Origin of the sequence: Sphingobium fluminis (assembly GCF_037723805.1) — a bacterium.
Classification (GTDB): Bacteria; Pseudomonadota; Alphaproteobacteria; order Sphingomonadales; family Sphingomonadaceae; genus Sphingobium.
In genome coordinates this window covers 56184-112843 of record NZ_JBBJUK010000005.1, presented here as the reverse complement: position 1 = coordinate 112843, position 56660 = coordinate 56184, and the positions used below count along the sequence as shown (strand labels likewise).

At 63.6% G+C, this 56660-nt stretch carries 55 protein-coding genes (2 of these 55 cut by a window edge); 30 read left to right on the top strand and 25 right to left on the bottom strand.

Annotated elements, in window-relative coordinates:
- The 4 genes from katG to WG907_RS14070 all read right to left on the bottom strand — a co-directional run.
- Positions 1-1578: the 5' portion of a catalase/peroxidase HPI gene (gene katG / locus WG907_RS14085; protein ID WP_340233748.1), read on the bottom strand. The gene continues 618 nt to the left of window position 1, outside the view; only the first 1578 of its 2196 coding nucleotides appear in the window; the start codon lies at positions 1576-1578; the stop codon falls past the left edge of the window.
- Positions 1579-2305: 727 nt separating this feature from the next.
- On the bottom strand, positions 2306-3700 hold the full coding sequence (locus tag WG907_RS14080; RefSeq protein ID WP_340233746.1) for an NAD(P)(+) transhydrogenase (Re/Si-specific) subunit beta: 1395 nt from the start codon (positions 3698-3700) through the stop codon (positions 2306-2308).
- 4 nt (positions 3701-3704) lie between these two features.
- Complete coding sequence (locus WG907_RS14075) at positions 3705-3995, bottom strand: NAD(P) transhydrogenase subunit alpha part 2 (protein ID WP_340233744.1); 291 nt, start codon at positions 3993-3995, stop codon at positions 3705-3707.
- Positions 3996-4008: 13 nt separating this feature from the next.
- On the bottom strand, positions 4009-5151 hold the full coding sequence (locus tag WG907_RS14070; RefSeq protein WP_340233742.1) for a Re/Si-specific NAD(P)(+) transhydrogenase subunit alpha: 1143 nt from the start codon (positions 5149-5151) through the stop codon (positions 4009-4011).
- 233 nt (positions 5152-5384) lie between these two features.
- On the opposite strand from WG907_RS14070, the gene WG907_RS14065 reads away from it, so the two are divergent.
- On the top strand, positions 5385-6080 hold the full coding sequence (locus WG907_RS14065; protein ID WP_340233740.1) for a FadR/GntR family transcriptional regulator: 696 nt from the start codon (positions 5385-5387) through the stop codon (positions 6078-6080).
- Between the two features lie 128 nt (positions 6081-6208).
- Complete coding sequence (locus WG907_RS14060) at positions 6209-6784, top strand: hypothetical protein (protein WP_340233738.1); 576 nt, start codon at positions 6209-6211, stop codon at positions 6782-6784.
- 19 nt (positions 6785-6803) lie between these two features.
- Here WG907_RS14060 and WG907_RS14055 read toward each other — a convergent pair whose 3' ends face one another.
- Both WG907_RS14055 and WG907_RS14050 read right to left on the bottom strand, forming a co-directional pair.
- Complete coding sequence (locus WG907_RS14055) at positions 6804-7580, bottom strand: enoyl-CoA hydratase-related protein (RefSeq protein ID WP_340233736.1); 777 nt, start codon at positions 7578-7580, stop codon at positions 6804-6806.
- A gap of 71 nt (positions 7581-7651) precedes the next feature.
- Positions 7652-8122 carry an Lrp/AsnC family transcriptional regulator gene (locus WG907_RS14050; RefSeq protein ID WP_340233734.1) on the bottom strand — a complete coding sequence of 157 codons (471 nt, stop codon included), beginning with the start codon at positions 8120-8122 and terminating at the stop codon, positions 7652-7654.
- A gap of 93 nt (positions 8123-8215) precedes the next feature.
- Here WG907_RS14050 and phhA point away from each other — a divergent pair, with 93 nt between their 5' ends.
- From phhA to WG907_RS13985, 13 genes are all read left to right on the top strand, one after another.
- Positions 8216-9079 (top strand): phenylalanine 4-monooxygenase, encoded by an 864-nt coding sequence (gene phhA / locus WG907_RS14045; protein WP_340233732.1) that lies wholly within the window; start codon positions 8216-8218, stop codon positions 9077-9079.
- Positions 9076-10116: a 4-hydroxyphenylpyruvate dioxygenase gene (hppD, locus tag WG907_RS14040; RefSeq protein WP_340233730.1), complete on the top strand. Its 1041-nt coding sequence runs from the start codon at positions 9076-9078 to the stop codon at positions 10114-10116. The genes phhA and hppD overlap by 4 nt, the downstream gene beginning before the upstream one ends.
- A 286-nt stretch (positions 10117-10402) precedes the next feature.
- Complete coding sequence (gene maiA, locus WG907_RS14035) at positions 10403-11047, top strand: maleylacetoacetate isomerase (protein ID WP_340233728.1); 645 nt, start codon at positions 10403-10405, stop codon at positions 11045-11047.
- Between the two features lie 69 nt (positions 11048-11116).
- Positions 11117-11986, top strand: coding sequence for a 3-hydroxyacyl-CoA dehydrogenase family protein (locus WG907_RS14030; protein WP_340233726.1), 870 nt, complete (start codon positions 11117-11119; stop codon positions 11984-11986).
- A 14-nt stretch (positions 11987-12000) separates the two neighbouring features.
- Positions 12001-12669, top strand: coding sequence for a TetR/AcrR family transcriptional regulator (locus WG907_RS14025; RefSeq protein ID WP_340233724.1), 669 nt, complete (start codon positions 12001-12003; stop codon positions 12667-12669).
- Between the two features lie 130 nt (positions 12670-12799).
- On the top strand, positions 12800-13546 hold the full coding sequence (locus WG907_RS14020) for an SDR family oxidoreductase (protein ID WP_340233722.1): 747 nt from the start codon (positions 12800-12802) through the stop codon (positions 13544-13546).
- 51 nt (positions 13547-13597) lie between these two features.
- Complete coding sequence (locus tag WG907_RS14015) at positions 13598-15568, top strand: oxidoreductase (protein ID WP_340233720.1); 1971 nt, start codon at positions 13598-13600, stop codon at positions 15566-15568.
- Between the two features lie 19 nt (positions 15569-15587).
- Complete coding sequence (locus WG907_RS14010) at positions 15588-16538, top strand: SDR family oxidoreductase (protein WP_340233718.1); 951 nt, start codon at positions 15588-15590, stop codon at positions 16536-16538.
- Between the two features lie 49 nt (positions 16539-16587).
- Positions 16588-16974, top strand: a complete 387-nt coding sequence (locus tag WG907_RS14005) for an EthD domain-containing protein (RefSeq protein ID WP_340233716.1) — start codon at positions 16588-16590, stop codon at positions 16972-16974.
- A 282-nt stretch (positions 16975-17256) separates the two neighbouring features.
- Positions 17257-19473 carry a TonB-dependent receptor gene (locus tag WG907_RS14000; RefSeq protein WP_340233714.1) on the top strand — a complete coding sequence of 739 codons (2217 nt, stop codon included), beginning with the start codon at positions 17257-17259 and terminating at the stop codon, positions 19471-19473.
- Between the two features lie 189 nt (positions 19474-19662).
- The gene (locus WG907_RS13995) at positions 19663-20562 is read left to right on the top strand and encodes an LLM class flavin-dependent oxidoreductase (RefSeq protein ID WP_340233712.1); all 900 of its coding nucleotides are present in this window, start codon (positions 19663-19665) and stop codon (positions 20560-20562) included.
- A 289-nt stretch (positions 20563-20851) separates the two neighbouring features.
- On the top strand, positions 20852-21688 hold the full coding sequence (locus WG907_RS13990) for an alpha/beta fold hydrolase (protein ID WP_340233710.1): 837 nt from the start codon (positions 20852-20854) through the stop codon (positions 21686-21688).
- 40 nt (positions 21689-21728) lie between these two features.
- On the top strand, positions 21729-22178 hold the full coding sequence (locus WG907_RS13985) for a nuclear transport factor 2 family protein (RefSeq protein WP_340233708.1): 450 nt from the start codon (positions 21729-21731) through the stop codon (positions 22176-22178).
- Between the two features lie 83 nt (positions 22179-22261).
- Here WG907_RS13985 and WG907_RS13980 read toward each other — a convergent pair whose 3' ends face one another.
- Positions 22262-22462: a penicillin acylase family protein gene (locus WG907_RS13980; protein ID WP_340233706.1), complete on the bottom strand. Its 201-nt coding sequence runs from the start codon at positions 22460-22462 to the stop codon at positions 22262-22264.
- A gap of 231 nt (positions 22463-22693) precedes the next feature.
- Between WG907_RS13980 and WG907_RS13975 the strand changes: the two genes are divergently transcribed.
- The gene (locus WG907_RS13975) at positions 22694-23527 is read left to right on the top strand and encodes an SDR family NAD(P)-dependent oxidoreductase (protein ID WP_340233704.1); all 834 of its coding nucleotides are present in this window, start codon (positions 22694-22696) and stop codon (positions 23525-23527) included.
- Positions 23528-23569: 42 nt separating this feature from the next.
- Here WG907_RS13975 and WG907_RS13970 read toward each other — a convergent pair whose 3' ends face one another.
- Positions 23570-24577: a DUF7064 domain-containing protein gene (locus tag WG907_RS13970; RefSeq protein WP_340233702.1), complete on the bottom strand. Its 1008-nt coding sequence runs from the start codon at positions 24575-24577 to the stop codon at positions 23570-23572.
- Positions 24578-24622: 45 nt separating this feature from the next.
- A complete protein-coding gene (locus WG907_RS13965; protein ID WP_340233700.1) occupies positions 24623-24919 on the bottom strand; it encodes a Rieske (2Fe-2S) protein in 297 nt (98 codons plus the stop codon).
- 87 nt (positions 24920-25006) lie between these two features.
- On the opposite strand from WG907_RS13965, the gene WG907_RS13960 reads away from it, so the two are divergent.
- Positions 25007-26284: a hypothetical protein gene (locus tag WG907_RS13960; RefSeq protein ID WP_340233699.1), complete on the top strand. Its 1278-nt coding sequence runs from the start codon at positions 25007-25009 to the stop codon at positions 26282-26284.
- A gap of 67 nt (positions 26285-26351) precedes the next feature.
- Here the strand turns inward: WG907_RS13960 and WG907_RS13955 are convergent, their stop codons facing one another.
- Positions 26352-27989 (bottom strand): GMC family oxidoreductase, encoded by a 1638-nt coding sequence (locus tag WG907_RS13955; protein ID WP_340233698.1) that lies wholly within the window; start codon positions 27987-27989, stop codon positions 26352-26354.
- A 200-nt stretch (positions 27990-28189) separates the two neighbouring features.
- Here WG907_RS13955 and WG907_RS13950 point away from each other — a divergent pair, with 200 nt between their 5' ends.
- Complete coding sequence (locus WG907_RS13950) at positions 28190-28486, top strand: hypothetical protein (RefSeq protein ID WP_340233696.1); 297 nt, start codon at positions 28190-28192, stop codon at positions 28484-28486.
- Positions 28487-28758: 272 nt separating this feature from the next.
- Here WG907_RS13950 and WG907_RS13945 read toward each other — a convergent pair whose 3' ends face one another.
- Positions 28759-30174 carry an aromatic ring-hydroxylating oxygenase subunit alpha gene (locus tag WG907_RS13945; protein WP_340233695.1) on the bottom strand — a complete coding sequence of 472 codons (1416 nt, stop codon included), beginning with the start codon at positions 30172-30174 and terminating at the stop codon, positions 28759-28761.
- A gap of 86 nt (positions 30175-30260) precedes the next feature.
- The gene (locus WG907_RS13940) at positions 30261-31415 is read right to left on the bottom strand and encodes a phosphotransferase (protein ID WP_340233694.1); all 1155 of its coding nucleotides are present in this window, start codon (positions 31413-31415) and stop codon (positions 30261-30263) included.
- 82 nt (positions 31416-31497) lie between these two features.
- Here WG907_RS13940 and WG907_RS13935 point away from each other — a divergent pair, with 82 nt between their 5' ends.
- Positions 31498-32280, top strand: coding sequence for an SDR family NAD(P)-dependent oxidoreductase (locus WG907_RS13935; RefSeq protein ID WP_340233693.1), 783 nt, complete (start codon positions 31498-31500; stop codon positions 32278-32280).
- 22 nt (positions 32281-32302) lie between these two features.
- Here the strand turns inward: WG907_RS13935 and WG907_RS13930 are convergent, their stop codons facing one another.
- A complete protein-coding gene (locus tag WG907_RS13930) occupies positions 32303-33424 on the bottom strand; it encodes an acyl-CoA dehydrogenase family protein (RefSeq protein ID WP_340233692.1) in 1122 nt (373 codons plus the stop codon).
- Between the two features lie 5 nt (positions 33425-33429).
- The gene (locus WG907_RS13925) at positions 33430-34635 is read right to left on the bottom strand and encodes an acyl-CoA dehydrogenase family protein (protein ID WP_340233691.1); all 1206 of its coding nucleotides are present in this window, start codon (positions 34633-34635) and stop codon (positions 33430-33432) included.
- Between the two features lie 90 nt (positions 34636-34725).
- Between WG907_RS13925 and WG907_RS13920 the strand changes: the two genes are divergently transcribed.
- On the top strand, positions 34726-35619 hold the full coding sequence (locus WG907_RS13920) for an acyl-CoA thioesterase (protein WP_340233690.1): 894 nt from the start codon (positions 34726-34728) through the stop codon (positions 35617-35619).
- A 2-nt stretch (positions 35620-35621) separates the two neighbouring features.
- Here the strand turns inward: WG907_RS13920 and WG907_RS13915 are convergent, their stop codons facing one another.
- From WG907_RS13915 to WG907_RS13895, 5 genes are all read right to left on the bottom strand, one after another.
- Positions 35622-36152: a nuclear transport factor 2 family protein gene (locus tag WG907_RS13915; RefSeq protein WP_340233688.1), complete on the bottom strand. Its 531-nt coding sequence runs from the start codon at positions 36150-36152 to the stop codon at positions 35622-35624.
- Between the two features lie 13 nt (positions 36153-36165).
- Positions 36166-37599, bottom strand: a complete 1434-nt coding sequence (locus tag WG907_RS13910) for an FAD-dependent oxidoreductase (RefSeq protein WP_340233686.1) — start codon at positions 37597-37599, stop codon at positions 36166-36168.
- Positions 37600-37623: 24 nt separating this feature from the next.
- On the bottom strand, positions 37624-38226 hold the full coding sequence (locus WG907_RS13905) for a nuclear transport factor 2 family protein (RefSeq protein WP_340233684.1): 603 nt from the start codon (positions 38224-38226) through the stop codon (positions 37624-37626).
- A 97-nt stretch (positions 38227-38323) separates the two neighbouring features.
- Entirely contained in the window at positions 38324-39121 is a 798-nt protein-coding gene (locus tag WG907_RS13900; protein ID WP_340233682.1) for an enoyl-CoA hydratase-related protein, read from the bottom strand.
- 35 nt (positions 39122-39156) lie between these two features.
- Positions 39157-40389 carry a cytochrome P450 gene (locus tag WG907_RS13895; RefSeq protein ID WP_340233681.1) on the bottom strand — a complete coding sequence of 411 codons (1233 nt, stop codon included), beginning with the start codon at positions 40387-40389 and terminating at the stop codon, positions 39157-39159.
- Between the two features lie 85 nt (positions 40390-40474).
- Here WG907_RS13895 and WG907_RS13890 point away from each other — a divergent pair, with 85 nt between their 5' ends.
- Entirely contained in the window at positions 40475-40930 is a 456-nt protein-coding gene (locus tag WG907_RS13890; RefSeq protein ID WP_340233680.1) for a nuclear transport factor 2 family protein, read from the top strand.
- Here the strand turns inward: WG907_RS13890 and WG907_RS13885 are convergent.
- On the bottom strand, positions 40902-42140 hold the full coding sequence (locus WG907_RS13885; RefSeq protein ID WP_340233678.1) for an MFS transporter: 1239 nt from the start codon (positions 42138-42140) through the stop codon (positions 40902-40904). The two genes, WG907_RS13890 and WG907_RS13885, sit on opposite strands and share 29 nt — an antisense overlap.
- A gap of 110 nt (positions 42141-42250) precedes the next feature.
- On the opposite strand from WG907_RS13885, the gene WG907_RS13880 reads away from it, so the two are divergent.
- Positions 42251-42781, top strand: coding sequence for a VOC family protein (locus tag WG907_RS13880; RefSeq protein WP_340233676.1), 531 nt, complete (start codon positions 42251-42253; stop codon positions 42779-42781).
- Between the two features lie 15 nt (positions 42782-42796).
- Here the strand turns inward: WG907_RS13880 and WG907_RS13875 are convergent, their stop codons facing one another.
- Both WG907_RS13875 and WG907_RS13870 read right to left on the bottom strand, forming a co-directional pair.
- Complete coding sequence (locus WG907_RS13875) at positions 42797-43273, bottom strand: MarR family winged helix-turn-helix transcriptional regulator (protein ID WP_340233674.1); 477 nt, start codon at positions 43271-43273, stop codon at positions 42797-42799.
- Between the two features lie 127 nt (positions 43274-43400).
- Positions 43401-44195 (bottom strand): SDR family oxidoreductase, encoded by a 795-nt coding sequence (locus WG907_RS13870; RefSeq protein ID WP_340233672.1) that lies wholly within the window; start codon positions 44193-44195, stop codon positions 43401-43403.
- Between the two features lie 106 nt (positions 44196-44301).
- Here WG907_RS13870 and WG907_RS13865 point away from each other — a divergent pair, with 106 nt between their 5' ends.
- Complete coding sequence (locus WG907_RS13865) at positions 44302-45087, top strand: SDR family NAD(P)-dependent oxidoreductase (protein ID WP_340233670.1); 786 nt, start codon at positions 44302-44304, stop codon at positions 45085-45087.
- A 43-nt stretch (positions 45088-45130) separates the two neighbouring features.
- Here the strand turns inward: WG907_RS13865 and WG907_RS13860 are convergent, their stop codons facing one another.
- Together WG907_RS13860 and WG907_RS13855 are read right to left on the bottom strand one after the other, a co-directional pair.
- Entirely contained in the window at positions 45131-46342 is a 1212-nt protein-coding gene (locus WG907_RS13860; RefSeq protein WP_340233668.1) for a cytochrome P450, read from the bottom strand.
- 130 nt (positions 46343-46472) lie between these two features.
- The gene (locus tag WG907_RS13855; protein WP_340233666.1) at positions 46473-47702 is read right to left on the bottom strand and encodes an acyl-CoA dehydrogenase family protein; all 1230 of its coding nucleotides are present in this window, start codon (positions 47700-47702) and stop codon (positions 46473-46475) included.
- 153 nt (positions 47703-47855) lie between these two features.
- Between WG907_RS13855 and WG907_RS13850 the strand changes: the two genes are divergently transcribed.
- The 5 genes from WG907_RS13850 (at position 47856) to WG907_RS13830 (ending at position 53848) form a co-directional block, all read left to right on the top strand.
- Complete coding sequence (locus WG907_RS13850) at positions 47856-48662, top strand: enoyl-CoA hydratase/isomerase family protein (RefSeq protein WP_340233664.1); 807 nt, start codon at positions 47856-47858, stop codon at positions 48660-48662.
- 35 nt (positions 48663-48697) lie between these two features.
- Positions 48698-49447 (top strand): SDR family NAD(P)-dependent oxidoreductase, encoded by a 750-nt coding sequence (locus tag WG907_RS13845; protein WP_340233662.1) that lies wholly within the window; start codon positions 48698-48700, stop codon positions 49445-49447.
- An 11-nt stretch (positions 49448-49458) separates the two neighbouring features.
- Complete coding sequence (locus WG907_RS13840; protein WP_340233660.1) at positions 49459-50898, top strand: aromatic ring-hydroxylating oxygenase subunit alpha; 1440 nt, start codon at positions 49459-49461, stop codon at positions 50896-50898.
- 134 nt (positions 50899-51032) lie between these two features.
- Positions 51033-52289 carry a cytochrome P450 gene (locus WG907_RS13835; protein ID WP_340233658.1) on the top strand — a complete coding sequence of 419 codons (1257 nt, stop codon included), beginning with the start codon at positions 51033-51035 and terminating at the stop codon, positions 52287-52289.
- Positions 52290-52363: 74 nt separating this feature from the next.
- A complete protein-coding gene (locus WG907_RS13830; protein ID WP_340233656.1) occupies positions 52364-53848 on the top strand; it encodes a phosphotransferase family protein in 1485 nt (494 codons plus the stop codon).
- Here WG907_RS13830 and WG907_RS13825 read toward each other — a convergent pair.
- Positions 53845-54858: an alcohol dehydrogenase catalytic domain-containing protein gene (locus WG907_RS13825; protein ID WP_340233654.1), complete on the bottom strand. Its 1014-nt coding sequence runs from the start codon at positions 54856-54858 to the stop codon at positions 53845-53847. The two genes, WG907_RS13830 and WG907_RS13825, sit on opposite strands and share 4 nt — an antisense overlap.
- A gap of 79 nt (positions 54859-54937) precedes the next feature.
- Here WG907_RS13825 and WG907_RS13820 point away from each other — a divergent pair, with 79 nt between their 5' ends.
- Together WG907_RS13820 and WG907_RS13815 are read left to right on the top strand one after the other, a co-directional pair.
- On the top strand, positions 54938-56026 hold the full coding sequence (locus tag WG907_RS13820) for a phosphotransferase (protein ID WP_340233652.1): 1089 nt from the start codon (positions 54938-54940) through the stop codon (positions 56024-56026).
- A gap of 16 nt (positions 56027-56042) precedes the next feature.
- A protein-coding gene (locus tag WG907_RS13815) for a molybdopterin-dependent oxidoreductase (RefSeq protein ID WP_340233650.1) crosses the window boundary here: on the top strand, positions 56043-56660 show its 5' end (the start). 1668 nt of this gene lie beyond the right edge of the window; only the first 618 of its 2286 coding nucleotides appear in the window; the start codon lies at positions 56043-56045; its stop codon lies off the right edge, out of view.

The window sequence follows — 56660 nt, the reverse complement described above, 5'->3', positions numbered from 1 at the left end:
GACGCTTCCCGCGAAACCGGCTTTGATGCCCTCATAGATGGCGAGCACTCCGGCCAGTTCCTCCGGTTCGTTGACGGCCCAGTCCTTTTGCGGGGCAAGGCGGATGCGCGCGCCATTTGCGCCACCGCGCTTGTCGGAGCCCCGGAAGGTGGACGCGGACGCCCAGGCGGTTTTGACGAGCTGGCTCACCGAAAGGCCTGAAGCCGCGATTTTCGCCCGAAGCGTCGCGACGTCGGCATCGGTCAGGGGCTGCCCGGCGGAGATCGGGTCCTGCCAGATCAGATCTTCGGCCGGCACGTCGGGTCCGAGATAGCGGGGCTTTGGCCCCATATCGCGGTGCGTCAGTTTAAACCAGGCACGGGCGAAGGCGTCGGCGAAACGGGCCGGATCGGCGCGGAACGTCTCCATCACCGCGCGATAGGCCGGGTCCATCTTCAGCGCCATGTCAGCGGTGGTCATCATCGTCGGCACCTTGCGGTGCGGGCTGTGCGCTCCGGGTGCAAGCGTTTCTTCCGGGTTGCCGACTGGCTGCCACTGATGCGCGCCAGCCGGACTCTTGACCAGTTCATACTCATGGTCGAGCAGCATGGCGAAAAAGCTCATGTCCCAACTCGTCGGGGTAGGGGTCCATGACCCTTCGATACCGCTGGTGATCGTATGATCGCCCATGCCACTTTCATGGGTCGAGGCCCAGCCCAGGCCCTGCGCGGCGATATCCGCGCCCTCCGGTTCGACGCCGACCAGCGATGCGTCGCCCGCGCCGTGCGCCTTGCCGAACGTATGCCCGCCGGCGGTCAGTGCCACCGTCTCCTCATCGTTCATGCCCATGCGGGCGAACGTCTCGCGCATGTCGCGCCCCGATCCCAGCGGATTGGGGCAACCGCCCGGCCCTTCGGGATTGACGTAGATAAGCCCCATCTGGATGGCGGCGAGGGGGTTTTCGAGCGCGCGGCCGGACTCTTCCTCGATCCGCGTCTGGCCGAGCCATTCCTCTTCCGTGCCCCAGTAAATGTCCTTCGCCGGCTCGAACACGTCCTCTCGCCCGCCGCCGAAGCCGAACACCGGCCCGCCCATCGATTCGATCGCGACATTGCCGGCCAGGATCATGAGGTCCGCCCAGCTCAGCTTGCGGCCATATTTCTGCTTGATCGGCCACAGCAGCCGGCGTGCCTTGTCGAGATTGCCATTGTCCGGCCAGCTGTTGAGCGGGGCGAAGCGCTGCGAGCCGGACGATGCGCCGCCGCGCCCGTCGCCGGTGCGATAGGTGCCGGCGCTGTGCCAGGCCATGCGGATGAAGAAGGGGCCATAATGGCCATAATCGGCCGGCCACCAAGGCTGGCTATCGGTCATCAGCACGGTCAGGTCCGCCTTGACGGCGGCAAGATCGAGCGAGCGAAACGCGGCGGCATAATCGAAATCGTCGCCTAGCGGGCTGCCGGTAGTGCCATGCTGCCTGAGAATATCGAGCGACAACTGGTTGGGCCACCAGTCCCGGTTGGTGCGGCCAAGCAAGGACCGTAGTGCGGCGGGTTCCTTGGCCGGGTCGCTCAAGGGGCTGCCGTTCGTTTTTCCATCCATGATCAGTCACTCCACTCCGGGGTTATCAGCCGGGAATAGGCCCGGTCGGTCCACTTTGGAAACGAACTGCCTTGATCAGAGAAAATGCGAGAATCGATCAAGGCTGCGTTGGTCGACATGGAACAGGATGCGACCGGTTCCGTAGCTGCACCGTCGCTCCCTTTGTCACGGGTGACACTTTACCCCCGGGCAAACTGTCACCCGTGACAGATTCCGCGGAGGACGAGGCATTGGCGGTCTGGAGCCGATCGGAACTGGCCTTCCTACTGGAATTGCGCGAAGAACCGGGCACAGTTGCGGCCATCAAGGAAATATCCTCCTGACGCCCACTGCTTGATCGAGACGATCGTTACCGTTCCCTGGCCCACGCCGGGGTCTGGGAGTGCCAAAGACCTACGCCTAGAGGTTTTGGCTTCGGGATTCGCCGGAGAACCAAGTGATCCAACCTGATCTGATTGCACGTTAATGGCGGCGATCAGCTTCGATCATCTGCCCGAACGACGGGATGTGACAAGGACACTCCCAATCACCGCTGGGACGAGGGGACATGGCTGTTGCACGCCGGCGGGGCAGGGGAGGTGCCTCGTCCGCATCGGCCGGTGACAGCGCGGCCCGTGCATCATGCGGTCTATGTGCTTTGACGAAGCGGGGAGGCGCATCGGCTCATCCGAAAACGATAAGGCCCGCCATATAGGCGGGCCTTGAATATATAGCGATGGAGAAGGGCTTAGTGGAACCCGCCGCCGCCGCCCGCCAGTTCCTTGGCGATGGCGCCGACCATCTCCTTGGCGTCGCCGAACAGCATCTGGGTGTTGGCGTTATAGTAGATCGGGTTGTCGATGCCCGCGAACCCTGCGTTCATCGACCGCTTGATGACGAACACCGATCTGGCGCGGTCGGCCTCGATGATCGGCATGCCCGCGATCGCGCTGTTGGGATCATCGCGCGCCGACGGGTTGATCGTGTCGTTCGCGCCGATGATGAGCGCGACGTCGGTCTGCGGCAGTTCGGGGTTGATGTCGTCCAGCTCGACCAGCTGCTCATAGGGCACATTGGCCTCGGCCAGCAGCACGTTCATATGGCCGGGCATGCGGCCCGCCACCGGATGGATCGCGAACTTCACGTCGACGCCCTTCTTGGTGAGTGCCTGGTAGAGTTCGGACACCTTGTGCTGCGCCTGCGCCACGGCCATGCCATAGCCAGGGATGATGACGACGCTGGCGGCATTTTCCAGTTGCAGCGCGGCTTCCTCGGCCGAAGCCGAACGGACCACGCGATCATCCTTGCCGCCCGCCGCACTGGCGACGCTGGCGCCAAAGCCACCGAACATGACGTTGGCGAAGCTGCGGTTCATCGCCTTGCACATGATGAGCGCGAGGATGAAGCCCGATGCGCCGTCGAGCGCGCCGGCGACGATCAGCAGCTTGTTGCCGAGCGCGAAACCCATGGCCGAAGCGGCAAGGCCCGCATAGCTGTTGAGCAGCGCGATGACGGTGGGCATGTCCGCGCCGCCGATCGGGATCACCAGCAGCACGCCGAAGAGCAGGGCGAGGGCGACGAACACCGGGAATAACGCGGTTTGGGTCGGGTCGAGCGCGAGGCTCGCGCCGAGGGCGACGGTCGCGAGCGCGATCAGGCCGTTCACGATGCGCTGACCGGGGAATACGATCGCCTTGGTCGGCATGATTTCCTGAAGCTTGCCGAACGCGACCACCGAAGCGGTGCAGGTCAGGAAGCCCAGCAGCATTTCGAACATCAGCGCCCACAGCACGAAGCCGCCGGCATATTCGGCATGGGCGTGCTTATAATATTCGGCCGCGCCGATCAGGCCGACGGCGAGCGCGCCGAAGGCGTGGGAGATGGCGGTACGCTGAGGGATGGCCGTCATCGGCATCAGCAGCGCCATCGGAATACCGGCGGCCGCACCGGCGACCATGGCGATGATGATGAGGTCGTAGCTGACGACCTCATGGCTGACGAGCGCGCCGATGATGGCGATGACCATACCGGCCTCGCCCGCGCGCACACCGCGCCGGGCGGTGGTTGGGTGGCTCATCCACATCAGCGACAGGATGAACAAAGCGGAGGCGGCGATCGCCGCGAAGGGAACGAAAGCGTTCATAGGATCAGCCCTCCTTCCGCTTGAACATTTTGAGCATGCGGTCGGTGATCATGAAGCCCGAAACGAGGTTCACGGTCGCGCAGAACACGGCGATGAAACCCAGCGTCTTGGCGAGCGGGGTCGCGCCCTCTTCGCCGGTGATGGCGATGGCGCCCACGACCACCACGGCCGCGATCGCGTTGGTCAGCGACATCAGTGGTGAATGGAGCAGAGGGGAAACCTTCTTGATCAGCTGGAAGCCGAGGAAGGCGGCAAGGATGAAGACGAACAGATAGTCCGGATTGAGAGCGCTCACGATTTTTCCCCCTTCAGGCCGTTTGGTTCTGCGCAAAACGCGAATGGACGATCTGTCCGCCTCGCGTCAGCGTCACCGCTTCGACCAGCATGTCGTCGGCGGGCATGGCGAGCGCCTTGTCCGCCTTGTTCCAATAGGCTTCGATGAAATTATAGCAGTTGCGCGCGAACAGGTTCGACGCGTCGACCGCGAGGCGCGCCGCGCCGTTGGTCAGGCCGATGATCAGCACGCCATGGCGTTCCACCATGTCGCCTGCGACCACGCCTTCGACGTTGCCGCCATTTTCCGACGCGAGATCGACGATCACGCTGCCCGGCCGCATCGTCGCGATCTGGGCGTCGCTGACGAGGCGCGGAGCAGGGCGGCCGGGAATCAGCGCGGTCGTGACGACGATATCCTGATTGGTGATATGGCTGGAAACGAGAGCGGCCTGCCGCGTGCGATAGGCTTCGCTCATCTCGCCGGCATAGCCGCCGGCCGCCTTGGTCACTTCGTCGCCTTCGCCAATTTCCTCGAAGATCGGCTTGGCGCCAAGCGACTGGATCTGTTCGCGCACTTCGGGCCGCACGTCGGTGGCCGACACGATCGCCCCGAGCCGGCGCGCGGTCGCGATCGCCTGCAAACCGGCGACGCCTACGCCCATGACGAACGCCTTGGCTGCCGGGATCGAACCCGCCGCCGTGGTCATCATCGGCAGGCAGCGGTTGAGTTCGGTCGCCGCGCGCACCACCGCATGATAGCCGGCGAGATTCGCCTGGCTGGACAATATGTCCATCGACTGCGCGCGCGTCGTGCGGGGCAGCAGTTCAAGCGCCATCGCCTCGACGCCGATCGCCGCATAAGCGTCCAGCCGCGCCGGATCGGCATAGGGCGAAAGCCCGCCGATCAGCTTCGTGCCAGGGCGGATTCCGGCAAGATCGCCGGGGGCTGGCGGCCGCACCGCCAGGATGATGTCGGCGCTCGACAATATGTCGGCACGCGCCACGACAGACGCACCAGCGCCCTCATAGGCGGCGTCCGAAAAGCCCGCGCCACGGCCGGCGTCCGATTCGACTAGAATCGACAGGCCAAGTTTTACGAAGCGTGACACGTTCACGGGCGTCGTCGCCACGCGATGTTCGCCCGGTGCCCTTTCCTGCAAAATGCCGATTTTCACTGCATCTCCCCTCTATTGCATGCGGGTCGTCCTGCCGCGCTGCGGCAATGACAGATTCTGCTTTTCTAGCTGGCCCTTAATAGGTCTGTTATCCGAGGATGCAAGGAGTAGTAAAGCCTATTTTGGACGATTATGAGAAATAATGTGCGTGTAATAGGGGGCCGCGCTGAAACAGTGCCCTTCCAGGTGGAAAAAAGGTTATGGCCGTTTTCGAGGATCGATCGAGGAGTATGATGACCGTCCGCAAGCCAAAATCCCGTGAAGGTCTCGTAAAAGCGGCCGTCTCGCAGCTGCGCGACATGATCGTCGCGCAACCGCCCGACACGCAGATCGGGTCCCTGCCGGACCTCGCCAAGATATTGGGTGTCGGCATCGTCACCGTGCAGCAGGCCGCGCGCGTGCTGGAGCATGAGGGGTTGTTACAGGTGCGCCGCGGCCCCGGCGGCGGCTATTATGGCACGCGCCCGGAGGCCGAAGGACTGAGCCGCGCGATATCGGGCTATCTGGCGCTCCATCATTCGGCCCATCCCGAGGCGATGGACATCATCACCCTGCTCGACTGCGAACTGATGGCGGCGGCCGCACGGGTGAAGGACAAGGCATTGCGCGCGAAGCTGACACTGCTTGCCCAGTCCATCGACGATCGCAATACCGCCCGTTCGCGTGCCGAATTCGACCAGGACATGCTCGACATCCTCTATTTGATGGTCGAGCGGCCCTTGATGGAGCTGCTGTCGCGCGCCGCCGTCCACCATTATGCGGAATATCCGCGCGCGCCGGTCTATGGCGGCGCAGACGGCAAGCAGCGCTGGAAGCGCGATAAACGCGCCATCATTTCGGCGATATTGGACAGTGACCCGGAGCGCGCCCGCTTCGAAGCGTTCCGCCGCCGTCGCGAGATCATGAAACGGCTCGACGCCTCGATCTGAATATCGTCTTCTCGGGCGCGCGGGGCAATGATGCCGTTACCGGCAGACTGTCACTGGCGACAAAAATGCATGGTTGCGAGGAAAGGGGATTCCATTTGTGCGCGCCTTGTGCTTGATTCTACCTCGTTATGTTTCACGCCGCTTCGCCCCGTGTTCCGCCCCATGCGATGGTCTCCGCGCTGCTCGACCGGCTGGCGCGATGCAGCACCAGGCCGCGCTATGCGTTCATGCTGCTCAACCTGATCGCAGAGGTGGCGGGGCCGGACGGCAGCGCCGGGCCGCTCATCAGGCGCGGTCGTGCGTTGCTGCCGTTGCGCGACTGGCTGAGCGACGCGCTGACGCCGATGGGCCATCGCGACCCGCGCCGGCGGGCGCTGGCGCAGCGGGTGCGCGACGAGCTGGCGGCGCAGGCCAGGCTGCCGGATGAGGACGCGCAGGCGGCTGCGCTGGTCGAGGACGAGGTGCGGCTTCGGGTGCGCGCTTCGGGCAAGGCCAATCTGAGCCGCGCCGTATCCGAACTGGTCGCCGCCGGCCTCCTGCGTCGCCACTATCAGGGCTATCGTGTCGATCATCACAATCGCGGTGCGCAGCGGCAGGCCGTCTATGTGCTGACCGGCCTGGCACGATCGTTGGTTCAGGCCGAGCCGGCGGAGCCTTCCACCAGAGCCTCGCCGCCCTCGCGCCAGGGCGAACTGGCGCTTTAACTACGATCGAGGCGGGACGTCAGCGGCCCTTCCAGACGCCCGGACGCTTGTCGACGAAGGCGGCCATGCCTTCACCCCGATCTTCGGTGGCGGTCAGGATCTGGAACAAGCGCCGTTCGATCAGGATCGATTGCGACAGGTTTGTTTCGAAGGCGAGGTTCACCGCTTCCTTGTTCACCATCGCGGCCATGGGGGGCATCGCCGCGATCTGGGCTGCGGTCTTGAGCGCCTCGTCGAGCAATTCGGCAGCCGGGATGACGCGCGACACGAGGCTGGCGCGCTCCGCTTCGTCCGCGCCCATCATGCGGCCGGTCAGGCACATTTCCATCGCCTTGGCCTTGCCGACGGCGCGGGTCAGGCGTTGAGACCCGCCCATGCCGGGGGCGACGCCGAGCTTGATTTCGGGCTGGCCGAACTTGGCGGTGTCGGCGGCGAGGATGAAATCGGCCATCATCGCCAATTCGCACCCCCCGCCAAGCGCAAAGCCCGCCACCGCGGCGATCCACGGCTTGCGGGTCGCCACGACTTTCGACTGCCAGCCGGAAAAGAAATCCTCCAGAAAGAAGTCGGCGGCCTGCTTGTCGGCCATCTGCTTGATATCGGCACCGGCGGCGAACGCCTTTTCGCTGCCGGTCAGCACGGCGCAACGCTGCGACGGGTCGGCATCGTAGCGGGCGAAGGCGTCGGCCAGATCGTCCAGCACCTGGCTGTTGAGCGCATTGAGCGCCTGTGGCCGGTTGAGCGTGATGAGCGTCACGGCGTCGCGCTGTTCGACGATGATGGTTTCGTAGGCCATAAAACTCTCCCGTTCGCGCCTTGCACTGATCACAGCGCCATAGGCGGCGGTCTCGCCGAAGGAAAGACGAGTCAGATCGGAATGGCGGTGGTATATTTCGTCATCGACAGCGCGAAGTGCGAGGCCGCGCCGGCTACCGATGGATGGCCAAGCAGCCGGTTCATGAGAAAGCGGTTATAGTCGGCGACGTCCGCTACCATCACGCGGAGCAGATAATCCCACTCGCCGGACATGGAGAAACATTCGACGATCTCGGGCTGGCCGTCGACAAATTGCTCGAAGGCGCTGCGGGCGTCACGCGCATGGCTGCGCATGCGGATGTTGCACAGGACATTGACACCCTTGCCGAGCGCGGCGGCATCCACCAGCCGCACGGTGCCGCCGAGGATGCCGGCCGTTTCCAGCGCCCTGATCCGCCGCCAGCAGGATGCGGCCGATGCGCCTACCTTTTCGGCGAGGTCCTGATGGCTGATGCCCGCATCCAATTGCAGCATCGAGATGATGCGGCGGTCGAGATCGTCAATCTGTCGATCCTGTTTCATATGGTTTCCAGTAGCGATCAGACTGTTTCGTTTATAGCCCGATAACTGCACATATTGAAACGGAATTTCGCGCGTGTCGTGCGATACTGACTTATGGCCAGCCTGACATCACCCCGACCCGACCACGCGGCCGCCGACTGGAGCGTCGCGCAGGACTGGGCATCCTATTCGGCGCAGGATCATGCGACCTGGGACCGGCTGTTCGAGCGCCAGACAAAGATGCTGCGGGATCGCGCCGCGCCCGAATTTCTCGATGGCCTCGACATGCTGCGCCTGACGAAGCCCGGCATCCCCGATTTCGCCGAACTTTCCGAGCGGCTGATGCAGCGCACGGGCTGGCAGGTGGTCGCCGTGCCCGGCCTCGTCCCCGACCGCGTCTTTTTCGAGCATCTGGCCAATCGCCGCTTTGTCGCCGGCCGCTTCATCCGGTCGCCCGACCAGAGCGACTATCTGGCCGAACCCGATGTCTTTCATGACGTGTTCGGCCATGTGCCGCTGCTCGCCGACCCGTTGTTCGCCGACTATATGCAGGCCTATGGCGAGGGGGGCCTGCGCGCCGACGGCCTGGGGGCGATCGACCGGCTCGCGCGGCTTTACTGGTATACGGTGGAGTTCGGTCTGATCCGGCGGGGCGGGGACATGAAGCTCTATGGCGCGGGTATCCTGTCCTCCTATGGCGAGTCCGTGTTCGCGCTGGACGATCCGTCCCCCAACCGCATCGGCTTTGACCTTAATCGGCTGATGCGCACCCGCTACCGGATCGACGATTATCAACAGAGCTATTTCGTCATCGGCAGTTTCGAGGATCTGTTGCGCGCGACGGTCGAGACCGACTTCGCGCCGCTTTATCGCGCGCTCGACGGGCAGGAGGATCTGGAGCCTGATGCGGTGCTGCCGGAGGATCGGGTCTATTCGCGCGGCACGCAGGACCATGTTTCAGGAGTTGAAAGCAAATGATCGACAGTTCCAATCCGCTGGGCCTCAACGGTTTCGAATTCGTCGAATTCACCTCGCCCGAACCGGATGCGATGGCGGCGCAGCTGGAGCAGCTCGGCTTTGTGGCGACGCACCGGCATCCGGCCAAGAACATCACCCGCTATAAGCAGGGTCGCATCAACCTGATGCTCAATCGCGACGATGCCGGGCGCGTCGCCGCCTTTCGCGGCGACCATGGCCCGTCTGCGAGCGCCATGGCTTTTCGCGTCGCCGATCCGCACGCCGCCATGGCCTGGGCGCTGGCGCATGGCGCGAAGCCGACCGACGAGGACGATACCGTCATTCAGGGGATCGGCGGCTCCTATCTCTATTTCGTGCAGGATGGCGTGGACCTCTATGCCGACTGGGCGGCCTTCCCCGGCTGGCGCGAGGCGGAGGCGGCGAACACTGTCGGTCTCGATCTGCTCGACCATCTGACCCATAATGTCCGGCGCGGCCAGATGCGGGTGTGGAGCGAATTTTACCGGACGCTTTTCGGGTTCGAGGAGCAGAGATATTTCGATATCAAGGGCCAGGCGACCGGCCTGTTCAGCCAGGCGATGATCGCGCCCGACCGGGCGATCCGTATCCCGCTCAACGAGAGCCAGGACGACCAGAGCCAGATCGAGGAATTCATCCGCCAATATCATGGCGAGGGCATCCAGCATCTCGCGCTCACCACCGCCGATATTTACGCGACGGTCGAAAAGCTGCGCGCGCGGGGCGTGCGGCTGCAGGATACGATCGACACCTATTATGAACTGGTCGACGCCCGCGTGCCCGGCCATGGCGAGGATGTCGAGCGGCTGAAGCGCAACCGCATTCTGATCGATGGCAGCGTGCAATCCGGCGAGGGCATATTGCTCCAGATCTTTACCGAAACGATGTTCGGCCCGATCTTTTTCGAAATCATCCAGCGTAAGGGCAATGACGGCTTTGGCATCGGCAATTTTCAGGCCCTGTTCGAAAGTATCGAGCTCGATCAGATCAGGCGCGGCGTCGTCAGGACGGACGGGTAGATATGGCGATTGCGCAGTCATGCGGCGAAGCGATGGCGGACGCTCTCGGTCGGGCGCCATTCGCCGCAGAGCGCGCCCTCTTGCTTGAATTAAGCCCCGTCACGTATATTACTGGACGATCAACCAGATGGTCGTGCATCATGCTCCCAATGGCGGCGATCTCAATCCAGGCGGTCTGGGCCCCTCGGGACGATGGCGACGGACTGATCCGGCGCGCACGCGTCAGCGCGACAGGCTTCCCGTCGATCGGGTTTGGCGAATACAGCGCCTGCATTATGCCCGCATTATGAGCGTGCCCGTTCTTCACGGCTATTGGCGCTCCTCCGCTGTTTATCGCGTGCGGATTGCGCTTGGCCTCAAAGCAGTCGCCTTCGACCAGGTCGCGCATGATCTGCTGGCCGGCGAACAGCGAGATCCGGCCTACCGCGCCATTGCGCCTCACGGGTTGGTGCCTGCGCTGGAGGTGGACGGCGCTGTCCTGATCGAAAGCCCCGCCATCCTCGAATGGATCGACCAGCGCTGGCCGGCACCCTCCCTGCTTCCGGCCGATCCGCTGGCGGCGGCGACCGTCCGGGCGATGGCAGCGCTGATCGCCTGCGATATCCATCCGATCAACAATCTGCGCGTGCTCAAGGCGTTGAAGCATGATCTGCACGCGACCGGCGAACAGATCGAGGCTTGGACCCATCGCTGGATCGGCGAAGGGTTCGCCGCGCTCGACTCGATGATCGAGGCCCATGGGGGGACTCATGCCTTTGGCGACGGGGTGACCCTCGCCGACTGCTACCTCGTGCCGCAATTATACAATGCCCGCCGCTCCGGCCTCGATCTGTCGCCCTATCCTCATCTGGTCGAGGCGGGGGAGGCGGCCGAGCGCCTGCCCGCTGTCGCCGCGGCGCATCCTGATCGCCAACCGGGTGCCAATCCCTGATGCAGTGAGGCGTCGGACCTGCTACCGGACTGGAATCAACAAGGTCCGGCAACGGGAACGGGGGCAAAGATGGAGCATGTGGGCGTGATCGGCGCCGGACAGATGGGCGCGGGCATCGCGCAGGTCGCGGCGCTGGCGGGGCTTAGGGTCAGCCTGTCCGACATCTCGATCGAGGCGGCGGAAAGGGGCAAGGCCGGTATTGCCGCCATCCTCGACAAGCAGGTCGGGCGCGGCAAGCTGGACGCAGCGCAGCGCGACGCGGCCATCGGCCTGATCGAGCCGGTTGCCGACCTGTCCGCCATGGCATCGGCGCAGATCGTCATCGAGGCCGCGACCGAGCAAGAACCGGTCAAGCGCAAGATCTTCGCGCAGCTGAGCGAAGCGGTCGGCAAGGACGTGGTGCTGGCCACCAACACATCGTCCATCGCCATCACCCGTCTCGCGCAGTCGGTGGCCGAACCCACGCGCTTCATCGGCATGCATTTCTTCAATCCCGTGCCGCTGATGCCGCTGCTCGAACTGATCCGCGGCCTTGCGACCTGTGACTCCGCCGTGGCGACCGCGCGGGCCTTTGGCGAGCGCATTGGCAAGCAGATCATCGTCGCGGCCGACAGCCCCGGCTTCGTCGTCAACCGCATACTGCTGCCGCTGCTGAACGAAGCCTGTTTCGCGGTGAGCGAACGGCTCGCCTCGATCCAGGATATCGACACCGGCATCAAGCTGGGTCTGGGGCATCCCATGGGACCGCTGACGCTGGCCGATCTCATCGGGCTCGACACCGTGGTCGAGATATTGCGCGTGTTCCAGAGCGATTTCGGCGATCCCAAATATCGCCCCGCGCCCATCCTGCTCAAAATGGTCGAGGCTGGCTGGCTTGGCCGCAAGAGCGGCAAGGGCTTTTACGACTATTCCGGCGCCGCGCCGGTGCCGTCTTTCTGAAATCGGCGGATAGCATGAGCCAAGCAAAGGAGACCCGACGCCGGAAAAGCGTCGAGGCGCAGACCGCGCCCAACCGCGCCACGGCGACGATCGAGGCGATCATCGAGGCGGCCGAGCGGCTGTGGGGCGCGCATGGCATCGAGGGGGCGTCCCTGCGGGAGATCAGCATCGCTGCCGGTTCCGCCAACAAATCGTCGATCGGCTATCATTTCGGCGACAAGCAAGGCCTTATCCGCGCGATTTTCGAGGCGCGCATTCCTGCGCTGGAAGACCGTCGTCGGCCCCTTCTCGCCGCAGCCGAGGCGGAGGGCAAACTGGATGATCCCATAACTCTCCTGCGGATCGCGTTCCTGCCGGTGTTCGAGGAAGTCGACCGTCATGGTCGGCACAGTTTCGCTGCCTTTCTGCGTGCGATCAACCGCTTTGCGCAATGGGACGGCAGGACCGGGATTCAGCAGCTCGCGCCGCTTGCGTCTGCGGCGTTCAATATACTGAGGCAGAAGGTCAGTCACATGCCGCAGGATCTGGTCGAGGCGCGGCTGCGGCTGGCCAACGAAATCTGTTACGGAGCGATCACCGATCAGGACGATAATCCGCCCGCCACCGGCCCCGACCCCGTCCTGGCGACCAAGATGTTCGAGGATGCGCTGGCGGCGTCCGCGCATCTGATGCTGCTGGGGTAGCAGAGCGCGCCTTTTTTGCACGTTGACTCATGTCTTGCCTCGCCCTAAATCGCCTTAGGGCAAATGCCTTAAATGAATCGGACAGAAGCCGTTGGACGGCCGGCCAGTTGGGCATTGCGGTGGAGAGGTTATGAGCGAGTTGAACGGGAAGTGCGCGCTGGTGACCGGCGGAACGCGGGGCATCGGCAAGGCCATCGTATTCGCATTGGCCGCCAAGGGCGCCGATGTGGCGTTCAGCTATCATTCCTCGCAGACGCAGGCCGATGCGATCGTCGCGGAGCTGGAGCAGCTGGGCGTGCGCGGCAAGGCCATCCGTTCGGATCAAGGGGACCCGGCCGCAGCGCAACGGCTGATTGACGCCGTCATCGAAGCCTTCGGACGGCTCGACATCCTGGTCAACAATGCCGGCATCGCGAATTTGGGACGCCTGGGCGAAGGCCATGATTATGCGCCGCTCGATCAGGTCTGGGCCGTCAATACGATGGGCGTGGTCGCCACCATCCGGGCAGCAGCGCACGTCCTGGCGGACGACGGCCGCATCATCACCATCGGATCGGTCAGCGGAAGCAAATCCAGCGCGCCCGGTTCGGCGGACTATTGCGGTTCCAAGGCGGCGCTGGCGGGCTATACGCGCGGCGCGGCGCATGATCTCGCCCCGCGCAGGATCACCGCCAATATCATCGAATCGGGCATGATGAGTTCGGACATGGCGCTCGCCATGGCGCCGGAGGCTCAGGCCCGGATCAAGGCGGGCATTCCACTCGGGCGATATGGGGAGATGAGCGAGATAAGCGGTCTGGTCACGTTCCTCGTCAGCCCGGAAGCCGCCTATATCACAGGCGCGACATTGACGATCGACGGTGGCTTTTCAGCCTAGATGCTCCGCGCCCGGGGGGCCGGACAAACACAAAGAATGACGGAGTTAAGGGTGGCTTATACCCATGTCGACAAGCCGATCCGGCTTGGCAATATTGAGGTCAAGAACCGGACGTTCCGGCCAGCGCATGGCACCGGCATCGGCCGGGGCATGATGACCGAGGCGCTGATCGCCTATCATGAAGAACGGGCGCGCGGCGGCATCGGCCTCATCATCAACGAGATCGGGTCGGTCCACCCGACGACGGCGTTCAACCTCGATATCTTCAAGCCCGAGATCGAGGACGGGATGCGCGAATTCGCAAGTCGCGTCAAAAGCCATGGGACGCGGCTGTTCCAGCAATTGTGGCATGCGGGGGCGGCCTTCAATCCGCAGGACGGTTCGCCGCCCTGGAGCGCGTCGGACATCCCCAATGTCGCGAACGGCGTGGTTCCCACACCGATGACCAAGGGCATGATCGACGAGATTATCGGCGGCTATACCGAATGCGCGATCCGCATGGAGCAATATGGGCTGGACGGCGTCGATATCCATGGCGCGCATGGCTATTTGCCGGCCCAGTTTTTCTCGCCCAACAGCAACAAGCGCGACGATGACTATGGCGGCAGCTTCGAGAACCGCGCCCGCTTCATCATGGAACTGATGCGCGCGATCCGGGGGGCCGTGTCGAAAAACTTCGTCGTCGGCATCCGCGTCGGCACCGATCTGATCGAGAATGGTCTGAGCATCGACGATTATCTGAAGCTCACGCACATGCTCGAGGCCGAGAAGCTGATCGATTATGTGAACCTGTCGGTGGGCAGTTATAATCGCAACGACAAGATGATCGGCGGCATGAACGAGCCCGCCGGTTATGAACTGCCGACCAGCGTTCCGATCACCCATCATGTCAGTCTGCCGACTCTGGTCACGGGTCGGTTCAGGACGCTGGAGGAATGCGATCAGGTCATCCGCGCGGGCGACGCCGACATGGTCGGTCTGGTCCGGGCGACGATCGCCGATCCCGAACTGGTGGCCAAGAGCCTCGCGGGTCAGGCCGATCGCGTTCGCCCCTGCATCGCGTGCAATCAGGCCTGCACCGCCAACCAGATGTTCGGCATTCCGATCGAATGCGCGGTCAATTCGGGCGCAGGGCATGAACTGGAGCGTGGCGACCATTGGCTGCAGGCCGTCGCCCAACCGCGCAAGGTCGTCGTCATCGGCGGCGGTCCGGCGGGGCTGGAAGCGGCCCGCGTCGCGGCGTTGCGCGGTCATCAGGTGACGCTGATGGAAGCCAATTCCCATCTCGGCGGAGCGATGCGCGCGGCGGCCAAGCCGCCTACGCGGCACCAGCTGATCGATATCGTCACCTGGCTGGAAGAAGAAGTGTACCGCCTGGGTGTCGATGTCCAGCTGAGCACCTATGTCGACGCCGACGACGTGCTGGCCACCGGCGCCGATGCGGTGATCGTGGCGACCGGATCGATGGAGCGGATGGACGGTGTCCAGATTTCGCACCCCGGCGAGCCGATCAGCGGCACGGACCGGCGCGGTGTGATATCGGCGACGGAATTATTACTGATGACCCCGGCCAATCTGGGACGCACCGCCGTGATCATCGACGATGTCGGTCATTATGAAGGGCTGGGCTGCGCGGAGTTCCTGATCAATCAGGGGCTGGACGTCACCTTTGTGACGCCCAAGCGCGAACTCGCGCCCCACATCTGGCCGACGCTCATGCTCGACCCGTTCCTGCAGCGGATGCAGGGCAAGCCGTTTCGCTATATGGACCGCACGAGGGGCATTGCCATCGAGGAAGGGCAGGTCGTCGTCGGCCCCGCCCATCTTCAGGGGACGCTTGCAGATTCGACCGTGCTGGCAGCCGACACGGTGGTGCTGGTGTCGAACAATCGCCAGATCCGCGATGTCTTCGACGGCCTGCGCGATCGGGTGGCCGATCTTCACATCGTCGGCGACGCCAATTCGCCGCGCTATCTCCAAAACGCAATTCGCGAGGGACATCTCGCCGGCGCCGCAGTCTGACCAATCAGGAGGAACGATAATGACCGATCAAAAGACAGTAGCCGTTCTGTGTGCCAGCAGCCGCATGGGCCAGGCGCAGGTGCGCGAACTGCTCGCCAAGGGGCATGCGCCGCGCGCGATCACGCGCAGCGGCGATATCTTCAAGCAGGACGAGTTCAAGGGCACCACCGTGGTGGGCGCGGACTTCGCCGATGTCGATGCGCTCGCGGCGGCCTTTGCCGGTGTAGATGCGGTTTTCAGCGCCATTCCGTCGCTGGCGGGCGACAAGTCCGGGCAATATGCGCAGAATCTGGTCGATGCCGCAAAGAAGGCGGGCGTGCGCCGGATCGTGCATAATTCGATGATGTGGGCGCCCGACGAACCGTGCGGCGAATATTATTATGACGGCATTCTGGCGCTCGAAAACATTGTCGCGGGCTCGGGCCTCGACGTTACGATCATCCGCCCTGTGCTGTTCATGGACAATATGCTGACGCGGTTCGCCAAGCCCAATCTCGTCAACCATGGCCTCTACAAATATTGCCAGCGTCCGGGCATGCTGGCCAACTGGATCGCCATGGACGATGTCGCGAAATTCGTGATGGCGGTGCTGACCCGCGACGACCTGATCGGCCGGCGCATCGCGGTCGGCGGTCCCGAAACCCTGCCGGTCGAGGAAGTGGTCGAGATCCTGTCCGAGGCGATCGGGCGTCCGATCACCTATCAATATGAAGATCCCTATGCATGGGGCGCGCGGGTCCATGGGGAAGTCGGGCTGGAAGCGCTGATGCCGCGCGACGTCTATGCCGACGCGATGGGCAGCTTCTACACGTTCAACAACGAATCGCCCCTGCGCCCGTTCGAGGTCGACGCCAAGGCCTTGCTCGCGGAAATCCCCGTTCCCCTGATCACGCTGCGCGAATGGGCAGCCAAGCAGGACTGGTCGCATGACGCCGAAGAGGGCGCGGCCGTGGGATCGCTTTCCGGCTGAGCGGCCAGCCCGCTGCTCGCCGCCTGCATTCGAATATAAGGAAATCATCATGAAGAAAATGATGCTGTTCATCAAAAAGAAGGAAGGCATGTCCTTCGAGGACTTCCGGGACCATTATGAAAATGTCCATGTCCCGCTGGTCGGGGAGCGCATCGCGCACCTGATAAAGGATTTCCGCCGCTATTATCCGCAGAATCTCAACAATCTCTATCATGGCCGGGCCGATGCGGATGCCGGACGTGAAACGGGAACGCATTATGACGCCGTCGCTATCTACACGATCCGCGACGAACAGGCGCTGGAAGAGCTGATCCGTATCGGTCAGGACCCGGAGTTTCTGCGGATCATCACGGAAGATGAAGAGCGTTTCTGCGACCGTGCGGCCACGGTCGAGGGGGTCGCGGATGAATTTTTCGGACCGGGCCTCAACGGATAGGATTGAGGGCGGTTGCGATCCGACTGCATCGGATCGCCGCTCCGGATTTTTGTTTTTACGCGATTGGGCTGCGCCGGCTTTCGGCGCCGCGCCATCAGATGAGTCCGTCTGATGGGAAATCGCCACAAGATGCTGGCGACTATAGGGGCCGCGCCAGTGGCCCCTGCCAGAACCGAGACAGGCGAGATCGTCCCGTGCAAGGGAGGCAGCCTCGGTGGAGAGGACAGGTCGGCGCCGTGCGCGGCGTCGGGACAAGAACCACGTAAAAGGGACGTCATTGACATGAAATTCAAGACCGCATTGTGGTGCGGCGTATCCGGGCTGCTCTATTCGGCAGCGCCCGCTTACGCACAGGACGCGCCGGCAGCCGATGCCGCACCAGTCACCGGCGACATCATCGTCACCGCGCAGCGCCGTTCCGAGCGTCTTCAGGACGTCCCGCTCGCGATCACCGCCGTTTCGCCCGAAGCCGCGACCCAGCTTGGCCTGCGCAACATGCGCGATATCCAGCTCGCCATGCCCGGCACCGATTTCACCGCCGCCAGCGGCTTCCTGTCGCTGTTCATCCGCGGCATCGGCATTCAATATTCGACCCCCGGTCTTGAATCGCCGGTCGCGATCTATCTCGACGGCGCCTATATCCCGCGCGCGGGCGGCGTGAACTCGCTGCTCGATCTGGTCGATCCCGGCACGATCGAAGTGCTGCGCGGTCCCCAGGGCACGCTGTACGGCCGCAACGCCACCGGCGGCGTCGTGCGCATCAACAGCGCAGCCCCCACGAACAAGCTGGAAGGCCGCGTGCTGGCCGAATATGGCCGTTTCGACCATAAGCAGTTCGACGGCATGCTGAACGTGCCGGTTTCTGACACGCTGGCCGTCCGCGTGGCCGGGCGTTACAAGAAGGAAGACGGCTACGTCACCAATGTCGACGGCACGAAGCTGGCCGCGCAGAATAATTACACCGTGCGTGGCCGTTTCAAATGGGACCCGAGCGATGTATTCAGCCTGACGGGTGGCGTAGAGTGGCAGCGCAGCAAGGCGCGCAACTATAATGACGCGCTCCAGTTTGGCGCGCCGACCTGTTTCGTGTGCCAGTCGACCGGCGAAACCCCTCCGGGCTTCTACAAGGCGATCCAGACCGACACCGGCCCTTATTATAACCGGATGTTCCGGGCCGACCTGCGCGCCAGCCTGGAACTGGGCGATTTCGACCTGAGCAGCACGACCACCTATTTCACCAACTACAGCGAACAGTTCGCCGACAATGATTTCGTGTCGTCGAACAGGTTCATTTTCGCGGTGCCGCGTAACGGCGGCAAATCCTATTCGCAGGAATTCCAGGCCACATCTAACCTGGAAGGCCCGTTCAATTATCTGTTCGGCGTCAACTATTTCTTCGACAAGAGCTTCCTCGACATATCGCTGACGGGAAGCGACTATGACTTCGCGCAGACGTTCGCAGGTTCCTACCCTCGCAACAATGCCAACGTCACGACGCAGTCCGTCTCGGCATTCGTCGAGGGCACCTACAAGGTGACGGACCAGGTCAAGGTCACTCTTGGCGGTCGCTATACCTATGACGAGCGCGATCTGTCGGTGACCAACAGCACGGGATTCCAGCTGTTCGGCGCGCCTGCGGCATTTACCGACTCGGCTTCGTTCCGCGCCTTCACGCCGCGTTTCGTGCTGGCGTGGGATAATGGCCCGATGAACCTGTATTACAGCTTCACGCGCGGCTTCAAGGCGGGCGGCTTTTCTACCCCGGCGCCTTTCCCCGGCAATTCGATCAACCCGGAAAAGGTGTTCAACCACGAAGTCGGCATCAAGAACTCGGCCCTCGGCGGCAAGCTGCGCAGCAGCCTGGCGCTATTCTATTACAAGAACAAGGGCCTGCAGCAGCAGATCATCGATGCGACCGGCGCCGGCACCAGGACGGAGAATGTCGGCGCGGCCGAAGGCTATGGCGCGGAACTCGAGATCAATGGCGATCCGATGCCCGGCCTCGTCATGGGCGCGTCGTTCGCCTATCTGCATGCCAAATATGATAGCTATAAGGGCGCGTCGCAGATCTGCTTCGATCCGACCGGCACGTCCAACGTGAATACGCCGGGCGCGACGCTGTATCCCTGCTCGATCGATCTGTCGGGTACGCGGGTGCCGCATGCGCCACGCCTGATGGCGTCGCTCAACGGCAGCTACACGTTCGACATCGGCAGCTGGAGCGCGAACCTGGCGGGCGTGGCCCAATATCGCTCGCGCTTCCTGTTCTGGCCGGGCGCCGGCGGGCCGCTGGGATATGACCAGGAAAAGGGCTATGTCATCGCCAACTTCTCCGGATTCGTCAGCCCTCCGGGCGAACAGATCCGTCTGGGCTTCTATCTGGATAATGCGTTCGACAAACAATATGCCACCAACCGCACGACCGGCGCGCCCTATGGCGTGAATTTCAATGCGGCCAAGCCACGTACCTACGGCGTTCGCGCCGAGTACCGCTTCTAATGAAAACGGGGCGGTCGATACAGGTAAGTTACTGTATTCATCGCCCCGTTGATTTTTCCATCCGCGCGACATAACTCGATCAAGTTGCGGTCGCCGGCGGACAGATGGCGGTCGCCTCGCGATCCCATCGACCGCATGGATCATCGTTCGATACCAACCGAATTTTTTTCTCATCTATCGGAGCAAGCCATGCCACGTATCGGAGTTCTCCTCAGCCAGCACGCCTATGATCTGGACGGAAAGGCGCTTGCGGCGCTGGCGACCAAGGTCGAAGGACTTGGGTTCGAAAGCGTGTGGCTCCTGGATTCCTTCAGCCGCGATCCGTTTCTCGCCGCGTCCTTCATCCTGGGCAACACGACGACCCTGAAAGTGGGCACCGGCGTAGCCACCGTATTCAGCCGCGACGCCATGGCGGCGACGCAGGCGCGCGAAACCCTGTCCGAATATTATCCCGGCCGCTTCATCATGGGGCTCGGCGCGTCGAACGAATTCATCGTCCAGATGCGTGGCGGGCAGTGGATGCCGCCGGTGCCCAAGATGACCGCCTATCTCGAAGCGATGGAAGCGGTGCAGCTGTCCCACCCCAAACCCGCGGAACTCGCGCCGATTCATCTGGCCGCGCATGCGCCGGGTCTTCAGAATCTGGCGCTCAAACATGGCCAGGGCATCTTCACCTGGATCCTGCCGGTGGAAAATGTCCGTCAGGCGCGCGCTCATGTCGGCCCCGACTTCGAGGTGACCGCCAATTTCCCGGTCATCCTGAACGAGGACCCCGCCGAAGCGCGCCGGATCGCCCGCGCCATGCTGACCTTCTACATTCCCATTCCCTATTATCAGGCCGCCTATACGAAAATCGGTTTTGGCCCTGAAGACTTCGAAAATGGCGGCAGCGACAGGCTGATCGACGCGATCGTCGCCTGGGGTTCGCCTGAAACGATCAAGGCGCGGGTCGATGAATATGCGGCGGCCGGCGCTTCGCGCGTCATCATCAATCCGATCCGCGCGGCGCAAGGCGAGCCGGTCGGTGGCGAGCGCGATGTCAACGCGGACTGGGACGGGCTGGAAAAGCTGACCAACCTGCTCGGCTGAACGAAGCTGGAAAATCGTCACTAAGAACGGGCATCCTTATCGGCGCGACGGGGGCATGGGATCGGCAACGACCATGCGCCGCCCGATCGCGCCGATCGCTTGTCCGGCGCTCCGCGCGACGACGCCGCAATGCGCAGCGGCGGCCTCGCCCTGTCCGGGCCCTGAGACTTTATCCCGCCCGGCGCGCGGGTCATCGCTCGTCAGGGCCGGGATGGTCGTGACCGCTCCACTGCGCTCTTGCGATAATGGCGGCGCTGCTTATCAGGCTGCGTCATCCCCAGGAGATGTCGTGCCAGCTTCCACGCCCTATGAGATCAAGACGAGCGACGGCCTGACCCTGCGGGGGATCGTCGCCGGACCGGCGCAGGGCCGGCAGGTCGTGCTGCTCCACGGCGGTGGCCAGACCCGTCATTCCTGGGCCAAGACCGTAAAGGTTCTGGTGGACAACGGCTATCGCGTGCTGGCTTACGACGCGCGCGGCCATGGCGACAGCGACTGGTCGCCCACCGGCGACTATTCTATCCCGACCCTTTCCAACGACCTGCTCACCATATTGGCGGCGCTGGACCAGCCAGCGGCGCTGATCGGCGCGTCGATGGGCGGGCTGACGGCCTTTCATACGGTCGGGACCGAGTCCGGGCCTGTCGCGCAGGCGCTGATCATGGTCGACATCACGTTGCAACCCGCCGCCGAGGGGGTCGAGAAGATCAACCGGTTCATGACCGCCCATCTCGACGGTTTTGCGAGTCTGGAGGAGGCGGCCGAAGCGGTCGCGGTCTTCAAGCCCAATCCCGCGCGGCGCGCCAATCCGGCCGGGCTTGCGCGCAACCTGCGCAAAAGGGACGACGGGCGGTTCTACTGGCACTGGGACCCGCGCGTATTGGAAGCGACCGGCGAGGGATGGCTGGAGGAACTGCCGCTGCTGAGCCATCGGGTTTCGCTGCCCCTCATGCTGCTGCGCGGGGGGCAGAGCGATATCGTCGACGACAGCAGCGTCGACATGATGATCGAAGCGCTGCCACAGCTTGAAATCATGGACGTCGCCGGTGTCGGCCACATGGTCGTGGGCGACAGCAATGACGCGTTCAACGACGGGTGCCTCGACTTCCTGCGCCGGTGCTTTTGATTCGGCCGAACGATCGCGCGCCCGCGACACGGAGAGAAATATGACGCTCGAAGACCGGATCCAACAGCTCGAGGACATCGAGGCCATCACGCGCCTGAAGACACGGTACACCGAACTGGCCGACAGCAGCGCCGAAAAGCCGCATAGCGGCGCGGAAATGGGCGGGCTTTTCACCGAGGATGCGATATTTCACATCGTACCCACCGGCGCGCCGCCGCTGATCGGGTCGGCCGCGATTGCCGAGCGGTTCGACGACGACTCGCTCTACCCCTATTCCTATCATCTGCTCGGCAACCCGCATATCGAGGTAGACGGCGACAGCGGCAAAGGCCGGTGGCACGTAGCGGTCCTGTTGAACCGGCGCGATGTCGGGTCGATGTGGACCACGGCCTTCTATGAGGATGAATTCGTCCGCACGCCGGATGGGTGGAAGATCAGGAGCCTGCGCTGCACGGCGTCGGCGTTCGCGCCCTTTGGACAGGGGTGGTGAGCGCCCGTATCACGAGCTGAAGCATCGCGCCCCAAATCGGGATCAGATATCGTCCGTTCGGGCTGAGCCGTTCGACTGCCAGCCTATATGCGCAACAGCAGATTGCCGTGGCTTTGCGCCTGCGCATAGCCGTAAAAGCCGCCCTCTTGGGTCTTGGCGTAGATGTGCGGGACACCGAAACTGTCCCACATTATTTCGCCCCCGCCATATTTGGCGCCGGAAGACGCGGCAATGGACGCTGTCTTCACGGTAGAAGCGGCAAGCGCCGCGAGCCAGATCCTCATTCGGCGCATCCCACAGTCTCCCTTCATCGCTGTGTCCGGGCTTTGGCCCCAGCACGATAGGCGTGATCAGGAGCGCGAGCGCTGGTACGTCCTGCGCCGCTTCGCCATCGCCGACGACTCCCGCCACATCATAAAATGACGGTCGGTGCCAAGCAGAGAGGATGGAGACTGGACCCGCGCTATAATAGTGCGCTAGCACATGGTCCGCATGCAAAAAATGGAGAGGTCTAAATGACGAAAGTCCCCCTATCGCCGCAGATGAAGATCGACCTGAGCGGACAGGTCGCGGTCGTGCTCGGCGCATCGGCCGAAGGCGGCACCGGCTGGGACATTGCCGAAACGCTGGCCGCCAATGGCGCAAAGGTCGTGGTCGCGGCGCGCACCCTGCCGGCGCTCGAACGGCTGGCGACGAAGATCGGCGGCACGGCGGTCCGCTGCGACGCGGGGGAGGAAGCCGATATCAAGGCGCTCGCAAAGGCGGTGATCGATACTTACGGGCGACTCGACATAGCGGTCAATTCGGCGGGCCTGCCGGTGATGAGCATGATTTCCGACATGACCATCGAACATCTCGAAACCGCCGCCCGCGTGAATTTCTACGGCGCGACCTTCTTCATCAAATATATGGCGGAGGCGATCGGGCAGGACGGGTCGATCATCTTCATCTCGTCCATGTCGACTACCCATCCGGTTTTTCCGCACATTGCCTATGCCGCGGCCAAATCGGCGGCCGATTGCATCGTGCGCTATGCGGGGATCGAATATGCGGGCCGCAACATCCGGGTGAACTCCATCCTGCCGGGTGCGATCTATTCCGACATGGCCAAGGAAGCCTTCGCCGATCCGACCTACGCCGCGATATTCGAGCGGGAGATCCCTCTTGGCCGCGTCGGCCTGCCGTCGGATTTTTCCAACGCCGTGCTGTGGCTGGCCGGGCCGTCCTACGTCACCGGCCTCAACTTGCAGGTGAATGGCGGCAACCAGCTGACGCGCATGCCGCGACTGGATGAATTGCCGGGCGGCGCGGAGGCGTTCGGATCGGGCAAGCCGCTCGGCGATCGCTGAGCGGGAAGGGGGACCCGCCGCGCTACGGGTCCCCGGCCTGCCTCATGCCTCCGGGGTGATCCGCCCGTTCACGGTCCGCTCGTAACAGCCATAGCCGTCGACCGATCCGTTGAGACGCAGCTTCACCGACTGTTCCAGCAGCACCAGCGTCGGCTCGTCCGTATCGGAGGGGTATACGCCGACATATTGGTCGTTGGGTGAGGTCAGCGAGGAGTAGGAATTGCTGGTATAGGCCAGAGTTTCGATATCGAGCCGGCCATTTTCATAGATGATGCTGAAGGCGATCGGTTCTTCGTCGCGGGTCGCGTCATCGCAGCGCCAGCCCATTTCCAGTCTGGCCTCGAACAGCCTGTCGCCCTCATAGACCACCGCTTCGGAAAACACGACCTTGCCGTCGCCGCGCGTCATCGCGTCGAACAGCAGGAAGCGGATGCCGTTTTCGAAATAGCCCTGATGCCATTGATGGTTGAGCAGGTCCTTATTGTCGCGCGGGCCAAGGCTGTGGTCGCGGTTGGCGATCGTGTCGATGTCGAACCTGTCCTTGCCGACCTGAAGCCAGCCGGTGACCTGGCCGATCTGTTCGATATGGCCCGCCGGCAGGAAGTCCTGAAGCCCGCCGACCTTGTGCATATCCCAAATGCCGGCATCGGATTCGAAGGTCAGCTCGAACGTCATCGGCGTCCGCGATCCTTCGAGCACCAGCCCGTCGCGCATCGACTGGGCCGGCACCCGCCGCACGCCGCCGGCATAGCTGTAGGTCAGCTTGCGACCCGGTTCGATCACGCGGATCGCATAATGCGGCCCGCCGGGTCCTTCCACGGCCGAGCGCGCATTGCCGATCGCGCGATTGCCCACCACCGTGCCGTCGGGCAGGCGGACGTTGGTCGTTTCGCGGAACATGGTCAGGTCTTTGCGCCAGCGGCCAAGATGCAGCCAGAAACCGACGCCTGCCTTGGGATCGTCACCCGCCAGCAGGAAATTCTCGCTCCAGTTAGGGGTTTCGGGAAATGCTCCCTTCCAGGGATAGTCGTCAACGGGGGGCGTGGGCACGCGTCAGTTCCTCTCATCCATTATCATCAAAACCATCATGAAAATTCAAAGGTCGACGACCAGTTCGTCCCCTTCGACCCGCGACTCGAAAAATGTGAGCGCGTTGGCGGTCAGGGGAGACAGCGACTTGCCGTCCTCCAGGCTGAAGCGCGCGCCATGATGCGGGCACATGATGAAATTACCACGCACCCGGCCGCCATCGAGCGACAGGAGTTGATGGGGACATATCTCGTCCATCGCGCGAATGCCGCCGGGGCCACGGCACAGCAACACGCGCTTTCCGTCGATCTCGACGATGCGCGATCCCGTTTCGGGAACATCGGACAGGGGAATGCGGGCCAAACCGGAATCCTCTTTGCTCTCATAAAGGTTTGTAGATATATGATATGCTAAGCAACCATATATTGCCAGATAATTCAGGAGAGAGCGGTGAACCATCCGACGCATGTGACCGGCGATCATAGCGGCATCGCCTTTCCGGTCAGCTATGCGGTGCTGGAGGAGGGGGGCGCTGCGGCGCTGACGCGTCTGTTCCGGGAGATCGGCGCGATCGGTGCCGACAATGAAGTGACCGACATTCTCCACTGGAAGGAATTTTTCGGCGGCGGCATGGGCCGCAAAGTCGCGATCGATGTCGCCTATGCGAAGGAAGAAGGGCTGCCGACGCGGCTGTTCGCCAAGTTCACCCGCGAATTCGGCGATCCCCTGCGCGAGCTGTTTTCGCCGGTGATGGACCCCGAAGTGCGCTTTGCGCTATTGTCGCGCCGCCCCGGCTTCCCGGTCACGGTGCCGCGCTGCCTGTTCGGCGATTATAGCGCGGCCACCAAGACCGGCCTGCTCATCACCGAGCGGATTCCCTATGGGGCCGAGGGCATCGAACCGGCGCTGGAGAAATGCGTCGATTATGAGATCCCCGATCCGCTGCCCTATTATGAGGCGCAGACGCGGGCGATAGCGGCGCTGGCGGCCTATCACCGCGCCGGCCATTTCGGCGACGAGATCGAACAGGCATTTCCGTTCGATCCGACCAATGAGGCGCTGCTCAAGGTCATTCCTTATGACGCCGGGGGCCTTGCCGCCAAGCTGGACACGCTCAGGGCGTTCGCCGCGCGCGCGCCGCAGCTCTTGCCCGATGGCCTTGCCGACCCCGCATTCCTCGCCGACTTCGCGCGGGGCGCGGCGCTGGTGCTGGACAAGGAGCGGGCGATCTGGGAACGCCTCTATGCATCCAGCGACGCCATCGCGCTGGTGCACTGGAACATGAACCCGGACAATGGCTGGTTCTGGCGCGACGAGCGCGGTGTGATGCAATCGGGTCAGCTCGACTGGGGCGGCGTCGCCCAGTCCAACCTCGCCCAAGCCTATTATGGTATGTTGTGCGCGGGCGAAGCGGATTTCCTCGCCCGGCATGACGCGCATCTTCAGGCATTGTTGCTGGACGAATATGCAAAGGCAGGCGGGCCGCGCATCGCAGCTGCCGACTTCGACCGCGACGTGAAGCTGTCCATCGCGGTGCTGGGGACGGCGTGGATGCTCGATGCGCCCGCGCTGCTGGAAGCCGAACTGCCGGATTATCCTGACCTGACCGACCGCACCGACCCGCGCCTGCGCGATCTGTTTCTGCCGCGCTGCCAGTTGCAGCTGATGCGGCTGTTCCTGTCCGAATGGCGGCGCAAGGATATCGGCGCGGCGATCGAGGGGCTTTGAGCGAGGGTGTTCCCCGGCTTTCGCCGGGGAACCGTTAAGACGCTGCGATCGGGCTGGCGCAGCCATTTCACGCGGCGTTGCGGAGCTGCGCGTCCTCCAGGATCAGGTCGGCCGCGCGCCAGCCGGTCGCCATCGCCGGGCCGTTGGTATTGCCCGAAATGAGACCCGGCATGATCGAACAGTCGACGACGCGCAGGCCATAGACGCCACGCACGCGGGCGCGCTCGTCGACCACCGACCCCGCGTCATGCCCCATCCGGCAACTGCGCACCGCATGGGTGCCGCACAGCGCGATCTTGCGCACGATCGCCAATATCTCCTCATCGGTGGCGTGCTGCGCGCCGGGCGCGATTTCCGGTCCGATGAAGGGGGCCAGCGCCGGCTGGCCGACATAGGCGCGAATATAACGCACTATTTCGATGGCGGCGCGCTGGTCATGCGCGCTTGCCAGCCAGTCTGGCATGATCGAAAGCGGTGCGTCGGGGTCAGCCGCGGTGATTTCCACCCGGCTTTCGCTGTCGAGGCCCAGAAGCTGCGCGGTGAAGCTCATTCCCGGTTCGCGCTGGACCGACTGCATCGGGGCGACGGTGTCCTTGTCCCGCTCCTCGGGGATGTCGAGCGTCCAGCCGCTGATATAAAGCTGCGCATTGGGGCGCGGTTCATTCGGATTGGTCTTGATGAACGCGCCCACTTCCATCGCGCCATTGGCGAGCGGGCCGGATTTCGCGATCAGATATTGCGCGACGCTGGCGGCGAGGCCCAGGCCCCGCAGCCGGTGGTTGACGCCCTTTTCGCCGCCCTTGAGCCGATAGGTAATCATCATGCCGAGATGTTCGAGGATGCGGCCGCCGACATCGGGGCTGTCATGGACGACGTCGATGCCATGTTTTTGCAACAGCGCCGCCGGGCCGATGCCGGACAGTTGCAGCAGTTTGGGCGAGGCGATCGTCCCGGCGCTGATGATGATCTCGCCATGGCAGGCATAGCGTGCCGGCCGTCCGCCGACCCGGCAATCGACGCCGGCCGCGCGCTTGCCGTCGAAGCGGATGCGGTCGGCATAGACATTGGTCACGACATCCAGATTGGCCCTGTTGCGCGCCGGCTCCAGAAAGGCGAGGGCGGCGCTTTGCCGCACGCCCTTCTTGATATTGTAGCAATAATAGCCGACGCCCTCCTGATCCTCGCGGTTGAGGTCCTCATAATGGCGCGGCAGGCCCATCTGCACGCCGGCTTCGATCGCATGTTCGGCCAGCGGATAACGGAATTTATTGGTCGTGATGTGGACGGGGCCGCCGACGCCGCGCACCCCGTCATCACCCAGCTCATGATCCTCGATCGAGCGATAGGCCTGCTTCATCTGTGCCCAGGACCAGTCGGACCCGGCTTCGCGTTCCCATATGTCGAAATCCTGCGGCTGGCCGCGCACATAGATCATGCCGTTGATGGCGGACGATCCGCCAAGACCGCGCCCGCGCTGCCATGTCTCCGACGGGGCGCAGGCGGGGCCGACCGGGTAGGACCAGGCGTGATTGGGATCGGTGACGAGCTTGCCGATGCCCTTGGGCATGTTGACGAGGAAGGTCTTATTCTCGCCACCCGCTTCCAGCAAAAGGACGCGGTGCGCGGGGTTTTGCGACAGGCGGTTGGCGAGGACGCAGCCGGCCGATCCCGCGCCGATGATGATATAGTCGTAGCTTTGCGCCATCGTCTCTCTCCTATATTCGTCAGGCTGGTCGCGATGAACCGCGCCTCTCACGCCAACTTAGTCTTGACGATAGTCTGCTGCAATACCATACGGCACCATATCAAATGGCGATCGGCAGTCGAAGGAGCATGGAGCCATGAGACGCTTAAATGAAGCTTCTCATCTCCAGCGCCTCGGGAGTCCTGTTTTGGAGTGATGGAATGAAGATGCGGACATGGGTGTTGGCGGCCGGGTTTTTGGCGACCGGCGCATTGACAGCCACGGTATCGGCGCAGGCCGAGCCCTTGAGCATCGCGCGTAATGCCAAGGTGGTTTCGTCCGACGGGCAGGATATCGGCCTGGTCAATCGCGTATTGACGGGCGCTGACCAGAATGTGAGCGCTATCCGGATCATCATGGGCAGCCGACTGGTGACGCTGAGCGCCGACCAGTTGTCGGTCGAGGGCGGAGTGGTGACCACCAGGCTCACCAAGAAGGAAGTCGAACGCTCGCACTGATTTAGGGTGCATGCGTAAAATGTGAGCCGTTCGCCCTGAGCCAAGTCGAAGCCTGTCCTGAGCGCCTGCTGCAAGCAGGCAGTCGAAGGGGGCCCCTGCTGAGCCGAGGCGAAGCGCACTTCGCTGCGCTCAGTGGAAGGCTTCGACTTCGCTCAGCCCGAACGGAGGATATGTGATCCTGATTTGACGCGCAATGCTCTAAGAGCGGGCGAAGGGAGGTGGCTGCCGGCGCTGTAGGGCATCGGCAGCCACCCTTTTTCATGTTCATGCGGTTATGAACGAGCGGCTTTGCCCCGCGCGATCTGTTCGTCCATCACCGCGTTCCAGTGCTGGATGATCATTTCCTGATAGGCGCTGAGGCGCGTAAAGGGTTTTTCCGGGTTGGCCGAATGCGCGCCCTTCTGGATCAGCGGCATGTTCGACATGTCCTGATCGAAGATATAGCCCAGGAACCCGAAGCCCGGACAATGGGCGAACACGCCCTGATCCGCGTCCAGCTCGATCGTGGGTGCTGCGGGCGGCGCGGGGCCTTCGTCGGGGCAGGGCAACAGCAGGCGCACGTCGAAATAGCTCATTTCCGGGTCGGTTTCATGCGGCAGGAACTGGTAGACGAAGGGCACGCCCTCGCTCAGCCAGAAACAGCTGTGGGGATAGAAGAAATAGAGCGGGCTATCGAGCATCAGCGCGTCGGGCAGGTCGATCCGCCGGTCGTAGACGCGCGAGGCGACGTCGCGATGCCAGGCGCCAAGCTGCGCGCGGATGTCGCCATGCTCGTCCAGCACGGGTTCGGGTTCGTCCGGATAATGCCAGCCGATCATCCCCTGCGCCAGCATCACGCCCGCCTTGAGCGACGTATCCTCGCTGGGCGCGAACATGCTGGGGACGGCCGCGCAGGTGAGGTTGCGACCGACATGACCGGCTTCGTTCCGCCAGATTTCATAGGCGCCCTGGCTGTCGCCGGTGAAGGGCACGGCTTCGGGATGGGTGGAATAGAGATGATAGGCTTCCTGAAACGCTTCCTGCGTGATCTTCCAGTTGGCGCGGACGAGCTTGCGGAAACGCGCGCCGGTGAAGCGTTTGTCCGGCGCGAACTGCTCGAAATGCGCGGGGATGGGGCCAAGCGCGTCGATCAGCGGCGCGGCGTCCTTATTGGCGTTGACGAAGAGGAAGCCGCCCCAGCGTTCCAGCTGGATTTCAGGGAGCGAGCCGTTGAGGCGGGTGATATCGGGGAAGTCCCAGTGGCTGGGGATCGCCTTCAACCGTCCGTCGATATTCCATTCCCACGCATGATAGGGACAGCGGATCGTCGCGGCGGACTCGCTCTTGGCGCACAGCATCGTGCCGCGATGCAGGCAGCTATTGTGGAACGCCTTGAACGCATCGGGGGCGGAGCGCACGATGAAATAGCTGTGCGGCCCGACCGTCAGCGGCACGCGGTCGCCGACCTGCGGGATATCCTCCTCCCGACAGGCGAGCAGCCAGTTGTCGGTCCAGACATGGTCATATTCATCCTGCGCGCGGGCGGGATCGAAATAGCGGGCATGATCGACATGATGATTGTCCGGCTCGAAATTGCCATGCTCGACCAGCGCGGGATGGTTTGGCCCATGCGCCTCGCGCTGCCACATTTCGGTCGCGAGCGGACGCTCCGCGGAACCATAGCCTCTCACTTTAGCGGCAGTCGCCATGTCATTCCCTCCGATTCGCGACCGTGTCCGGCCCTCATTCGCGTTTATAGTGTAGTACCATACCATAGGGGCATGGACCCGCCAACTCAGCGCAGGCTGTCGAGCGCGTCGAGATCGTCGATGGCCGTCGCGATGCGGCCGATGAAATCGAGCGTGATATCGCGCGGCTGCATGTCGGGCAGGTCGTCGCCCGGCGTCAGCGTCATCGTCCACCAGGCGAGCGTCGTGAGCAGCTGCTGACGGTAATTGAGCCACGCCTCCTCGAAGGGCACGGCTTCGCCGCCGGCGGCCGCGAAGGCGTCGAGATAATAGGCAAGCAGGTCCTTTTCCCACGCCCGCCGCTGATCGACGGTCAGCGCGGTGGAGATCGTGTAGGCGACATCGCGCGACCAATGGCCTTTCGAGGTCACCTGCCAGTCGCTCAGCCCCATCCGGCCGTCGCGCGTGACGTACCAGTTTTTGAGATGCACATCGCCATGGGTGATGGTGAGCGGCAGCTCGCCGTGGCGCGCCGACGCGCGGAGCGTCGCCGGCCACACCTCCCCCGCGCGCGCCATAAGCCGGGCGGGAACGACCTCCGCCGCCGCCAGCAGGCCGGCATCGCACATGGATTTGAAGTCGTGATCGCGGTCGAGCGCGGCGAAGCGATCGTCATAGCGGAACATATGCCCCAATTCCGCATCGAGCTGCGGCGAACGGTAGAAATGGCCGTGCAGCGTCGCCAGCGTGGCCAATTGGTCCTGCACGCGCTCGCGCGTCATCTGCGTATGGTGATTGCAGAAGGTCACGCTGTCGCCCAGATCCTCCAGCATCACGATCGAGGCGAAGGACAGGGGATCATAGACCGCCAGCAGCGCTTTTGGCGCTTCGATGGCGAGCTGGGGGCGGATTTGGTTGTAGAATGTCGTCTCGCTCAACAGGGCCGAGGTCGACAGCAGCAGCCGGTTGAGCAGGTCGACCGTCGCCTTGCAGAACACCGACCGGGGCAGGCCGGCCGTATGGCCCGCTTCATTATAGTCGATGAAGATGCGGCGGCGGTTGGAGGTGCCCGAATCCGGCACGTCCAGCCGCACGGCGACGACCTCCGCCCCCGGATGGTCCTTGCAAAGGATATGCGTCATCCATTGCGGCGTGATCGCTTCATAGCGCCAGGGGATGTCGCCGGGATTGACGGCCTGGGGGTCTTCCCGCTGGTCGCGCGCATAGCATGCCTTGATCTGGTCGACTTTGGCCGTGTCCATTCCGGTTTCTCGCTCTATGGGTTCAAACATCGAAAGTCACCGCCACCGCTGATCCGGGGCGCGTAAAAGGGGAGATGTCATCATGCCGACCGCCACCGAGACCGCCCTGCCATTTGTAGGCAAGGTCGCCGTCATCACCGGCGGCACGCGCGGCATCGGCCTCGCCACCGCGCGCCTTCTGGCGCGGCAGGGCGCGAGCGTGGCCTTGTCATCCCGCAAGGCGGAGGCCTGCGCGGCGGTGGAGCGGCAGATGCGCGAGGAGGGGTTCGATTGTGTCGCCATCCCGGGTCACGCGGCGTCGCAGGACGATCTGGCGCGGCTGATCGACGGCGCGCTCGCGGCCTTTGGCGGGATCGACATATTGGTCGCCAATGCGGCGACGAACCCGGTGTTCGATCCGCTCACCGAGCTGACGGAGGCGAGCTGGGCCAAGGTCATGGACATGAATGTCGGCGGCCCGCTGCGGCTCGCGCGCCTCGGCCTGCCCCATGTGGCGGCGCGGGGCGGCGGGGCGATGGTGTGCATTTCGTCGGTCAATGCCCATGTCGCCTTCGCCGGCAGCGGCGTCTATGGTGTGTCGAAGGCGGCGCTGGAGCAGATGGTGCGGCAGCTCGCGGTCGAATGGGGCGATCGCGGCGTGCGGGTCAATGCGGTGGCGCCCGGCACTACGGCCACCGACATGATCCGGGCCTTGCTCGACAAGCCCGGCTTTCGTGAAAAGGCCACCGGCGGATCGGCTTTGCGGCGGATTGCCGAGCCCGAGGACATTGCCGGGGTCGTCGCGTTCATGGCGTCGCAAGCGGCCCGTCATGTCACCGGGCAAACGCTGATCGTCGATGGCGGGCTGACGATCACGCGGATCTGATCCGCTTTCCCGCCGTCGGGACTCAGGCTGCCAGCGCGCCATGGTCGACTCCGTGGGCGAAGCGGTCGCCATGCAGGTCCGCATCGCCGAACTGGCGGGCGATGACGAACAGTCGCCGGTAATAGTGGCTGATGTCGAGTTCCTCGGTCACGCCGATGCCGCCATGCAGCTGTATCGCCTGCCCGCCCACGAACAGGCCGGCGGTCGAAAAGACCTGTTTGGCGGCAGATGCGGCGGTGCTTTGCGCGGCCCGGTCGTCACCCGCCATCGCGCCCAGCGCATGGTACAGGATCGATCGCGCCATTTCCGTTTCGATCAGCATGTCGGCCATGCGATGCTGAAGGGCCTGAAAAGTGCCGATGGCGGTGCCGAACTGCTTGCGGACTTTCAGATAATCGCGCGTCGCCCATAGCGCCGCGTCCATCAGCCCCAGCGCTTCGCCGCACAGCGTGACCAGCGCATGGTCGATGCCCTGTTCGATCGCGGCTTGCGCAGCCGGGCCACTGGCAAGCGTGATGGCCGGGGCATCCGTCAGCGCGATGTCGGCGACGCGCCGGTTGTCGACGGTGCGATAGAGCGACTGGACTACGCCCGCGCCTTTCGCATCGACGAGGTAAAGCCCGACGCCCTCAGCGGACCGGGCCGAGACGATCAACCGTTCGGCACTGCTCGCGCCTTCCACCAGCGTCTTGGTGCCGCTGACGGTCGCGCCTTTGCCCTCTCCGGTTGAAGATGCGCCGACGACGCGCCAGTCGCCGCGCCCGGCCTCCTCCTGAAAAGCGGGAACGACGCGCGTTTCGCCCGTCACCATGGCGCCGATCAGCGGGCCGGCCGTTTCTCCGCCAATCGCCGCCAGCGTCTGCGTCGCCAGCACATGCGCAACGAAGGGTTCGGTGACGAGGCCACGGCCAAGCTCCTGCGCGATCAGCGCATTTTCGATCGCGCCGCCGCCAAAGCCGCCGGCCTCTTCGGAAAGGCCCGCCCCCAGCCACCCCAGTTCCGCGAAAGTCGCCCAATGGGCGGGATCGACGCCCTCGTGCGAGCGAATGACCGCGAACCGCTTTTCCCAGTCATATTCGCGATCGATGAAGCGACGGACGCTGTCGCGCAGCGCATCCTGTTCGGACGACATGTCGAAATCCATCGCGGTCACAGCTCCAATACCGTCTTCGCGATCAGGGTTCGCTGAATCTCGTTGGCGCCGCCGTAGATGGTGGTGGCGCGGCGGAACAGCGCCTTGGCGGACAGACCCACGCCATGGTCGGGCACGGGCGGGGTCAGGCCATCCGCGAACATCCGATGTTCGCCTTCGGGATCGAGGCGGACGGCGACGCCGTGATCGCCCAGCGCATCCACCGCCAGATCGGCGATCCGCTGGCGCAGTTCGGACCCCCGCACCTTGACCAGCGAGGCGACCGCGCCGCCGCCATGGCCGCCAGCGGTCAGGGCGCGCAGCACGGCGGTTTCCAGCGCGAGCGTATCGATCTCGATCCGGGCGAGGCTGCTACGGAAACGGGCATCCTCGATCAGCGGGCGGCCATTCTTCGTCTCGACGCGGGCAATCTCACGCAGCTGGGCGATGTCGCGCTTGGTGTGCGGGACTTCGGCGCTGGTGGTCCGCTCGTTAGCGAGCAGGAATTTGGCGTAGGTCCAGCCGGCGCCTTCTTCCCCCACCAGATTGCCGACCGGCACGCGCACATCGTCGAAGAAAAATTCATTGACGCTCAGCCCCTCGTCGATGGTCCAGATCGGGCGGCGGGTGATGCCGGGCGATTGCAGGTCGACGATCAGCGCGGAGATGCCGGCCTGCGGCTTGACCGCCGCATCGGTGCGGACGAGGATGAACATGAGGTCGGCATGCTGGCCCTCGGTCGTCCAGGTCTTTTGCCCGTTGACGATATAATGATCGCCGTCGCGATCCGCACGGGTTCGCAGCGACGACAGGTCGGAGCCGGCGCCCGGTTCGGAAAAACCCTGCGCCCAGAATGTCTCGCCCGTGCGGATGGCGGGCAGATAAAGCTGCCGCTGCTCCTCCGATCCATAGGTGTAGAGCACCGGTGCGACCAGCTCGGGGCCGATGCGATCCATCGTCGGCGCATAGGCGAGGCGCATTTCCTCTTCGAAGATGAAGCGCTGAACGCCGGTCCAGCCCGGGCCGCCATAGGCTTGCGGCCAGTGCGGGACCGACCAGCCCTTGTCGGCCAGGATGCGCGCCCAGCGTGCCTGGTCGTCGCGTCGGGGATGATAGTCATAGCGGCCGCGACGGGCCAGATCCGCAGGCAGCATTTTCGCCACGAAGTCCTTTATTTCCTGGCGAAAGGCCCGGTCCTGCTCGCTATAGGCTGGCTGCATCATCTCTCTCGACTGCGATGGTTCGTAGTTCGCTAGCATATCATAATGATATTGCCTATAGGGAAGAGAGTATGGAAGGGCCCGGGGGGATCGATGCGCAGTTTCGACAAGGATATGTTCAACCGGAAATGGTCGCTCGACAGTGTCGCGTTGCTCGAAATGGACGAGGTCGCGCCGGACCTGTTCCGCAATCGCCATAACCAGCCCAATGCCTATCGCGCTCTGTTCGGTGGCCAGATCGTCGCGCAGGCGCTGCAAGCGGCCGATCGCACGACGCCGGGGCGGACGGTGCATTCGCTCCATTGCTATTTCCTGCGCGCGGGCAGCGCCGCGTCGCTGATCGACTATGCGGTCGAGCGGACTCGTGACGGAGGGCGGTTCTCGACCCGCCGGGTCGTCGCGCGGCAGGAGGGGCAGGTCATCTTCACGATGGAATGTTCCTATCGAACGCCGATCGCGGGCTTCAGCCATCAGCAGGCGATGTCGGTGCCGTTCGAACCCGAACATGCGCTGGACGAAAGCGCGTTCGAGGCCATCATCGGTGCGGAAAATCAGCGCTATGCGGCCTTGTTCAAGGGCCATTATCCGATCGAGGTGCGCATGCCGGGCCCGGCCGGCTATGTCGAGACCGTAGCCGACGCCAAACGCCATTACTGGTTGCGCGCGCCGGGAGCCGAACGGGTGGACGATCCGGCGACGCATCGCCAGATTTTCGCATTCATGTCGGATTTCATGTTCGCTGGCGCGCCGCTCGCCCGGCACACGGTCGCGCTGCCCGGCCCGCATCTGTTCGTCGCGAGCCTCGATCATTGCATCTGGTTTCATCGCGATATGCGGTGCGACGACTGGCTGCTGTTCGAAACCGAAGGCCCCAATGCGCAGAACGGCGTCAATATGGCGCGCGGCCTCGTCTATAATCGCGCAGGCGAACTGGTGGCATCATTGGCGCAGGAAGCGTTGCAATATCCGGTGGACGAGGGCGATTAAGACTATTGACCCGGCCCCATCAGCGGCAGGGCTTCATAGGAGCGGTCGCCCGCTGCGCTGCCCATGACGCCCAGCGCCGCCAGTTGCGCCATGTCGTCCGCTCCGGCATCGAGCGTGATGAAGCTGTCCCACACCAGGCGGCGATGGGCGATCTTCCAGTCGCCGCCGCGCCGCTCATAATTGTCGAGATAGCGGCCCAGCGCGATGAGATGCTTTTCGTCCGGCCCGTCGGTGCGGTGATAGGCGATGAAATACAGTTCGCCATCGGCGCGGTCGCCTTCGATCCTGTAGGACTGGTTGGTCAGGTGATGCGCGGTGATGGCGAAGGGCGCCATGAGTTGCGGCAATTGCGCCACGAACAGCGCCGCCCTGTCGCAAAAGACGAGGCCATGATCGTCGATCGCATCGTCATGATAGACCGAGCGGAGCAGATCCTGATCGCGCCGGTCGATGGCGCGGGCATAGCGCATCGCGAGATCGCGAAGCGCCTCCCTGTCGAGCAGTGCGTTGAGGGCGGCGTTGCGATCCGACATGGCTTGTACCCCCTCAGGCCGGGACAGGCGCGGTCAGCGCGTGCCGCGCCGCGACCGTGCCCGCATGGCGGCCGAATACGACCGAACTGCCGATGCTGGTGCCGCCGCCCGCATAGCGCTTGCCATGGAAGCAGCCGACCACTTCGCCCGCGGCATACAGCCCCTCGATCACGCGGCCGCGCGTATCGCGCACCTCGCAATCGGCGCTGATGTCGAGACCGGCGGCGGTGAAGCCGATGATCGCGGCGCGCACCTCGACGGCATAGAAGGGACCGTTTTTGATCGCGGGCAGGGCGTGGCCGTTGCCGTCCTTGTGGAAATCGCGATCGGTGCCGTCAATCTCCACGCTTGCATTATAGCGGCGGACGGTCTCTTCTACAGCTTGCGGGTCCAGGCCCGCAAGCTGTGCGACCTCCGCGATGCTGTCGGCGCGGAAGGCGACGCCCTTTTCCACCTCGCGCGTGATGGTGATCTCTTCCCAGCTCGATGTGGCGAGGCCGCTATTATAGGGATCGGCATAGGACAGGTCGTCGCCATTATCGAGCATCGCCTGATGATCGAAAATCGCCCAGCAGACCTGATCGGGCTGCTCGTTCATCAGATAGCCGGCGACGGCGTAGCTGTTCCATTCGGCCATGAAGCGCTTGCCATGCTTGTTCACGGCGATGAGCCAGGGCGGCAGGAAGGCCTCGACATAACGGCTGTCGAAACAGGGGCTGGGGTTGAGCAGGCCCGTATCATAGCCCGTGATCTCCGCGCCGACCGCCTGGCCGAGCGTGATGCCGTCGCCCAGGATGAAGGGCGCATCGCGATGGACGGCCCAGGTGCGGTCGCTATGGAAGGCGGCGGTGGGATACCATTTGGCCAGCATTTCGGGGCTGTTGCCAAAGCCGCCGCTGGCGATCACCACGCTCGGCGCGCGCAATTCCATGCCGAGCGCCCGGATGCCGGTGACCCGGCCATCCTCGACGATCAGCGATTCGACCCGCGTGCCGAGCGCCGTTTCCACGCCGAGCGCGCCTGCGCGGTTGATGAGCGCATCGGCGATGCCAAGGCCAAAGGTGCTGGAGGTGTGGCCGCGCTGCACGTCGGTCACATCCGAATGGACCAGCATGTTGGCGGGGAATTCGACGCCCTTTTCCTTGAGCCAGTCCAGCATGCCGCCCGACTGATCGGCATAATAGCGGATGAGGTCGGGCCGCACCGCATGCTGGTTCAGCGTCATGATATAGTCGTAGACGGCGTCGGCGCTGTCCTCGATGCCCTTTTCCTTCTGGGTGCTGCTGTTGCAGGCATAGACGACGCCGGTGCTGTTGCGCGTCGCGCCGCCCAGATGATCGTCGGCCTCCAGCACCATGACGCTGGCGCCGGCGAGCCTGGCTTCGATCGCGGCGGACATGCCCGCCGCGCCTGATCCGATCACGATGACATCATAATCAAAGGCCATGGGTGTTGCTCCTGTAAATAAATGTCAGGCGGGGACGGGGATGCGGTTCTGGTAGACCGGGTCCGATCGATCGCGCGCGCCGGGCAGGTTGAACAGGGCGACGCTGCCCTGATCGCTGATGCGGGTGCTGGGACGAATATCGTTCCATTCGTTGGTGATCTTGCGTCGCAGCACTTTCCACTGGCCCTCGCGCCGCTGGAACAGATCGATATAGCGGCCGCCGCAATAATAGTCGTGATACTGGTCGATCGATCCGTCCGCCTTGCACCGGGCGGCGTAATCGGGCCCGAAAAAGGCGGTCACCGCCTCTTCGCCGCCATGGGCGCGCTGATAGGCCCAATAATAGGATTCCGACGTCGCGAAATCGCCGTCGACCTCGATCGTGCAATGGGTGACCGTGTGCATGCCGTCCAATATCCCTTCGCGCAGGGCAGGGATGATGAAGTCGGCAAATTCCATCGCATTGCCGGAAAAGGAGCCGTGATCGTCGGTGCCGTCCGGGTGATAGATGCTTTTGAGCAGGTCGATGTCGCAGCGGTCGATCGCGCGGCAGTAGAGCTTGAGAACATGCTCGATGTCCTGCCGGTCGAGCGCAAGGCGCAGCCGCGCTTCCAAATCACTGTCCATCCGGTCCTCTCCCACGACTCCAAAGGTTCACGTCCCTATGATAAGTCTGCATACCATAATGGCGGGGGTCGACCGGCTAGTCAATGCGCCGCCGCGCTTATTCCCCCGTAAATTGCGGTCGGCGCTTTTCCATGACGGCGTTCACGGCTTCGTTGAAATCGGAGGTGGCGAGGGTCAGCCCTTCATAGGCGACGCCGGCTTCGAACACCGAACTGAACAGCTGGCGCAGCGCGATATTGGTCACCGACTTGGTGTAGCGGATCGCCGATTGCGCGCCGCGCGCCAGTTTTTGCGCATATTTTTCGACGAACGCGTCCAGTTCGCCCGCCGGGACGACGAAGCTGATCAGGTTCATGCGTTCCGCGTCGACCGCATTGATCGCGTCGCCGGTCAGCAGATAATGTTTGGCCTTGGCAAAGCCGATAAGCTGCGGCCAGATCAGTGCGCCGCCATCGCCCGCGACCAGCCCCAGCCGGACATGAGGGTCGGCGAAATTGGCGTGGTCGGCCGCGATCACGATATCGCACAGCAGCGCGACCGACGCGCCAAAGCCCATCGCGTCGCCATTGACCTTGGCGATGATCGGCTTGGGGCAGTCGAGCAGGCCCATGACGATGCGGCGCATGGTCTTGGCTTCATGGACGAAGGGGGTGCGATCGCCCCTGACCTGCTTGCCGAGCCATTCGAAATCGCCGCCGGCGGAAAAGGCGCGGCCCGCGCCGGTCAGGACGATGATGTCGCTGTCCATATCGTCCGCCGCATCGAAAAAAGCCTTCGCCATTTCCTGATGCAGCTCGTGATTGACCGCGTTCAACAGCTCGGGCCGGTTCATCGTGATGGTCAGCACGCGGCCGTCGCGGGTGAAATCCAGCAGCTTGTAATGATCGAAGTTCATGCGCTCTCCCCGGCGACTATCGTCTTTTACTTGCTTTAGAACACCACGTTCAGATGATCGAGCGCGTGGATCGCGAAATGCGGAATGAAATGCGGCTCGGGATGGTCGGGCGACAGGCGCAGGCCGGGCAGCCGCTCCAGGATGCGACGAATGGCGATGCGCATCTCGCCCCGGCCGAGCTGGTTGCCGATGCAGAAATGGATGCCGCGCCCGAAGGCGAGGTGATTGCGCACGCCGGGCCGTCCGATCTGGACCTCCTGCGGGCAGGCCCACTGCGCGGGATCGCGATTGCCCGCCAGATAGCTGAGCATCAGCACCGCGCCTTCGGGAATATCGGTATCGCCGATCCGGCTGTCCTGCGTGGCGACGCGCCACATATGCGGTACGGGCGAGTGCGAGCGCAGCACTTCCTCGACGAAGCTGGGGATGCGGCTGGGATCGGCCTCCAGCGCGCTGCGCAGGTCCGGCTTGGTCAGCAGCAGCCACAGCGCGGTGACGATGCCGGTGGTGGTGGTCTCGTTGCCGGCGACGAGCAACTGGTGTGCGATCGCGATCAGCGCCGGGTCGCTCAGCTTTTCGCCGTCGATTTCGGCATGAACGAGCCGGCTCAGGAGGTTTTCGGTCGGGTTGGCGCGATAATCGACCGCGCGCGCGTGGAGGTAATTCTGCATGTCGATGAGATGGTCGGTAATCTCCAGTTCGCGATCGGGATCGAGCAGGGGATTGTTGCGCTCGACCGTGACGTCCGACCAGAGTTTGAACCGGTCATAATCGGCGCGATCGACGCCCAGCTGGTCGGCGATGATGTACATCGGCACCTTGATGGCGAATTCGGGCAGCAGGTTCGCCTTGCCGGCGGGCAGGATGCCGTCGATCAGTTCGTCGACCAGCGCCTCGATATAGGGTTCCAGCGACTTGACGTAGCTCGGCGTGAACGCCTTTTCGACCAGCGCGCGATAGGATGTATGGTCCGGCGGGTCGTTGGTGACGAGCGTGTGCATTTCGGGGAAGCCGCGCTCGGCATAGCGGCGGGCGACCTCTTGTGCGACGGGCGAATCATGCCGGCCGACGACCACCGTGGTCTTGTTGGAATAGAGTTCGGGATGGGCCGAGACATGGCCGATATCGTCATAGCGGGTGACGATATACATGCCCGTCAGCGGGTCCTTGTAGACCGGGGATTCGGCCAGCAGGCGATCGAGAAAGGGAAAGGGACACATCTGGACATCCGCCGATGCCAGGCTGCCGATATTATCCTGCTTCGTCATTGCGCCTCATCCGAACACTGCTTATCCAAGAAGGAAGCTACCATATAATACGCTAGCGTAAATATCAATGCGGGAGGAGAGCGCCATGACCGGAACGTTGGAGACATTATCGGCCATCGAGGAGATCAGGCGGCTCAAGGCGCGCTATTTCCGGCTGATGGACATGAAGGACTGGAGCGGCTTTGCGGAAATCTTCACTGAAGATGCGATTTTCGACGTGCTTGACGCGCTGGAGGAAAATCCCGACCCCGCCGCCGCGCAGCCGCCCGTGATCGGCCGCGCGGCGATCGTCGATTATGTCAGTACCGGCATCGCGCCGATCACCAGCGCGCATTATGGCCACATGCCCGAAATCGACATATTGTCGGACGACGAAGCGACCGGCATCTGGGCGTTCGAGGACATATTGCGGCTGCCGGCGGGCGGGCCTTTCACCCTGTTCCGGGGCCATGGCCATTATCATGAACGCTATAGCCGGGCCGATGGCCGATGGCGCATCGCGTCGCTGAAGATCACGCGGCTGATGGTCCAGATGACGTAAGCGATCCGATCGACCGGTTCGGGCGATAGAGCAGGAAAACGAGCCCGATCGCCACGAAGCTGCCGACATGCAGCAGGATGGTGGGCGTATAGCTGCCGAACCGGTCGAACATCGCGCCCGCCAGCGGGGCCGCCGCGAACAGGAACGGCAACTGGATCAGATAGCAAAGCCCCATGCCGAGGCCGATATTCGCCTGCGCCAGCCATTCGCCCATCGTCACGCCGAACAAAGTCAATATGCCGTTGCAGCACAGGCCGATGGTAAAGGCCAATCCGAGCAATATCGGCAATTGCGCGCCGGCGACGATCAGCCCGAGCCAGGGCAGGCATTGCGCCAGAGCCAGCACGGCAAAGCTCGGCCCGCCGCCGATCCTGTCGGCCAGCCAGCCGAACAGCGGCGCGCCGACCAGCCCCGCCAGCCCGAAGATCGACAGCATCAGCGACGCCGAGGTGAGCGGCACCCCACGCCCGGTGGCGAGCGCGACCATATGGGTCATGATGGCAAGGCCGGCGGCGCTGAGCAGCGCGACCCCGAGGCTGAGGATGATGAAGCGGGGCTGGCGCAGGATCCGGGCGGCCGACAACGGGGCTTCCGATTCCGCGCCCGCCTGCGCCATGCCGCCCATGGGCTGTTGCCCGATCCGCGCCGGATCGTCGACCAGCAGCCAGGCGAGCGGGATCAGCGCGGCGAGGATGAGGCCGTTGCCGACCAGCGTTCCGGCGAGGCCGAACCGGATCAGCAACGCGGCCGCGAGCAGCGGCATCAATGCATTGCCGAGCGGCATGTTGATGATGCCAAGCGCCTTGCCGCGCCCGGTGACGAACCAGTTCGACACGATCGCCGTGCAAGGGACGACCCCCGCGAGTGTGAAGCCCGGACCGATCATCAGCGCATAGATGCCAAGAAAGAGCCGGATGTCATGCACCTGGCCGAGCAGGAAGTAGCCCCCGGCATTGAGCGCCAGCCCGGTCAGGATCAGCGCCCTTGCCGATATGCGGCGCAACAGGCCGCCGACCAGCGGCGCGAGGATGCCCAGCGTAAGCGTCACCATGCTCAGGCCCATCGACGCCACGGCGCGGCTCGTGCCGAAGTCCCGCTCGATCGTTTCCATCATCGCGCCATAGGCGGCGAAATTGACCCCCAGCGCGCAATTCATGATGAGGAAACAGATGCCGACCATTTGCCAGCCGGCGAAAGGCGCTGCCTTCATGTCCATCCTCCCGATATGTGCGGCCCGGCATTGACGGCCCGCGCCGACAGACAGTATGTATGCATATGATAGGCTATGCAACTGTCATGCGCGACCGGAGAGAGATCGATATGCCCGCTGAAAACACGCCCGTCCGTCAGATCGCCTATTTCGTACCCGATGTCGTCGTGGCGGCGCGGGCGCATATGGCGACGTTCGGATCAGGCCCCTTCTACGTCGCTGAACATATTCCGCTGACGCTCAGCCTCTATCGCGGGCAGCCGGCCGAACTCGACCATTCGTCCGCCTATGGCCAGTGGGGCGATGTGATGGTGGAATTCGTCCAGCAGAATAATGAGGGACCCTCGGTGTTCCGCGACATGTATCCGGACGGCGGGCAGGGCATGCACCATGTCGCGCTGATCGTCGACGATATGAAGGCGGCGATGCAGCGTTACGAGGCGGCCGGTCATGCCACCGGCCTATATGCCGAGGTCGCGCCGGGCGTCGGATTCGCGATGATGGACTGCGTCGAATCGCTTGGCCATTTCGTCGAATTATATGAACCGACCCCGCCATTGCTGGCGGTTTACGATCTCGTCCGGTCCGCGGCGCAGGATTTCGACGGCAGCGACCCGATCCGCTATTTCGCGGTCAACTGAGCCACATCGGCACCCTCAATCCTCGTCGATATCGACCGCGCTGGGATAGGCGTTACCCAATTGCTGGTTGGCATAGACGAGCAATGCGGTCAGTTCATCGGCACGCTTCTTGCCAAGGCGGGTTTCCAGCAACGCGATCTGATCGGTCGTCGCGTCCGCCAGCGGCCGGCGCAATTGCCGGCCCTTTTCGGTCAGGTGGACCATGACCACGCGGCGATCGGCCTGGGTGCGGCGGCGTTCGACGACGCCCGCCCGCTCAAGCCGCGCCAGCGTCTGGCCGACCGTCGCCTTGCCGATCTCCAGCCGCCGCGCCAGATCGACCTGGGACAGCGGCTCGTTGAACCACAGCTCGCCCAGCACATAGGCTTGTGCCGGCGCGATGCCCGAACCGCTGATCCGCGCCATATAATCATTCTGGGTCAGGCGAGCGAGCAATTGCGCCTGATAGGCGAGGCTTTCCTTGAACTGGGGGAAGGTGGTGTCGGCGTCCACCGGGCGCGGATCATCCTTGCGACTTTTAGAACGTGGTGCGCCCACTCTTAAATCCCCCAATTGTGCATCGCTGACCGTCGCCAATGCGTAACCAGATAATCATGGAAATGCCAAGGCCTTGCAACGATCAGCTGTGCAGATGAGCGGTCGCTTTGGCCGCGATTTCGCCAAGTTCGGTGAGGCTGGGGTTGCGACGCAGCGTCAGGCCGCCATTGACCTGCAAATTCTGGCCGGTCATGAAACATTCGTCCGACGCCAGCCAGATGGCGGCGGCGGCGATGTCCTCTTTCGTGCCGACCCTGCCCAACGGATATTCGCGCTCAAATGCTTCGAGCAATTCGGGAATCTGGAAGGTTCCGCCCGCCATCGGCGTCTCCGTAAGACCCGGCGAGATCGAATTGGCGCGAATGCCGCGAACGCCATATTCGTTGGCGACGGTGCGAATGACATGATCGATGCCCGCCTTGGTGCCCATATAGGCGGCGTGATTGTCGAGCATGATGGTCGCGGTCGCCGACGAAATCTGGATGATCGACCCGCCCGCGCCCATGGTGCGCAGCATCGCCTGGATGAAGAAGAACGGCCCCTTGAACTGGATCGCCAGCATCTTGTCGAGATCGGCCTCGGTCGTTTCCTCGGTCGGCTTGAGCAGGCCCCAGCCGGTGGCGTTGATGCCGATGTCGAGCTTGCCGAATCGCTCGACCGCGACGTCGGCGGCGGCGTCCACCTGGGCCTTGTCGCTGATATCGGCGATCGCATAGGCGCCGCCCAGTTCGGCGGCGAAATCGCTCAATGCATCTTCATGGCGTCCTACAACGACCACCTTCGCGCCCTCTGCGTTCAGGCGGCGCGCGATGATCTGCGCCATATTGTCCTTGCCTGCCGCGCCGAAAACCAGCGCCACCTTGCCAGCCAGCCTCATATCCTGCTCCCATGCTTGTCGTGCGGCTTGTAGTTAGCATATATACAGTCCGCTGCCATCCTATTATAGGTGCGCCACGGTAAGGATAGTCAAGGGAGAGTATCATATGGCAGGAAGACTGGACGGCCGCATCGCGGTCATAACGGGCGGCGCGCGCGGACAGGGTGAGGCGACCGCCAGGATTTTCGCGGCCGAAGGCGCGCGGATCGTGGTGGCCGACATGCTGGAAAGCGAAGGGCAGGCGGTCGCCGCCAGCATCGGCGAGAACGCCCTGTTCGTGAAGCTGGACGTGTCGGACGAGCAGCAATGGCTGGCGCTCGACAGGACGATCACCGATCGCTGGGATGCGTCGGCGGACATATTGGTCAATAATGCCGGCGTCGTTCATCCCGCCGCGATGCTCGACCTTGCCAGGGACGATTTCGAGCGGGTGCTGCGTATCAACCTGATCGGCGCGTGGCTCGGCATGAAGATATTGGGCGCGGGCATGATCGCCAAAGGCAAGGGGTCGATCGTCAATATCGTGTCGTCCTCCGGGCTGTGGGGCATGAATGGCCTGACCGCCTATTCCGCCAGCAAATGGGCGCTGCGCGGCATCACCAAGACGGCGGCGATGGAATTCGGACCCAAGGGCGTGCGGGTGAACGCGGTCTTCCCCGGCGGCATCAACACCGCCATGGGCAATGTCACCAATGAGGACGCATCGGAGCTGAACAAATATTATGTCGGCCAGCCGATCGCCCGGATCGGCGAGCCGGAAGAAGTGGCGCGTACCAGCCTGTTCCTGGCGAGCGACGATGCATCCTATGTCTGCGGCGCGGAAATCGCCGTCGACGGCGGCATGACGATGGGCGTCTATACGCCGTTTCTGCCGGGCGCGCCGGGCGCCTGAAGGGTGGGGCAGGGGCGATGTCTCGTCCCTGCCCGCCTGCCGGTTACCGCTTGTCGAACGCCAGCCACAGCCGGGTCAGGCCGTGCGAGATATAGAGCGGCGTGTAGGCGAAGCTTTCCTCGCCGCGCGAAGGGCGCAGATTGTCCATCCGCCGCATGATCGCCTCGAAGGCGATCCGCAGCTCGCCACGCGCCAGCTGGTTGCCGATGCACAGATGCGGCCCCGCGCCAAAGCTCATATGCGCGCTGCGGCCGGTGCGGTGGAGGTCGAGTTCGTCGGGCCGTTCATAGATGGCGGGATCGAGATTGGCCGCCCCGAAACGGACCTCGACCATCGATCCGGCGGGAATCGCGACACCGCCAATCTCCGTATCTTCGGTCACCTTGCGAAACAGCGTCTGAACGGGCGCCATGATCCGCAGCACCTCTTCGACGAAGCGGGGAATGAGGCCCGGATCGGCGCGCATCTCTTCCACCAGCTCTGGCCGGTCGATCATCATCTTGATGCCGGCGGCGAGCGCCATGGTGGTCGTCTCGTTGCCCGCGACCAGCAGCTGCTGCACGATATTCTGCAACGCGCCCATGCCCAGCCGCTCGCCGTCGACCTCCGCCTGGATGAGGTGGCTGAGCAGACTGTCGTCGGGCTGCGCCGTCAGCCGCTCGATCGCGGCGGCCATATATTGCTGCATGTTGGTGAGTTCGGTCACGACCTCGATCTGCCGTTCCTTGCTCATCGCCGGGTCCATGCTCTCGACCGAAATGTCGGACCAGAGTTTGAACCTGTCCATGTCCGACGCGGCGACGCTCAGCTGCGCAGCGATGATGATCATCGGCAGCTTGATCGCGAATTCGGCGACGAATTCGACTTCCGACCGGTCGATGAAATCGTCGATCAGATTTTCGACCATGGCGGCGATCGCGCCTTCCATATTCTTCACGCGCGCCGGCGCGAACGCCTTGTCGACCAGCGTGCGATAATGGCGATGTTCGGGCGGATCGTTGGAAATGAGCGTGTCCATCGGCCGCCAGCCCCGGCTGTCGAAGATCGCGTCCGTCTCCGGAATGGAGCGCGTTCCGCCGAGCCCGTTGCGGCTCGAAAATATGCGCGTGTTCAGCAGCGTCTTTCGGACATCCTCATAGCGCGTCAGCACGAAATTGCCGGTAACCGGATCATGGTAGACCGGCGATTCGCGGCGCAGCTTTTCATAAGCGCCGAAGGGGCATTGCTGGATGGCGGGCTCGGCAAAGCTGATCATATCGTCTTTCCGTGGAATATAGTGCGTTAGCATACATAGTGCCGCTATGACAAAAATGGATAGCCGGTGGAGCGAAATTTGATGGCCTAACGGTCGCCCGACCCCTCACGCCGGTGGCGCGGCCTGCGTTTCAGGCGGGTCCCTGCGGGCGGGCGGGGCGATATTTATCCAGTTCGATGCGCGAAATGACGCTGTTATGCACTTCGTCCGGTCCGTCGCCCATGCGCAGCATCTGCATCCGGGTGAAAGAATAGCCGAGGCCGAAATCGTCGCTCAGCCCGGCCGCGCCATGCGCCTGGACCGCGATCTCCGCCACCGCCCGGCCGATGCGCGTGGCGGCGACCTTGATCTGCGAGATTTCGCTGCGGGCTTCCTTGTTGCCGACCGTATCCATCAGATGCGCCGCGCGCTGGGTCAGCAGGCGCGCCATGTTGATGTTGATCCGCGCTTCGGCGATCCGTTCCCGCCAGACCGACTGGCTGGCCAGCGTCTTGCCGAACGCCACGCGCGACAGCAGGCGGCGACAGGTCATTTCCAGCAAGCGCTCGCACTGGCCCAATATCCGCATGCAATGATGGATGCGGCCCGGTCCCAGCCGCCCCTGCGAAATCTCGAACCCGCGCCCTTCGCCCAAGATGATATTCGCGACCGGCACGCGGACATTTTCGAACAACAGTTCCGCCTGCCCCTTTGGTTCGTCGTAAAAGCCCATCACAGGGAGCGGACGCACCCATGTGATCCCCGGCGTTTCGGTGGGGATCAATATTTGCGACTGTTGCAGATGGCGCGGCGCGGTGACGTCGGTCTTGCCCATCAGGATGAAGATGCGGGTGTTGGGGTGATAGGCGTTGGTGATCCACCATTTGCGGCCGTTGATGACATAATGATCGCCGTCGCGCTCGATCCGCGTTTCGATGTTGGTGGCATCGGATGACGCGACCGCCGGTTCGGTCATGCAATAGGATGAGCGGATATCACCGGCGAGCAGGGGTTCGAGCCATTGTTCCTTCTGCGCCGCCGTCCCGTAGCGGTCGAGCACTTCCATATTGCCGGTATCGGGGGCGGAACAGTTGAACACTTCCGACGCGAAATGGACCCGGCCCATGATTTCGGACAGCGGCGCATAGTCCAGATTGGTCAGCCCAGCGCCATTGTCCGAATGGGGCAGAAACAGGTTCCACAGACCTTCCGCTTTCGCTCTGGCCTTCAGTTCGACCATGATCTCGGGTACGCGGAACTGGTCGGGCCCGGCATGGAGCTGCTGCTCATACAGCGCTTCGTTCGGATAGATGTGGGCGTCCATGAAAGCCTGCACGCGCGCCGTCATCGCGCGGGATCTTTCGGTCTGTTCGGGAATCATGCCGCTACTCTCTCCGAATTTGGTGCCACACCGCCACGCCGATGCGCGAGCATATAATGTGCTACCATACGACATTGACTTTTGCTAGGGGTGGGCGAATATACAAACGCCCCTGGACCGCCGAGTCCTCGGTAAAAAAAAGGAGAGCGATGGATGGCCGGCAATGTTTCGCTGCAATGGGACCGCGAAGGCGTCGCGCTGATCACGGTCGGCGACGGCGGGGCGTCCAATCACACCGTGACGGCCGCCACGGTCTCGTTCCTGGCCGATATGCTGGACGAGGCGATCGGCGGCGGCGCGCGCGCGATCGTGCTGGCATCCTCGGTGGAAGGCCACTGGCTCGAACATGCCTATCTCGACGATATCGTGCAGCTGGTGTCCGGGCAGGCGGCGTCGGGCGATCCGGCGGGCTGGTTCCGCAGTCTCCAGACGCTCAATCGCGGGTCGGCGGTCACGATCGCGGCGATCAACGGCGACACATCGGGCGGCGGCTGCGAACTGGGCTGGGCGTGCGACCTGCGCGTGGCGGAGGAGCAGGCGCGTTTCAGCCAGCCCGAAGTCATTATCGGCGCGGGCACCGGCATCGGCGGCACATCGCGTCTGATGCGCCTGATCGGCCGCACCGTCACGGCCGAGGTCGTGCTGACCGGCCTGCCGCTCACCGCCAGGCGGCTCTACGAGCTGGGCGGCGTCAACCGGCTGGTGGGCAAGGGCGAGGCGGTCGCGCAGGCGCTCGACATCGCCCGGCATATCGCGACGCTGCCGCCGCATTCGGTGGCGGGCATGAAGAAGATGCTGGGCGAGGATGAGGATCTGAACCAGACCGACGGCATCGCCAACGACCAGGCGATCAGCCAGTCGCTGTTCGCCAACCCCGACAGCGTCGCGAGCATGAAGGCGATTCAGGCGCGCTTCGACGCGGGCGAGAGCATGGATGCGGTCTATTGGCATGCCGCCTGACGGTCGGTTCGCCCCCATCATAACAGGAGAGTAAAATGGATCTGGAACTCGCTGGCAAGAAGGTCATCATCGGCGGCGCGACGCGCGGCATCAGTCGCGCCACGGCGAAGCTGTTTGCCGATGAAGGCGCTCAGCTCGGGCTGTTCTCGCGCAACGGCGATGCGCTCGACGATATGAAGGAAGAACTGGGCGACAAGGTGGTTACCCGCGAGTTCGTCTGGGAAGACCGCGAAGGCTATAAGGCCATGCTTTCGGGCCTGGCCGACCAACTGGGCGGCTGCGATATCTTCATCCACTCGATCAGCTCGTCGGGCGCGCAGGGGTCGGGCGACTGGGATGCGAGCTATCAGCTCGACATGCTGGGCGCGGTCGACGGCACCGAGACGCTCGAACCCTATCTGGAAAAATCGGGCGACGGGTCCGTCATCCTGATGTCGAGCACGGCGGCGTTCGAGACCTTCCTCGTGCCCCAGGCCTTCAACGCCATCAAGGCGGCGGTCATCACCTATGGCAAGCAGCTGAGCCAGGCCTGGGCGGCCAAGAAGATTCGCGTCAACATGGTTTCGCCGGGTCCGATCACCTATCCCGGCGGCAACTGGGAAGGGGCCAAGGCGCTGGCGCCCGATCTCTATGCGGGCATCGTCGGGCAAATCCCGGCGGGCCGCATGGGATCGCCCGAGGAAGTGGCCAAGGCGGTCGTGTTCCTCGCCAGCCCTGCGGCATCCTATATCACCGGGACCAATCTGGTGATCGACGGCGGCTTCACCAAGCGCGTCCAGTTCTGAAAGGCAGCGATATGGCGACGACGGCGCGATATGCGGAAATCCGGTTCAACGACCGGCCGATCAAGCAACCGATGGCGGACCCTGAATCCCTGCTGCTGGAGCCGGGCGAGGTCACCGCGGATTTCGAGGCCAAGTCGCCCTATCGGCTGGACGAGCTCCATCCCGATATCGCCAACTATCGCGCCGTATCGACCCGGCGCTTCTTCGATCCCGCCGCCAAGCTCGCGGAAGAGGAGAAGATGTGGAGCAAGGTATGGCTGGTTGCGGGCATCGCCAGCGACGTCGCCCAGGTCGGCGACTGGTTCAAATTCGATATCGGCCCGCAATCGATCATCGTCGCCCGCGCGAAGGAGGATGAAGTCCACGCTTATTATAATGCGTGCAAGCATCGCGGCAACGAATTGGTGCAGGAAGAATTCGGCCATGGCGCGACTTCCTTCACCTGCATCATGCATAGCTGGCGCTATGATCTGAAGGGCAAAAATGTCCGCGTCACCGATCGCGAAACCTTTCGCGAAGAGGCGCTGTGCCAGAATCTGAACCTGACCCCGGTCCATGTGAAGGTCTGGGGCGGGCTGGTGTTCGTCAATATGGATGCCGACCCGATCCCGTTCGAGGACTATTTCGCCGACGTGCTCGATATGCTGGGTTCGTACCGGATGGACGAGATGTTCCTCGTCAAGGACCTGACGATCGAGGTGCCGGCGAACTGGAAGACGATGTATTCGGTCTTCAACGAAAATTACCATGCGCATGCCACGCATCCGCAGATCAAACCCTATGTCGACGATTATTTCATTCAATATGATTTCTACCGGCACGGGCATAACCGCAACCTGTTCCCGGTCGCGCAGGTCAGCCCGCGCTGGCCCGACGGGCGGTTCATCAATGCGGGCCTTGCCTTTTTCATGCAGGAAGCAGGCCTCAAGGCGGTCGGGTTCAAGGGCGACGCCCGCCATGTCCGCCGCGCGATCCAGCAGGCCAAGCGAAAGGCCGACAATGTCTATGGCATGGATTTTTCGGGCTTCACCGACAATCAGCTGACCGACGACTGGAACCCCTCGCTGTTCCCCAATGTGACGCTCAACATGCATCCCGAGGGGATATTGCTGCAACGATTCCGGCCGCATCCGACCGACCCCGAAAAAGGCTATCACGACGTGTTCGTGCTGTCCGCCAAACTGGCGCCGGGCCGCCGCCCGCCCGCCTATATGGGGGTGGAGGACCATGTCGACGTGTCGGGCAAGGTGCGGCCGCCGCGTCGCCACACCACGCATGACGACCCGCAGGGCGGCGAAGTCGTCGAGCAGGACATCGCCAACATGATCACCCTGCAACGCGGCATGCATTCGCGCGGTCTCAACGGCACCATCGTCTATTCCGAACAGGAACGGCGCATCCAGCACTTCCTCGCCGAACTCGACCTGTATCTCGACGACAAAAAGGGCTGAGGGTCGGGCATCGAACCGGCTTCATTCGTTTCACCGTTGTTTTCTGCCGAGATGCAAGCCACGGCTTGCCCCATATCGTGATTAGGCATATCGTATGTATGCAGCCTAAAACGGCGCGACATGCGGAGAGTGCGATGCGAATCGACGATAAAAGCAGTTTCAACCCGTTCGAGCCGGATCATCTGTCCGCGCCGGCGGAAGGCTATGCGCTGATGCGTCGGGAAGCACCGATCTTTCGCCTGGCCCTGCCGGGCCCTTCGCCCGTGTTCATCGCCACCCGCAAAAAGGATATCGAGGCGATCGCCCGCGACACCGAGACCTTTTCCAGCCATCCGGTGCCGTCGGTATGGCGCTGGGGCGAGTTCGACCCGGAGATCGCCGACATCTTCAAGGAGGCGGGTCATAAGGTCGTGCAGACCCTGCAGGCGACCGACCCGCCGGTATCGCTCGCCTATCGCGGCATCGTCGAGCAGTCGCTAAACCGCAAAAAAGTGATCGCAATGGAGCCGGAGATCGGTGCCATCATCGACCGGCTGATGACGGCGCTGCCCGATGGCGAGCGGGTCAATTTCGTCGATGCCTTTTCCGTGCCGCTGCCGCTGGAGGTGATCTGCCTGATTCTGGGCATGCCTTATGAGGATGCGGCCTTCCTAAAATTCTATTCCGACGAGTTCACCCATCTGGTGGACCCGGTGCATCCGCTGCCTCGCGCGCTGGAGGCGACGAAAACCATCGTCAAGGGCTATAAATATTTCGCGCAGATGATCGAGCGGCTGCAACGCGCGCCGGAAGATAATCTGACGAGCGCGATCGCCAATGCGGAAATCGACGGCAGGCCGCTGACGATGGAAGAGCGCCTGTCGATGGTCCATGTCCTTATCATCGCGGGCAATGAGACGACCCGTAACGCGCTGTCGTCCGCCATGTTCGTGCTCGCCACCCGGCCCGATATCTGGGCGGTGATCGCGGCCGACCCCGAGCGAATCCCGGATTTCGTCGAGGAGGTGCTGCGCGTCCACGCGCCCGCCGTCACGACGCCGCGCACGGTGATGAAGGATACGCAGATGCATGGCGTCGATCTGCCCAGGGGATCGAGCCTGTTCGTCATGTGGGCGTCGGCCGGGCAGGATGAAGCGACGTTCGAGGACCCGATGGCGTTCGACATGGATCGCAAGAACAAGCGCGGCCACATCACCTTCGGCATGGGCATCCACCATTGCGTCGGCAGCTTCCTGGCGCGCGCCGAACTGACTGCTGCGGTGCGCCGATGGACGCAGGATCTGGAGCGGGTGGAACTGGCGGTGCCGGTCGAGGATATCCGCTATGATCCTGTCTTCGCCTTCCACGCGCTCAGCGACCTGCCGGTTCGTGTTTTTCGCAAAATGCGCTGATAGCCAGTCGGTCGCTCGCGCGAACGAAAGTCCGTGCCGGCCGAATGGTGATGAGAAATTCGGAGAATAGTGCAATGTCCATTTCCGCCCGTCTGCTGCGTTCGCTCAACCGGACGGCGACAACCCTCTACGGCGAAACCCCCACCTATGCCTCCGATGAGGAAGCCATTCAGGCATCGCTCAAAATTTTGGAATCACGGGACGTTTATGCCGACCGCCTTTTTACCGGATGGCGCGACCGGCTTGCGGCCCAATTGTCGGATCTGATGGAACGACTGGCGCTCAGGGGCGTCGCACCCGACCTGTTCGCGGCGATCGAGACCCTGCGCGCCACCTTGGCGGAGGCGCCCGCCGACAGCGAGGATGCCGAGCTGTTCCAGCAACGCGCGATGCGCGACTGGTCCCTGCTGGTCCAGACACTCGCCGCCGATCCCCGCATCCCGGCGGCCGAGCGCACGCGGATCGTGTTCGATACCGCCGATGCCGAACTGACCCGCATCGCCGAGCTGTGCGGCGGCCTGCTGCCGAAGGGCGACGCGGTCGACATCTCCGTCACTGGCCCACGGCTGGAGCGCTATCTGGTCGACCGCTTCGCCGACGACAGCATCCGCGTCACCGCCTTTCGCCCGTTGCCCGGCGGCTATGGCAAGGAAACGACATTGTTCGAGGTCGAGGGGCAGGCGCTCGCCGGCGCATTCGTCATGCGGCGTGATCGCGACGAACCGACGATGGACAATGACTGTCATCGGGTGAGCGCCGAATTTCCGGTGATCCGCGCCGCATGGGACAAGGGCTTTCCCGCACCTGAAGCCTTGTGGGTCGATACCGACCATAAGCTGCTGCCGGGCGGCGACTTCCTGATCATGGCGCGGGCACCGGGCGAATCGGGCGGCAATGTCCATGGCGCGTCGGGCGCGGTGGACGGCGCTTTGATCGACCTGCTGGCTGGCAGCGTCGCCCGGCTGCACCAGTTGCCGGCGATGCGCGAGCTGGGCGACCTGACCAACGGCATATCGACGGAACTTTGGGACCTGCCCTTGCAGGAAGTCAGCCGCCGCTACATCGCGTCGATCCGCGACCTCTATCTGGCGGAAATGGTGATGCCCTCGCCCGCGGTTCTGGCGCTTTATGGCTGGCTGCTGGATCATGTGCCCGACGCGCCCGGCCGCGCCGTGCTGCTGCATGGCGACATCGGCTTTCATAATTTCATCGTGGACGAGGGACGGCTGAGCGCCGTCGTGGACTGGGAGTTCGCCCATATCGGCGATCCCGCCGACGATGTCGGCTATGTCCGCAACACGGTGGGCGGATCGCTCGACTGGGGCGATTTCATGACGGCCTATCGCGCGGCGGGCGGCCCGGACCTGTCGGAAGAGCGGGTGCGCTTCTTCCAGATATGGGGCCATGTGCGCAACCTGACGGCAAGCCAGCTGACCACCAACAAGTTCGAAACCGGGCGGCTGGACGAATTGAAGCTCGGCCATGTCGGCCACTCGATGATGGCGGGGTTTTTAAAGCCCATCCGGGACATGATGGCGGCCGGTAGCGATCCGTCCTAATCGGCCCAGGGGTCGACCATGATCTTGGCCGCATGCGACCCCTGGCGCAGCGCCTCGAACGTGTCGGGCAGCGCGGCGAGGGGGATCGTCTCGCCCACCAGCGCGCGCGGTTCGACCGCGCCCGAATCGAGCGTCGCGACGCACTGCATGAAATCGGCGAGGCCATAGGCGACGCTGAATTGCAGCGTGATGTCCTTGTACATCGCGATGGCGGGCATGATCGAGTCGGGGCGGATGCAGCCGCCGAGCGTCAACACGGTGCCGCCATTGCGGACGAGATTGATCGACTGCTGGATCGCCCCGGCCGATCCCGCCGCCTCGATCACCACGTCGGGGGCCCCGCCCAGCGCCTTGTCCAGTTGCTCGGGCAGATCGTCGCCTACCGTCAGGAACGCGTCCGCACCCATCGCGGCGGCGAGGTCCTGATTGCGCGCCGTCCGTGCGATCATCGCGATCGGCCCGGCGTTCAGCCGCCGCGCCCACCAGGCTGCCGACGCCCCGATCGCGCCGGCCCCCAGCACCGCGATGCGCATTTGCGGCCCCAGACCTTGCAGCCGTCGCACCCCCCGCAGCGCCGATGCGAGCGGCTCGACCAGCGCGCCGTCCTCGAATGTCAGCGCCTGCGGCAGGCGGATCGCGCGCCGCGCGTCGATCAGCGTATATTCGCCATAGCCGCCCGCCATCGATTCGAGCGCGACGCAATGGAGCGGCATGTCCGCGATACAGGCGGCGCATTGGCCGCATCCCGCCATGGGCAGCGCCGTCACCCGGTCGCCGACCGCGATCGTGTCGACGCCGGGGCCGACCTCCACCACTTCGCCCGCATATTCATGGCCGAGCGCGGTGCCGCAGGCGACATCGAACGCGCTGCCGCTGGTCATGTGCAGGTCCGACCCGCAAATGCCGCACCGATGTACCCGGATCAGTGCGCGGTGGGGGCCGGGGACGGGCACCGGTCGATCCTCGATGACGAGGGGTTGTCCGGCCGCGACGAAAATCGCTGTTCTCATTTTCCAAAGCCCTTTGTTTGCGTATCATATGCTGCCATACAAATAGCGACTGCGCTATAGACGCGACAAGGAGAGAGTAATGCCCGACGCGACGACCGTGCCCCTGCACTATGCCGATGTCGATGCGGGCTGGGTGACGGCGGCGCTGCGCAACCGCTGGCCGGACGTGGCCGTGTCGCGGGTCGAGCGCGGCCCTGTGTTCGGCTACAAGCAGAATAAATTCCGCATCACCGTGGATTATGCGGCGGGTGGCGAGGACAAGCCGGGCAGCTTCATCGTCAAGGGCAATTTTCCGGGGGAGAATGATCCGTCGACCGGCTCCGCCTGGGCGATGGCGAACGAGCTGCGATCGTTCCGCGACGTCGCCCCGCTGGTCGCCGCGCCCGCCGGGCCGCAATGGCACCATATCGACATCACGCAGGATGCTTCGGCGATCCTGATGGAGGATCTGACGCCGCTGGGCGCGACCTTCTTCCATGCCTTTCATACGCTGTCGCTGGGACAGGCGATGGCGTTCATGAACGCCTTTGCCCGCATGCATGCCAGCGCGTGGAACCATGCGATGTTCGGCGAAGGCGGCGCGATGGGGCCGGGGTCGCTGGCGCATGAAAACCGGCGGCTGGTGAACGATGTCTATTTTCCGACATTTTTCGCGCCCGACCATTGGCAAAGCTATGTCGAACTGCCCCGTGGCCGGGCGATGCCTGCGCGCTTCCAGAATCTGGACAAGGCGCGGGACGCCTGGGGCCGCCTGTGGGCGCTGTTGCCGCAAACGGCGATGACGGTGATCCACGGCGACGAGCATCTGGGCAATCTCTATGTCACGGCTTCGGGCCAGCCGGGCCTTATCGACTGGGTCGCGCGGCCCGAGCACTGGCCGATCGGCATTGCCTATTTCATGCTCTGTGCGCTCGATATCGCCGACCGGCGGACGTGGGAGCGGGCCCTGTTGTCGCACTATCTCACCCGCCTCAAAGCCTATGGCGCCGCCGATGTGCCGTCGTTCGAGGAGGCCTGGTTCTTCTATCGCTGCGCCGCTTTCTACCCGGTCGTGACATGGCTCAACAATAGCGGCGTGTGGCAGCCGGAGGCGATCAACACCGCCAATGCCGTTCGCGCGGCGACGGCGGCGCTCGATCATGACAGTTACGGATTGCTGGGGCTGTAGGCTTGGGGAGGATGAGATGACACAGAGCGCCATGATCGGGGACGATGTCCGCCTGCATCACAGATCCTGTCCCTTTTGCGAGGCGGCCTGCGGTATCCGCGTGACGGCGGATCATGGCAGCAGAACGATCCTGGACGTGCGCGGCGACCCGGACGATCCGTTCAGCCGGGGCTTCATCTGCCCCAAATCCTATGGTCTGACGCAACTGCACGCCGACCCGGACCGGCTGCGTCGTCCGGTACGCCGTCGCGGCGCGGACTGGGAGGAAATCGGCTGGGACGAAGCGATGGACGAGTCCGCCGACCGTCTGCGGGGGCTGCTGAAAAAACATGGACCAAACAGCATCGCCTATTATCTGGGCAATCCGTCGGGTCACAAGCCGCCCTTCCTGCTCTATGGCCCGTTGCTGATCCGCGCGCTCCAGACCAACCAATTCTATACGCCCGGAACGCTCGACCAGATTCCCAAATATGTCAGCGCATCCTATATGTTCGGCGGGCCGACAATCCAGCCGCTCGCCGACCTCGACCGCGTCGACTATCTGATCGTGATCGGTAACAACCCGGTCGTCAGCCAGGGCAGCATGATGGTCGCGCCGGGCATGAAGCGGCGGCTGGAGGATATCCGCAAGCGC

Excerpts from the sequence above, each read along its gene's own strand:
- WG907_RS14080 (WP_340233746.1), bottom strand. The coding sequence starts at position 3,700 with ATGAACGCTTTCGTTCCCTTCGCGGCGATCGCCGCCTCCGCTTTGTTC.
- WG907_RS14065 (WP_340233740.1), top strand. The coding sequence starts at position 5,385 with ATGACCGTCCGCAAGCCAAAATCCCGTGAAGGTCTCGTAAAAGCGGCC.
- WG907_RS14060 (WP_340233738.1), top strand. The coding sequence starts at position 6,209 with ATGTTTCACGCCGCTTCGCCCCGTGTTCCGCCCCATGCGATGGTCTCC.
- WG907_RS14055 (WP_340233736.1), bottom strand. The coding sequence starts at position 7,580 with ATGGCCTACGAAACCATCATCGTCGAACAGCGCGACGCCGTGACGCTC.
- WG907_RS14050 (WP_340233734.1), bottom strand. The coding sequence starts at position 8,122 with ATGAAACAGGATCGACAGATTGACGATCTCGACCGCCGCATCATCTCG.
- phhA (WP_340233732.1), top strand. The coding sequence starts at position 8,216 with ATGGCCAGCCTGACATCACCCCGACCCGACCACGCGGCCGCCGACTGG.
- hppD (WP_340233730.1), top strand. The coding sequence starts at position 9,076 with ATGATCGACAGTTCCAATCCGCTGGGCCTCAACGGTTTCGAATTCGTC.
- maiA (WP_340233728.1), top strand. The coding sequence starts at position 10,403 with ATGAGCGTGCCCGTTCTTCACGGCTATTGGCGCTCCTCCGCTGTTTAT.
- WG907_RS14030 (WP_340233726.1), top strand. The coding sequence starts at position 11,117 with ATGGAGCATGTGGGCGTGATCGGCGCCGGACAGATGGGCGCGGGCATC.
- WG907_RS14025 (WP_340233724.1), top strand. The coding sequence starts at position 12,001 with ATGAGCCAAGCAAAGGAGACCCGACGCCGGAAAAGCGTCGAGGCGCAG.
- WG907_RS14020 (WP_340233722.1), top strand. The coding sequence starts at position 12,800 with ATGAGCGAGTTGAACGGGAAGTGCGCGCTGGTGACCGGCGGAACGCGG.
- WG907_RS14010 (WP_340233718.1), top strand. The coding sequence starts at position 15,588 with ATGACCGATCAAAAGACAGTAGCCGTTCTGTGTGCCAGCAGCCGCATG.
- WG907_RS14005 (WP_340233716.1), top strand. The coding sequence starts at position 16,588 with ATGAAGAAAATGATGCTGTTCATCAAAAAGAAGGAAGGCATGTCCTTC.
- WG907_RS14000 (WP_340233714.1), top strand. The coding sequence starts at position 17,257 with ATGAAATTCAAGACCGCATTGTGGTGCGGCGTATCCGGGCTGCTCTAT.
- WG907_RS13995 (WP_340233712.1), top strand. The coding sequence starts at position 19,663 with ATGCCACGTATCGGAGTTCTCCTCAGCCAGCACGCCTATGATCTGGAC.
- WG907_RS13985 (WP_340233708.1), top strand. The coding sequence starts at position 21,729 with ATGACGCTCGAAGACCGGATCCAACAGCTCGAGGACATCGAGGCCATC.
- WG907_RS13980 (WP_340233706.1), bottom strand. The coding sequence starts at position 22,462 with ATGAGGATCTGGCTCGCGGCGCTTGCCGCTTCTACCGTGAAGACAGCG.
- WG907_RS13975 (WP_340233704.1), top strand. The coding sequence starts at position 22,694 with ATGACGAAAGTCCCCCTATCGCCGCAGATGAAGATCGACCTGAGCGGA.
- WG907_RS13955 (WP_340233698.1), bottom strand. The coding sequence starts at position 27,989 with ATGGCGCAAAGCTACGACTATATCATCATCGGCGCGGGATCGGCCGGC.
- WG907_RS13950 (WP_340233696.1), top strand. The coding sequence starts at position 28,190 with ATGAAGATGCGGACATGGGTGTTGGCGGCCGGGTTTTTGGCGACCGGC.
- WG907_RS13945 (WP_340233695.1), bottom strand. The coding sequence starts at position 30,174 with ATGGCGACTGCCGCTAAAGTGAGAGGCTATGGTTCCGCGGAGCGTCCG.
- WG907_RS13940 (WP_340233694.1), bottom strand. The coding sequence starts at position 31,415 with ATGGACACGGCCAAAGTCGACCAGATCAAGGCATGCTATGCGCGCGAC.
- WG907_RS13935 (WP_340233693.1), top strand. The coding sequence starts at position 31,498 with ATGCCGACCGCCACCGAGACCGCCCTGCCATTTGTAGGCAAGGTCGCC.
- WG907_RS13930 (WP_340233692.1), bottom strand. The coding sequence starts at position 33,424 with ATGGATTTCGACATGTCGTCCGAACAGGATGCGCTGCGCGACAGCGTC.
- WG907_RS13925 (WP_340233691.1), bottom strand. The coding sequence starts at position 34,635 with ATGATGCAGCCAGCCTATAGCGAGCAGGACCGGGCCTTTCGCCAGGAA.
- WG907_RS13920 (WP_340233690.1), top strand. The coding sequence starts at position 34,726 with ATGCGCAGTTTCGACAAGGATATGTTCAACCGGAAATGGTCGCTCGAC.
- WG907_RS13915 (WP_340233688.1), bottom strand. The coding sequence starts at position 36,152 with ATGTCGGATCGCAACGCCGCCCTCAACGCACTGCTCGACAGGGAGGCG.
- WG907_RS13910 (WP_340233686.1), bottom strand. The coding sequence starts at position 37,599 with ATGGCCTTTGATTATGATGTCATCGTGATCGGATCAGGCGCGGCGGGC.
- WG907_RS13905 (WP_340233684.1), bottom strand. The coding sequence starts at position 38,226 with ATGGACAGTGATTTGGAAGCGCGGCTGCGCCTTGCGCTCGACCGGCAG.
- WG907_RS13900 (WP_340233682.1), bottom strand. The coding sequence starts at position 39,121 with ATGAACTTCGATCATTACAAGCTGCTGGATTTCACCCGCGACGGCCGC.
- WG907_RS13895 (WP_340233681.1), bottom strand. The coding sequence starts at position 40,389 with ATGACGAAGCAGGATAATATCGGCAGCCTGGCATCGGCGGATGTCCAG.
- WG907_RS13890 (WP_340233680.1), top strand. The coding sequence starts at position 40,475 with ATGACCGGAACGTTGGAGACATTATCGGCCATCGAGGAGATCAGGCGG.
- WG907_RS13885 (WP_340233678.1), bottom strand. The coding sequence starts at position 42,140 with ATGAAGGCAGCGCCTTTCGCCGGCTGGCAAATGGTCGGCATCTGTTTC.
- WG907_RS13880 (WP_340233676.1), top strand. The coding sequence starts at position 42,251 with ATGCCCGCTGAAAACACGCCCGTCCGTCAGATCGCCTATTTCGTACCC.
- WG907_RS13870 (WP_340233672.1), bottom strand. The coding sequence starts at position 44,195 with ATGAGGCTGGCTGGCAAGGTGGCGCTGGTTTTCGGCGCGGCAGGCAAG.
- WG907_RS13865 (WP_340233670.1), top strand. The coding sequence starts at position 44,302 with ATGGCAGGAAGACTGGACGGCCGCATCGCGGTCATAACGGGCGGCGCG.
- WG907_RS13860 (WP_340233668.1), bottom strand. The coding sequence starts at position 46,342 with ATGATCAGCTTTGCCGAGCCCGCCATCCAGCAATGCCCCTTCGGCGCT.
- WG907_RS13855 (WP_340233666.1), bottom strand. The coding sequence starts at position 47,702 with ATGATTCCCGAACAGACCGAAAGATCCCGCGCGATGACGGCGCGCGTG.
- WG907_RS13850 (WP_340233664.1), top strand. The coding sequence starts at position 47,856 with ATGGCCGGCAATGTTTCGCTGCAATGGGACCGCGAAGGCGTCGCGCTG.
- WG907_RS13845 (WP_340233662.1), top strand. The coding sequence starts at position 48,698 with ATGGATCTGGAACTCGCTGGCAAGAAGGTCATCATCGGCGGCGCGACG.
- WG907_RS13840 (WP_340233660.1), top strand. The coding sequence starts at position 49,459 with ATGGCGACGACGGCGCGATATGCGGAAATCCGGTTCAACGACCGGCCG.
- WG907_RS13835 (WP_340233658.1), top strand. The coding sequence starts at position 51,033 with ATGCGAATCGACGATAAAAGCAGTTTCAACCCGTTCGAGCCGGATCAT.
- WG907_RS13830 (WP_340233656.1), top strand. The coding sequence starts at position 52,364 with ATGTCCATTTCCGCCCGTCTGCTGCGTTCGCTCAACCGGACGGCGACA.
- WG907_RS13825 (WP_340233654.1), bottom strand. The coding sequence starts at position 54,858 with ATGAGAACAGCGATTTTCGTCGCGGCCGGACAACCCCTCGTCATCGAG.
- WG907_RS13820 (WP_340233652.1), top strand. The coding sequence starts at position 54,938 with ATGCCCGACGCGACGACCGTGCCCCTGCACTATGCCGATGTCGATGCG.